The organism is Streptomyces cupreus (assembly GCF_014257025.1).
GTDB classification, from domain to species: Bacteria; Actinomycetota; Actinomycetes; order Streptomycetales; family Streptomycetaceae; genus Streptomyces; species Streptomyces cupreus.
The window spans coordinates 55788-112213 of record NZ_JACMSF010000019.1 but is presented as its reverse complement, the minus strand read 5'-3'; the positions used below and the strand labels follow the sequence as shown (position 1 = coordinate 112213).

Here is a 56426-nt window from a genome sequence, read left to right as displayed (position 1 = left end):
GCGGACGCCGGCCTGCCCGTCGTATGGGAGCTGCCATGACGGTGGACGCGCACGTGCATGTCTGGGACCTGTCGGTACGGGACCAGGACTGGATCGGGCAGGACAGCCCGATCCGACGCGACTTCACGGCCGCCGACCTCGCACCCGAGGCCCGTGCGGCCGGGGTCGACCAAGTGGTGCTCGTCCAGACCGTCACCGTGCGGGAGGAGACCCCGGAGTTCCTGGCCCTCGCCGCCGATCACGACCTCGTCGCCGGGGTGGTGGGCTGGACCGACCTGACCGGTCCGGGTGTGGGCGAGGAACTGGCCCGCCTGCGCGAACTTCCCGGCGGCGGGTACCTCAGGGGCATCCGCCACCAGGTCCAGGGGGAGCCGGACCCGGAGTGGCTGCTGCGGGCGGACGTCCGCCGAGGCCTTGCCGCCGTCGCCGAGGCGGGGCTGGTGTACGACCTCGTGGTCCTGCCCCACCAGCTCCCCGCCTGCGCCAAGGCCGCCGCCTCCCTGCCCGGACTCACCTTCGTCCTCGACCACTTGGGCAAACCACCCGTCGCCTCGGGGGCCCTCGAACCCTGGGCCACCGACCTCCGCGCCCTCGCCGCGCTGCCCAACACCGTCTGCAAACTCTCCGGCCTGCTCACCGAAGCCGACCCCGCCTCCTGGACCGTCGACGACCTGCGCCCGTACGCCGACACCGTGCTCGACGCCTTCGGCCCGGACCGGCTGATGTTCGGCTCGGACTGGCCGGTGTGCACACAGGTCTCCCCGTACGGTGAAGTCCTCGACATCACCCGGGAGTTGGCCGACGCGGACGAGATCTTCCACGGCACCGCCCGCCGCGTCTACAACCTCTGAGACACCCCCGCCAGCCGCGTGGGCGGCATGTACTCCCGTACATACGTCCGCTTCCAGCACGCGCCCGTCTCCCGCAGCTCGTGCCAGGTCGTGTAGCGGTAGCGGAAGAGACGGGCGCGGACGTAGCGGGGCGGCGTTTCGGGCGGGAAGGGGGAGCGGCGCAGGAGTTTGAGGGTGGCCGGGTCGTTCTCCAGGAGGCGTTCCACCAGGGCGCCGAACCAGGAGCCGGCGTACGCGGGGGACAGCGCGGCGAACCACATCAGCCAGTCCAGCCGGAGGTGGTAGGGCGCGAACTGCCGTGGCCAGCGCCGGGGATCGCCGGGCTTGCCCTTGAACTCGTACTCCCGCCAGTCGGAGTCCTCGCGCGGTACGTCCTCGTCCGTGCCCTCGATCACGACTTCGTAGCGGACCCGGCTGACGCTGCCGAACGCGCCGTAGGTGTTGACCAGATGGAGCGGGTCGAAGGAGCGGTTCATGACCTGGCGGCGGGAGATCATGTTGCGGACCGGGCGGTAGCTGAGGGCCAGCAGCAGCGCGGAGACGGCGAGGACCACGGCCTGGTACCACACGGGCGCGTCCGGCACCGCCGAGGGCGCGCTGTCCGGGAGCCTGAGCGCCGACAGCGCCAGCACGATGGTGATCCAGTTCAGCCAGGAGAAGTTGCCCGACAGCACCAGCCACAGCTGGGTGAGGATCATCAGGGAAGCGGCGGCCGTGGCGACGGGCTGCGGGGTGAACAGCAGGAACGGCACGACGAGTTGGGTGAAGTGGTTGGCGGCCACCTCGACACGGTGCAGCGGCCGGGGGAGATGGTGGAAGAACCAGCTCAGCGGTCCTGGCATCGGCTGGGTCTCATGGTGGTGATAGAGGCAGGTGAGCTTCCGCCAGCACTCGTCGCCCCGCATCTTGATCAGACCCGCCCCGAACTCGACGCGGAACAGGATCCAGCGCAGCAGGAACAGCACGACGATCGGCGGGGCCACCTCGTCGTTGCCGAGGAGGACGGCGAGGAAGCCCACCTCCAGCAGCAGGGACTCCCAGCCGAAGGAGTACCAGGTCTGACCGACGTTGACGATCGACAGATACAGCGCCCAGGGCACCAGCCACAGCAGCATGGCGCCCCACAGCGGAAGCAGCCCGTCGAGCCCCGCGAGCAGCGCCGCCGACACCGCGCAGCCCGACCAGGCGCATACCGCGAACAGACGGTCCGAGTATCGGAAGTGGAACAGGCTCGGCGCCGCCTTGAACGGCACCCGTGCCACGTAGCGCGGGACGGGCAGCATGCCGCGCTCGCCGATCAGCGCGCGGAACTGGAGCGCCGCCGTCAGGAACGCGACGAGGTACACCCCGGCCAGGGCCCGCTGGAAGACCAGCCGGCTCAGCCAGTACTCGGGTGCGGTGAACCACTCCACGGCCTGCGCTCCTTCGTCCATTGTCCTGCCGGAAGCCGCTTGTGCCGCTGTCAGCCTCCGCCGCCAGGTCACTCTGTGTACATAGCCCCTCCGGTTGCGTAACCCATGTGGGTGAAGCAGACAATTGGTGCCGAACTGCTGGATAAGAGGCGGGAGAGTGTGGTGCGAACCTCCACTGGAACCCTGGTCGCGGCCGGCGCGCTCGCCACCGCGCTGCTGGTCACCGGCTGCGGCTCGGAGAGCGACAAGGACACGGCGGCGAGCGGGGAGGTCTTCCTCCAGCCGGTGGCGCCACAGGGACCCGATCCCTTCACGGACTCCACAGCCACATCGACGGCTACTCCGCCGCCCGTCACCCGAACGCCGCAGTCCACCCAGACCTCCGGCGGTGTGCGTTCCTACTCCGGGTCCACGCCCGGCCTCTACAGCGGCACCGAACGCGTCGGCAGCTGCGATGTGAACCGGCAGATCGGCTACTTGACCGCCGACCAGGGCAAGGCACGCGCCTTCGCCGGGGCCGTCGGCGTCTCCCCGGCCGGGATCCCGGACTATCTGCGCGGCCTCGCCCCGGTCGTGCTGCGCGCCGACACCCGGGTCACCAACCACGGGTACCGCGACGGGCGGGCGACCACCTACCAGTCCGTCCTCCAGGCGGGCACCGCCGTCCTCGTCGACAACCGGGGTGTGCCGAGGGTGCGCTGCGCCTGCGGCAACCCGCTCAAGCCGCCCGTGGCGAAGCAGGGCAGCCCCGCGACCAGCGGCCGCGCGTGGGCCGGTTATCGGCCGACCCAGGTCATCGTGGTGACTCCGGCGCCCCAGGTGATCACCAACATCACGATCATCAACATCGTCGACCACACCTGGATCGAACGGCGGATCTGGCACGAGGTCCATCACGACCGGCCCGTGCCCCGGCCGAAACCGCTGAAGCCGACGCCGACACCCAGTAAGCCGACCTCGACGCCGAGCACCCCGAGTCCGGACGACGAGCACACCGAGCCCTTCGACGAGCGCACCGAGCCGTCCGACGAGCGCACGGGCTCCACCACGCCCGAGGGCACGCCGACCGACTGTGTGACCCCCACCGTCACCGTCACGCCCGGCGTCACCGAGGACGCCGCTTCGCCCGAGGTGCCCTCCCCGGCCGGGCCGACCGACTGCCCCACGGCCACCGTCACGGCCACCCCGCCGGCGGCCGAGCCGCAGATCCCGCTCGTGCCCACGGAGGAGGACACCGCCATCGAGCCCACGCCGCCCGACTTCGGCGGCACCGTGCCCGACGAGCCGGAGACCTCCCCGGACTCCTCGGACGAGATCGGCCCCCAGACCGTGCCGGACACGCCCGACGTGCCCGACGGCGGCGGACTGATCCCCGACGACCCCGAGGACCCCGAGGATCAGTCCGCCTCCGGCAGCATTTTCGGCAGCCCGACGGATGTCTTCGGCAGCTGACGGGGCGCTCCCCGGCCAACCGTTCCCAGTCGAAGAATCGGATAATTCCTGGCAAGGTGGGCCCATGGTTGATCGGGGAGCGAGCGCCCTGTCACTCCCGGACGACTGGCCCGCCCACCCGGAGCCGATCCTGGCGCTCAACCGCATGGGCAGCTTCGACTGGGACCTGGACAGCGGTCTGTTCCATATGGACGCCCAGGCCCACGAGGTCTTTGACCTGCGCCCCGGCGAATTCGACGGCCACCCCGAGAGCCTCGCCGTCCGGGTGCCGCGCACGGAGGGGTACCGCCTCGACACCCTGGTCGCCCAGGCGATGAAGGACGGCAGCGAGAACTACGGCGCCTACTTCCGCATCCGCCGCCGCGACGGCAGCCTGCGCTGGACCCACACCCAGGGCTACATCCGGCGCGACGAGACGGGCCGCCCGCGCCGCATCATCGGCATCGTCCGGGACGCCACCCAGGAGCTGAGCGAGAGCGCGGCACGCCGTGACCGGGCCGAGGCGGCCGAGGCCCGCCGCCAGCAGACCAACGTCGTGGAGCTGACCACCGCCGCGCTGGCACACGCCCGCACGGTGCAGGACGTCATCGACGTACTGAAGGACACCCACGGCCTCACCCATCTGGGCGCCACCAGCCTGGTCATGGGACTGGTCGAGGCGGGCCGCATCCGGCTGATCGCCGAGGGCCCGGCGGGCAGCTTCGTCCCCGGCACCCGGGTCACCGGCATCGACGAGCCGTACCCGATGAGCGAGGTCGTACGGACCCTCACCCCGCGGTTCATCGAGTCACCGGAGGAGTTCGCGGACGGCTACCCCATCCTGTGGCCGCACATCACCGATCTGGACATCACCTCGGCCGCCTATCTGCCGCTGATCGCCCAGGCCCGGCCGATCGGCGCGATGGGCCTGCTCTACAGCGACCGGCGCGGCTTCTCCTCCGAGGAGCGCAACGTCCTGGTCGCCCTCGGCAGCAGCATCGCCCAGAGCCTGCAGCGGGCCATGTTCTACGAGCAGGAGAAGGACCTGGCCACCGGCCTCCAGCAGGCCATGCTGCCGCGCACCATCCCCAGCGTCCCCGGCGCCGATGTCGCCGTCCGCTACCGGGCCGGCACCGCCGCGGGCACCCTCGGCCGGGACATCGGCGGCGACTGGTACGACCTGATCCCGCTGCCGGGCGGACGGGTCGGCGCGGTCATCGGCGACGTCCAGGGCCATGACACCCACGCCGCCGCCGTGATGGGCCAACTCCGTATCGTCCTGCGCGCCTACGCCGCCGAGGGACACACCCCGGCGACGGTGATGGCCCGCGCCTCCGTCTTCCTCCACGAGCTGGACACCGACCGGTTCGCGACCTGTCTGTACGCCGAGGCCGACCTGTCCACCGGAGTGGTGCAGGCGGTGCGCGCCGGGCACATCGACCCGCTTTTACGACAGCCCGACGGCACCTGCCGGCGAGTGGCCGTGGAGGGCGGTCTGCCGCTCGGTCTGTCCGCCGAGTTCGGGCGCCTGGAGTACCCGGTGCGCACCCTCGAACTCGACCCCGGGCACACCCTGCTGCTGTGCACCGACGGTCTGGTGGAACAGCCCGGCTTCGACCTCGACGAAGGCATGCAGACGCTCACGGCGCTGGTCTCCGACGGCCCGGACGACGTGCGCAAACTCGCCGACCGGCTGATCGATATGGCCGAGGAGCGGGGCGGTGACGACGACGTGGCCCTGCTTCTGCTGCGCCGCCGGGGCCTGGCCGCCCCGCAGGCCGGCGGACGGCTCCAGCAGCATGTGGCGCCGGGCGACCCCGATGCCCTCACCCAGGCCCGGCACATGATCCGCGCCGCCGTGCGCGCCTGGGGCTCGGGCGAGCGGGCCGACGAGATCGAACTGGTCGCCGACGAGCTGATCACCAACGCCCTGATGCACACCGAGGGCTCCGCGATCGTGACCCTGCGGGTTCTCACCGGCACCGACCGGCGGCTGCGCGTGGAGGTCGAGGACTCCTCCAGCGCCCTGCCCCGGCGCCGCGAGGCGGGCGACGACGGGGTGTCCGGGCGGGGGCTGCTCCTGGTCGAGCTGCTCACCGACGTGTGGGGAGTGGAGGCGCGCGGCGGCGGCAAGTGCGTGTGGTGCGAGTTCGTGGTCCCGGAGCGGCACTGAGCCGCCCGGTGGCACTCTGGACCTATGCCGGAACTTCCCGAGGTGGAAGCGCTCAAGGACTTCCTCACCGAGCACCTGGTCGGCCACGAGATCGTCCGGGTGCTGCCCGTGGCGATCAGCGTCCTGAAGACGTACGACCCACCCCTGGCCGCCGTCGAGGGCCACGAGGTCACCGCGGTGCACCGGCACGGCAAGTTCCTGGACCTGGAGACGGCGGACGGCCCCCGCCTGATCACCCACCTCGCCCGCGCGGGCTGGCTGCACTGGAAGGACCGCCTCCCCGACGGCCCACCCAGACCCGGCAAGGGCCCGCTGGCCCTGAGGGTGGCCCTGGAGACCGGCGAGGGCTTCGACCTGACGGAGGCGGGTACGCAAAAGCGCCTTGCGGTCTACGTCGTGAAGGACCCGCAGGAGGTTCCCGGCATCGCCCGCCTGGGCCCGGACCCGCTGGCCGACGACTTCGACGAGGCCCGCCTGGCGGCCCTCCTGAAGGACGAGCGCCGCCAGATCAAGGGAGCCCTGCGAGACCAGTCCCTGATCGCCGGGGTCGGAAACGCCTACAGCGACGAGATCCTGCACGCGGCGCAGATGTCCCCCTTCAAGCTGGCCGCGAAGCTGACCCCGGAGGAGACGAGCACCCTCTACCAGGCCCTGCGCACGACATTGACGGAAGCGGTGGACCGTTCCCGGGGCCTGGCGGCGGGCCGTCTGAAGGCAGAGAAGAAGAGCGGCCTACGCGTCCACGGCCGCACCGGCGAACCCTGCCCGGTCTGCGGCGACACCATCCGCGAGGTCTCCTTCAGCGACTCCTCCCTGCAGTACTGCCCCACCTGCCAGACGGGCGGCAAGCCGCTCGCGGACCGGAGGATGTCGCGGCTGCTGAAGTAGCCCTGGTGAACCGCCCGGCCTGATCGCTGAGCCCCTGAGTCAGCCGGTCAGCTCGGTCCCAGTGTCACCAGGTGTTCGCCGGCGGCCGTGCGGACCTCGTAGTGGTCGATTTCGTCGGCGTGGAAGGCCGCGGCGCCCATCATCGTGTTCTCGCGGGCGTCGTGGTGGGCCACCGTCCAGCTGGTGATCATCTGTTCCGAGCCGTCGCGGCCGATGGCGATCAGGCGGCAGGCGCGGGGGCCGGCGCCGTCCTTGACCTTCAGTTCGACCTGGGTGCCCCAGGGCTCGTTCTCGGCCGTCACCTGGGCCCAGACTCCGGAGCGTTCGTCGGTGGCCTCGATCCGTCGCGCCGTCGAGTCGCCGTCCTTGGCCATCATCGCGATCCCCGGTGCGGCCAGCGCCACCGCAGCCGACGCGGCCAGGCCGAACAGCAGGCGCCTGCGGCCCGTACGGTTGCGCACCGCCACCTCGCCCAGCAGCCGGTCCAGCAGCCGGGGGCCGGGTTTGGCCATCGGGTGCACGAAGCGGGGAGTTGCCCGCCGGTACAGCATCAACTGCCGTGTCGCAGGCCCGAATTCCGTCACGTGTGCCGCGCAACTGGGGCACTCCATGAGGTGATCCTCGAAGCGGAAGGCGTCCGCCTCGTCCAGCACGCCGAGCGCGTACGCGGCGACGTCGCGATGCCTCTCCAGGGACCTCATGCGGAATCCTCGTGCCGTTGGGTGCGGGGTGGGTTACTCCTTGCTCCCACCCGTACGCACCGGACAGCCGAATCACTCAAGCCCCACACAGAATCGCAACCAAGTGATTCGGAGCGGCCGTGGCGGCGGATTGGTCCCGTACCGGAAAAGTTTCCGGACAGCCCCGCCGGACACGTGCGCCTAGAACAGGTGGATCGCCAAGTGCCCCAGCGGCAGCCCCAGCTGCCACGCCGGCGTCCACACCTTCGGCCCCTCGTCCTCGCTCCCCAACGCGCCGCCGCCCGGCACCGCGTTCAGATCCGGCGCGAGCAGCTCGGTCTCCTCCAGCCAGCGCCAGGCCGCCTCGGCGAGGTCCAGATCGGGCGCGGGGGCGCCGGAGCCGATGGCCTCGGCGGCCAGCTTCGCCATGCGTTCGCGCACCCAGTCCTGCCACGGCTGGTCGTACGCCGTCAGCGACAGCCAGGTGTCGAGCTGGGAGACGACCCGGATGCCGTTGAGTTCACCCCCGGTGTCGGACAGGAAGATCGTCAGCGCCAGCGCGTCCCGCCCGGCGCGGAACTCGAAGGACGTCGGCGGCATCAGATCGCCGGTCCGCAGCAGTTCGTCGGCGATGTACTCGGCGTACAACCACGCCATGGGGACGGTCAGTTCACCGCCGCCGGTGCCGTCCGTGCTCTCTTGGCCTCTGTGCAGCATCCCTTCCTGCCTTCCTCCGGTGCGTACGCGTCGCCCGATCCGGGGTCCCAGTCCGGAACACGGATGAAGACAGCCGATTACTCAACCATGGTCCACGGCAAGGCGCTTTACGGAGGTTTGACCCGACCGTCGGTTTCACCGCAGGTCGGCCGCGTATCCCGGAAGCACCCGGCGCAGGGCGCGCAGCGCGTAGTACGCGCGGGACTTCACGGTACCGGGCGGGATGCCGAGGGTCTGCGCAGCTTCCGCCACACTGGCCCCCTGGAAGTACACCAGCACCAGGACTTCACGGTGCTCCGGAGTGAGTGTCTTCACAGCCTTGCGCACATCGAGGGTCGCGGCCGCTCGTTCGGCATGATCGGCGCACACCCGAGCGTTCTCCAGGATCGCGTCGCCCACCTCGGCAGGCCGCGCCTGCCGGGCCCGCCGCGCGTCGATCGCGAGCCGCCGGCCGACGGTGAGCAGCCAGGGCCGTACGGAGTCGAAGTCGTCGGCGCGCAGGGCCTCGGGATGCTGCCAGGCCCGGACCAGGGTCTCCTGCACCAGATCCTCGGCGCGCTGCCGGTCTCCGTCGCAGAGCCTGAGCAGCAGCGCGAAGAGAGGCCGGCCGTGCTCGCGCTGCAGTGCGGCGAGCTCGTGCTCGGCGGTCGTCCCGTTCATCACAGTGGTTCCGGCCGTCATGGCCGTATGGCATCGCAGGGCGCCGTTCGAGGACAGGCCGCGCACACGGGTCTGCGACGGACGGTCGATCGCGTCGACGAACGGTTCGACGAACGGTCTCGGCCACCGTTCGCGTGGGGCCGGACGGGCTAATGGGCGTGTCGGAACCGGTTCCTGATGTGTGCGGATTCTTACCTATTGATGTGTAAATACGACTACATCGGGGTGAGTGATGATCGCACGCAGTCGACAGGTGGCCCTGGTCCTCACGGTCCTCCTCGCCGCGGGTGCGGCCTGTCAGGCCGACCGGCACGAGTCCCCGGGACGCCCCGCCCCGTCCGCCACCGGCTCCGGCGGCTTCACCCTCGTCGCCTCCGGCGACGTCCTCCCGCACAGCTCGATCATCGACCGCGCCCGGTTCGACGCGGGCGGCCAGGGCTATGACTTCCGCCCCATGTTCGCCGGGGTGAAACCCCTCGTCAGCCGCGCCGACCTGGCCCTGTGTCACATGGAGACCGTCTACGGCGAGTACGGCGACTACACCGGCTACCCCGCCTTCAAGTCCCCGCCCGAGGCCGCCGCGGGCCTCGCCGCCACCGGCTACGACGGCTGCTCCACCGCCTCCAACCACAGCCTCGACGACGGCGCCGACGGTATCCGCCGCACCCTGGACGCCCTCGACCGGGCGGGCGTACGGCACGCCGGGACCGCCCGCGCGGAGGCCGAGGCACGCGCGGTCACCGTGCTGCGCGCGGGCCAGGCGCAGGTGGCGCACCTCGCCTACACCTACGACACCAACGGCTACCCGCTCCCGCCCGGGCAGCCCTGGGCCGTCAATCTGATCGACGAGGGCCGGATCCTCGCCGACGCCCGGGCCGCCCGCCGGGCGGGCGCCGACGTGGTCGTCGTATCGCTGCACTGGGGCACCGAATGGCAGGACGAGCCCGACGAGCGGCAGCTGACGCTGGCCCGTTCGCTGACCGCCGCACGTACCGGTGACCGCCCCGCCGTCGACCTGATCCTCGGCACCCACGCGCATGTCCCGCAGGCCTACGAGAAGGTCAACGGCACCTGGGTGATCTACGGCATGGGTGACCAGATCGCCGGTCAGATGTACAACCACGAGGGCAGCCCCGACCCGCGCGGGAACCAGTCCACGATCGGCCGCTTCACCTTCGCCCCGCCGGGGCGTCCCGGCGGGCGCTGGAAGGTGACCAAGGCCGAATTCGTCCCCCAGCTGTTCGACATCGACGCCGGGCGGGCCGTCAACCTCAACCAGGCCCTCGAACAGGGCGCCGACGTCCAGGGCGTGCGGGACCGGATCCGGGACGTGGTGTTCAGCCGGGGTGCCCAGCAGGACGGGCTGGTGATGGGGGAGTAGATCAGTCCATGTCCACGTGGTCGAAGGTCTTCAGCATCTCCTTCAGTACTCGCTTGCACGCCCGCAGTTCGGCCTCGGTCAGCTCGCCGCCGACCTGCCGGTTCAGGGCGTGCTCGCGCGCGAGGATCGCGTCGATCAGCGCCTCGCCCGTGGCCGTGATCCGGATCAGCGAGGAGCGCTGGTGGGCAGGGTTGGGCGTGACCTCGGCCCAGCCCCCGGCCACCGCGTCGTTGACCATGCGCTGCACGAACTGCCGGGTCAGCGCCATGATCCGGCCCATCTGAGGCACTGTCATGGCCCCGTACCTGCGCAGCAGCACCAGGACGGAGCGCACACCGACGGAGACCCCCTCGACCTGTTCGCCCTGCTCGATCTTGCGCAGACCGCGGCGGTAGAGCGCGCCGATCAGATCGAACACCTCGGAGACGTGGTGGCCGAGTTCGTCGGGGGGAAGTGGGGCGTCGTTGTCGTTCACCGGGACATCATGCACCGACCCATGATGACAACTGGGTTGTCAAACCGACCAGAAGATGACACCTTAGTTGTCATGACTGTTGCTTCGGACCTTCGCTTCTTCCCGTCCGCCGACGGTGACCTCGCCTACCTCGACACCGGCTCCGGGGACCCGGTGGTCCTCCTGCACTGCGGATTCGTCGACCACCGGTTCTGGGCGGACCAGATACCGGCCCTCGCCGCCGGGTACCGGGTGATCGCGCCGGACGTACGCGGCCACGGGTTCTCGGCCAACGCGAGCGAGCCGTTCCGCTGGGCCGACGACCTCGCCGGCCTGCTGCGCCACCTCGACGTGGGGCCCGCGGTCCTGGTCGGCGTGTCGATGGGCGGGGTGATCGCCACGGACACGGTGCTGGAGCACCCGGAACTCGTCCGCGCCGTGGTCACCTGCGGTGCCGCGACCGGCGACCACCAGTACCAGGATCCCTGGACCCAGGAGATCCAGGCCGAGTACGCGCGCACCCTGGGCGCCGGCGACATCGAGGGCTGGCTCGCCGCCTTCCTGCGGGTCGTCCCGGGCGAACACCGGAGCGCAGCGGACATCGACCCGGACATCCTGAACCGGCTCAGGGAGTTGGCCCTGCACACCATCTCCAAGCACACGCCCGGCGAGAAGGACTGGCATGTACGGGTGACCGACTCCTGGCCCCGGCTGGCGAAGATCGACGTGCCCGTGCTCGCGCTGAACGGCACCCTCGAACCCGCCGACATGCTCGACGCGGCCGAGCGTCTCGCCCAGGCGGTCCCGCACGGGCGGACACGGACCATCGAAGGAGTCGGCCACTACCTGAATATGGAGAAGCCCGACGACTTCAACCGCGTCGTGCTGGACTTCCTGCGCTCCCTCTAACGCCTCGCCAGCGCCGACTTCCGGTACGAGTAGCCGAAGTAGATCACCAGCCCCAGCGCGAACCACACGGCGAACCGCACCCAGGTCTGCCACTGGAGGAAGGTGATCAGCCAGATGGAGAAGACGACTCCGACGGCCGGCACGAACGGCATCCACGGCGTACGGAAGGTCCGTGGCAGCTCCGGCTGCCGGTAGCGCAGCACGATCACCGCCACGCACACCACCACGAACGCCAACAGGATCCCGATGTTGGTGAGTTCGGCCGCCTCGCCGATCGGCAGGAATCCGGCGATGGCGGCCGACGCCACCCCCGCGATCCAGGTGACGCGGGTCGGCACATGCCGCGTCGGGTGGGTCTTCGCGAACCAGGCGGGCAGCAGCCCGTCCCGGGACATGGAGAACCAGACCCGGGTGACGCCGAGCATGAAGGTGAACATCACCGTGAGGATGCCGATGATGGCGCCCACCGCGATCACGTCGGCGAGTCCGCCGAGGCCCACCGAGTTGAACGCCGTGGAGAATCCGCTCTCCTTGTCGATGTCCCGGTAGTCCTGCATGCCCGTCAGCACCAGACAGGCGGCCGTCGACATGGCGTCGTAGCCGAAGACCGCGAAGAACACCGTCGCCGCCCCGGTGAACGCGCCGCCGACGCCGTACGGGAAGAAGGGGTCGTAGTTCGCGGTGGCGATGTGGAACACGCCGACCGCGATGACCAGCAGGACGACCAGGACCTTGAGGATCACCACCACCGTCTCGAAGCGGGCCGCGTTCTTGATGCCCAGGTTCAGCAGGTAGGCGATGAGCAGGCACAGGACGGCCGCGAAGAGGTCGACCCGGTGGCCGTCGCCGGTGCCGGGCGCGCCCAGCATCCAGTCGGGCAGCGTGGCGTCCATGTCCTCGATCAGGAAGCTGAAGTAGCCGGAGATGCCGATCGCGACCACCGCCACGATCGCCGTGTACTCCAGCAGCAGATCCCAGCCGATGAACCAGCCCGCGAGCTCGCCGAGCACCGCGTAGCCGTAGGTGTACGCGGACCCGGCCTTCGGGATGAGGCCCGCGAACTCGGCGTACGACAGCGTGGCCGCCGCGCTCGCCACACCGGCGATCAGGAAGGACACCAGCACCGCGGGGCCCGCCGTGCCGTTGGCCACCGTGCCCGCCAAGGTGAATTCCCGGCGTCGATGATGCCGCCCACCCCGATCGCGGTGAGCTGCCACAGCCCCAGCGAGCGATCCAGCCGGGTGCCCTCGCCGACCTCCGTCTCCTCGATGTGCTCGATGGGTTTGCGGCGGAGAATGCCCTCGCCCGCCCGGCTCCAGGGACGCCGGAGGCGGAAGAGACCTCGCGTGCCCGAATTCCCTAGGGCACCACGGTCACCGGCCAGCGCCCGGCCTTGACCAGCCGGATTGCCACCGAGCCGACGATCCGGTGGCCGGCCTGCTCCGAGGCGCCGACCACCACGGCGTCCGCCTTGAGGTCGTCGGCCGCCTTCACCAGGCCGCCGTACGGGTCGCCGCGGAAGGTGTGGAACTCCCAGCGCACATCGAATATCCCCTTCGTGCGCTCCGTCGCCTCCCGGATCTGTGCCACCAGATCCTCCGCGATCTCGTCGGTCACCTCGGCGACCGGCGCCCCGACCGCCGCGCCCGCCGACATCACCGGCTGTACGTACACCACCGCGAGCAGGGCGTGCTGGCGCCGGGCGAGTCCACCCGCGTAGGCCGCCGCCCTGAGTGAGGAGTCGGAGCCGTCCACCCCGACCACGATGACCTTCGGCCCGTCCGTGCCCCGCTCGAAGCGGTGCGCGTGCTGTTCCGTCACGGCGCCGAGGCTATCGGAACCCCCAGGTCCCGCCGGTGCGGGGACGCTCGACGGGCGAGGACGCCCGGCTCTTCCTACAGTCGGAACCATGCATGCCACCGTGGAGGCCGCTCCGGCCAAGGACGCCGCGGGCCCGATACGGCCCCCCGGCACCGGCCTCCTCGGCAAGGTCCCCGAAGGTTTCGCCGCCTTCTTCGGCGCCCTCGGACTGCTCTGCGTCCTGCTCGCGCTCGTCCCGCCGCTGCGCCGGCTGCTCCGCCCGGTCGTCCGCGTCCTGGACCTGCTGATCGTCCCGGTCAGCGCCAACCTCGCCTACGCCGTCTTCCTCTTCCTGCTCGCCGCGGCGACGGCGGCCCGCAAGAAGGTCGCCTGGTGGCTGGTCGTCGTCTACCTCGGCCTGCTGGTCCTCGCCGACGCCCTCGGCGCGGCCCTCGGCGAGTACGCCGACTCGATCCCCTCCCTCGTCGTGTGCGCCCTTGCGCTGGCCCTGCTCATCGCCGCCCGCCGCGAGTTCTACGCCGCCTCCCGCCGCGCCGCGGTACGCCGGGCGCTCGCCGTGCTGTGCGCCGGGCTCGCCCTGGGCATCCTCATAGGCTGGGGACTCGTCGAACTGTTCCCCGGCACCCTGCCGCCCGGCCAGCGGCCGGCCTGGGCCGCGGACCGGGTGTGCGGCGGACTCGTCTCCGGCGGCACTTACGACGGCACCCCGCCCCGCTTCCTGTACTTCCTGCTCGGCCTGTTCGGCGCGCTCGCCCTGCTGAACGCCGCCGCCACCCTCTTCCGCTCCCAGCGCCTGGAAGCGGCCCTGCACGACGACGAGGAGACCCGGATCCGCGCCCTCCTCGCGGCCTACGGCGAGCAGGACTCCCTCGGCTACTTCGCCACCCGCCGCGACAAGGCCGTCGTCTTCTCGCCCAGCGGCAAGGCGGCCGTCGCCTACCGCGTCGAGACCGGAGTCTGTCTCGCCGGCGGCGATCCGGTCGGCGACCGCGAGGCCTGGCCGCACGCCATCGCCGCCTGGCTCGGCCTGGCCCGCCGCCACGCCTGGGCGCCCGCCGTGATGGGCGCCTCCGAGGACGGCGCCACCGCCTACGCCCGCGCCGGGCTCGGCGCCCTCCAACTCGGCGACGAGGCGATCCTGAACGTCGCCGACTTCGATCTGAACGGCCGCGACATGCGCGTCACCCGGCAGGCCGCGCACCGCGTGCGCCGCTCCGGTGCCACCTGCCGCATCCGCCGCCACTCCACCCTCACCGACGCGGAGATGGAACGGATCGTCGACCGGGCCGACGCCTGGCGCGACACCGAGACCGAACGCGGCTTCTCCATGGCCCTGGACCGCCTCGGCGACCCCGCCGACGGCGACTGCCTCCTCGTAGAAGCCCTCGACGAGGACGGCGCGCTGCTCGCCCTGCTCTCCTTCGTGCCCTGGGGCCGCGAGGGCGTCTCCCTCGACCTGATGCGCCGTGACCGGGGCGCCCCCAACGGCGTGATGGAGTTCATGGTCACCGAACTGTGCGCCGCCGCCCCCAGGCTGGGCATCCGCCGGATCTCCCTCAACTTCGCGGTGTTCCGCTCGGTCTTCGAGGAGGGCGCCCGCATCGGCGCGGGACCCGTCCTGCGCCTGTGGCGACACCTGCTGCTGTTCCTCTCCAAGTGGTGGCAACTGGAGGCCCTGTACCGCTCCAACGCCAAGTACCGCCCTCAGTGGTGCCCCCGCTTCATCTGCTACGGCGAAGCCGCCTCCCTCGCCCGGACCGGCCTCGCCTCGGCCGTCGCGGAGGGCTTCGTCTCCGTACCGTCCCTGCGCAAGCTCTGGGGAAACGGCCACCCGAAGGGCGGCCCGCGCCCCGCGACCACCGCGGCACTGCCCGCACCCACGGCGCTCGGCCTCGACGGAGGGGACGAGGCCGGGCGCGCCGAGCCGGACGCGGACCTGCCCGAACAGGTCCGCGTCCGGCACCGCAAACGCGAGCGGCTGCGCGCCGCCGGCACCGACCCCTACCCGGTCGGCGTCCCCGCCCGCACCCACGCCCTCGCCGAAGTCCGCACGGGCGAGGACGTCACCGTCGCCGGGCGGGTCATGCTCGTCCGGGACTTCGGCGGCATCGTCTTCGTCCGGCTGCGCGACTGGTCCGGGGACCACCAACTCGCCCTCACCCGCGACCGAGGCGGCCTGGACCGCTTCCGGGCCGACACCGACATCGGCGACCTCGTCACCGCCACCGGCCGCGCGGGCCTCAGCGACAAGGGCGAGCCCACCGTCTTCGTCACCTCCTGGCAGCTCCTCGGCAAGTGCCTGCGCCCGCTGCCTGACAAGCGCCGGGGCCTGACCGACCCCGAGGCCAAGGTCAGGATGCGTTATCTCGATCTCGTCGCGAGCCCCGCCGCCCGCGAGGTCGTCCGCGCCCGCTCCACCGTCGTCCAGGCCCTGCGCCAGGGCCTGCTGGAGCGCGGGTACCTGGAGGTCGAGACGCCGATGCTCCAGCAGATCCACGGCGGCGCCAACGCCCGCCCCTTCACCACCCACATCAACGCCTACGACCTCGACCTGTACCTGCGCATCGCGCCCGAGCTGTATCTGAAACGGCTGTGCGTCGGCGGCCTGGAGAAGGTCTTCGAAATGGGCCGCACCTTCCGCAACGAAGGCGTCTCCTACAAGCACAACCCCGAGTTCACCATGCTGGAGGCCTACCAGGCCCTCGCCGACTACGACGTCATGCTCGACCTCACCCGTGAGCTGATCCAGGGCGCCGCGACCGCCGCCTTCGGCAGCCCCGTCGCCCGCAAGGACGGCACCGAGTACGACATCTCCGGGCCCTGGCCGGTCAGGACCGTCTACGGCGCGATCTCCGAGGCGCTCGGCGAGGAGATCGACCCCGGCACCGAACTGACCCGGCTGCACCGGCACTGCGACCGCGCGGGTGTCCCCTACACCGCCGACGACGGGCACGGCGACGTCGTCCTGGAGATGTACGAGCGCCTGGTCGAGGAGCGCACCGGGCCGCCGACCTTCTACAAGGACTTCCCGACCGACGTCTCCCCGCTCACCCGGCAGCACCGCACCGACCCCCGGCTCGCCGAACGCTGGGACCTCGTCGCCTTCGGCACCGAACTCGGCACCGCCTACTCCGAACTGACCGACCCCGTCGAACAGCGCGAAAGGCTCACCGCGCAGTCGCTGCTCGCCGCCGGGGGAGACCCCGAGGCGATGGAGCTGGACGAGGACTTCCTGGACGCCCTGGAGTACGCCATGCCGCCCACCGGAGGCCTCGGCATCGGCGTCGACCGGCTGGTCATGTTCCTCACCGGCCTGACGATTCGTGAGACGCTCCCGTTCCCCCTGGTGCGCCGCCGCTGACGGTCCGCCATGGGCCGGACGGGTGGAATTCTGCCGCCGCTGAGGTGTCGTCGTGGTGCGTCGGTGCCCGGCCGGGCGACTGATGACTCATGCAGAAGGATCAGTTGCTCACCCGGCTGCTCACACGCCGCCGAGCCCTGCTTTCCGGCGCCGCCGCCGTCGGAGCGGCCGGCACCGCCGGGCTGTTCGTGCTCGGCGGAGACGCCGAGCCGGTCAGGCGCACCGCCACCCCGGCCGCCGGCTCCCAGGCGCGCCGCCCGCTCAAGCCCTCCACCTACCGACTCCAGCCCCTGACCGGCTACGGCCCGCCCCAGGCGACGCCCCGCCGCACCCTCGTCCGCCGCACCCCGCTGCTACGGGTCTCCGGCCGCGGCCGGACCATGGTGCTGACCTTCGACGACGGCCCCGACCCCCGCTACACGCCCGCCATCCTGGACACCCTCGCCGAGTACGAGGTACGGGCGATGTTCTTCGTCTGCGGGGAGATGGCGGCCGCCCGCCCGGACCTGCTGGCCCGGATGGCCGAGGAAGGCCATGTCGTCGGCAACCACACCTGGTCCCACCCCCTGCTGACCCGGCTGACCCGCGGTCAGATCCGCTCCCAGATGGAACGCACCTGCGACATCGTCGAGGAGGCGTACGGCGAACGCCCCCAGTGGTTCCGCGCGCCCTACGGCGCCTGGAACCGCAACGCCTTCCAGCTCGGCGCCGAACTCGGCATGGAGCCGCTGGCCTGGACCGTCGACACCCTCGACTGGACCACCCCCGGCACCCGGACCATCGTCGGCCGGGTGGAGAACGGGGCCGCCCCCGGTGTCGTGGTGCTCTCGCACGACGCCGGGGGCGACCGCTCCCAGAGCGTCCACGCGCTGCGGGACTATCTGCCCCAGCTGCTGGACGCCGGCTACCACGTCACCGTCCCCCGACGGCAGTACGCCTGACGGGCTCTCGCCCGCCCGGCCGGGAGACGCTCAGCGGACCTCGACCAGGCGGGCGAAGACGACGACATTCCCGTCGTAGCCGTTCTGCTTGGAGAATCCGCCGCCGCAGGTGATGACCCGCAATTCCGCAGTGCCCTTGGAGCCGTAGACGCGGTCGCCCGGGAAGTTGTTCTTCTCGAACACCTCGATGCCGTAGATCTCGAATGCGGCCGTCTTGCCGTCCTGGCGGGCGACCTCCACGTGATTTCCCTTCTTCAGGGCTCCGAGGCCGTAGAACACGGCGGGCCCCTGCTGGTTGTCGACATGCCCGACGACGACCGCGGTGCCCTTCTCCCCGGGGGAGACGGCGCCGGTGAACCAGCCCGCCAGATTCGGGTCCTCGGGCGGCGGCGCGTCCACCCAGCCCTCCGCGTCCAGTCCGACGGGCAACACGGGCGCGTCGACCCGGATCGACGGGATCCGCACGCGGTCCGGCACGGAGTGCGGCAGCGGGTCCGGGGCCCGGCCGAAGGTGCCGCCCGGCGCCGTGCGGCTGTCGGCTGCCGCCGCGGACGCCGGCTGCGGCGGACCCACGTCGAACTCCCCGGATCCGTTGCGAATGAGCGCGAGGCCGGTCAGCAGAACAAGCACTATCACGCCCCAAGGGGCGCGCTTCTTCCGCCGCTCCTCCTCTTCGGCCAGTTCGGCCGCCAGCTCGGACGCAGACATTCGCCATCCCCTCTCGACGCGGCCGTCGCCACGTCATTTCGCGCATACGAGAACGCTAAATGCCGCGCGCGAAACCGGCGACGGGGCAGCGACGAACGGGTTATGCGGTGGGTCGTCCGGTGCGCCATCCGAGTAGCGCCGAACAGGAATTTTCTGACGGTCCGTGACCTGCGGCAATATCCGATTATGCGGTTCCTGTCGGCGTGTTGCCTCACCAGGACGGACCATCGCCGAAATGCGGGCGCGCGCACGGCGTCTGAGGGTCGTTCCGGGAGGTGCTCTCTCGCCGATCGACCGGGGACGGGCCCCGGGGCGCCTTCCGCGGAGGATCACATGCGCAACTCTCGCACCCTGGCGGTCTCCGCCGCCGCGGTCGCCGCACTCGCGCTCGCCGCCCCCGCGGCCGTCGCCTGGGACGGCGGCGGAGACAACGGCGGAAATGGCGGCGGAAACAGTGGCGGCAGCAACTTCGGTGGCAATGGCAACGACAACTTCGGCGGTAACGGCAACGACAACTTCGGCGGTGACGGCAACGGCAATTTCGGCGGTGACGGCACAGGTGGCAACGGCGGCACCGGCGGCAACGGTCACGGCGGCGGCAATGGCGGCGGCAATGGCGGCGGCAATGGCGGCGGCAACTTCGGTGGAAACGGCGGCGGCAACGGCGGCGGCAACGGTCGCGGCAACATGGTCAGCAACATCGTGGCGATGCCCAGCGTCATCGCGCGCGGCGGCCAGATGACCATCACCGTCGACGGCTGCCCCCAGGGCGGCACCGCGACCTCCAACGCCTTCCCCCCGACCAGGCTGTCGCCCATCCGCGGTGCCAACGAGACGGCCAAGGGCACCGCGACCATCAACAACAACGCGACCCCCGGCACGCACGACATCACCGTCAACTGCTCCGGCAGGACGCTGACCCGTCCGGCCGCCTTCACCGTCATCGGCGGTGTGCGCGGTGGTATCGGCGGCAGCTCCTCCTCCGGGGCCACCCCGACCGACATCGTCATCGGCGGCGGCCTGGTGGCCGCGGCCGTCGTCGGTGGCGGGCTGTTCTGGATGCGCCGCAGGTCCGAGAAGCGGATCTGATCCGCTCTCCTCGGGGATTCGCACGTTGTTGAAAGGCCTTCGCCCCGGCCCCCTTGCGGGGGAACCGGGGCAAAGGCCTGTGCGCGTCGTGGGGCGTTAACCGCCGTCCTCCGAGGTGCGCTTGCGGGAGAGGTGGTACGCCGCCCCGATGGCGCCCGCGATGAGCGCGGCACCGAGGCCGATCTCCTTGAGGTCGAACCCGGCGAAGCTGCCGCCCTCGCCCGCGTGCACGCCCCTCGGGGTGAGCGGGTGGGGAATCGGATGACCGGTGGGCGTCCGGCCACCGGCGATGGTCAGGTCCGTGGAGCCGCTGACGTTGTCACAGGTGAACGTCACCTTGTACATGGCGCCCGGCTTGGCGTCCCAGTCCACGACCGCCGTCGCCTGGGAGTGGCCCGGGTGGATGGTGACCGTGTCGAAGACCGCCGAGGTGACCGTCGCCGGTCCCTCGCAGCCGCCGTCCCGGTCGATCCGCAGAATGACCTGTCCGCCCGCGGCGATCGTGGAGGGCAGGACGCTGAAGCCGAACGGCGTGATGTAGTCGTCGCCCTTCGCCAGGGCGGCCGGCGCGGTGAGGGTCAGGGCGGTCACGCCCAGCAGTGCGGCCGAAGCGACGCGTATCGCGCGCATGGTGGTTCCTCCGGGTCCCCGAGGAGCAGCTGCGGACCTTCTCCGCTTGCGCCAGAAATGCACCTCGATGATCGAAACGCTAGGAAGGTGCGTACACCTGCGCGAACGCAGTCGTGCGAATGGGTGAGCGTCCGTCAGCCCTTGATGTCCGGGAAGAGGTCCAGGAACGGCTCCGCGGACGCCGTGATGCCACGGCTGTAGGGCGCGTCGAAGTCCCAGATGAGGAAGAGCAGGAACGCGATCAGCGCGGAGAACAGCACGGCGAGGATCAGCTCGCGTGGTGTCCGCCGGATCTGCAGGGCGAGGATCATCCCGATGGTGACGATGGCCCCGGCGATCAGCCCGAACCACACCACCCCCGGCATGGTCTTGCCGGTCGAGCCGGCTCTGGCGTTGCGCGCCTGGTCCGCGGCGGCGACCTGGTCGACCAACGGCTGATAGGCCTGGGCCTCGAAGTCGTCGCGCGGCTCGTAGTCGGTGACATCCTCACGGACGCGCTGGAGGAGCTCGGCGCCGCGCTCGGTGACCTCGCCGCGGTCGGCCATCGTCTTCCACTCGGTGGTCACGACGTGTCCGACATAGGCGTTGACATCCTCCCGAATACGGTCACGCACCTCCGGTGGATACACCCGGACCCGCTCGGAGATCTCGTGCAGGGCGACCGCCTCCGCCTGGACGTGGTCCTGCGCGGCGCTGCGCCCCTCCCACACCCCCGCGATGGCCAGACCCAGGACGATGGCGTAGACCACGCCGATCCACATCGTCATGTACTCGATGACGTCCGGTGTCTCGGAGGGGTCCTCGTCGTCGGCCGCCGTGCGATGGCGGACGAACGTGATGGCGACCACCACGACACAGGCGGCCAGCACCGCGAGGGTGAGAACAAGCCATTCCGGCAAGGGATGCCTCCAGGGATCAGCGCGGGCGCAGCGCGGCGACGGCGACGATCGCGGGCGCGGCGATGAGCAGGACGAAGGTGAGGGGCGCGGTGGCACCGCGGGTGGGCGGACGCCTGGGCGAGGTGCGATAGCGCGGGTAGTGCACCGGGGCCACCGAGGGACGCGGGGTGGGCTTCGCCGACGGCGTCGGAGTCGGCTTCGGGCTCGGCGGCGGGGTGGGCGGCGGGGGCGGCTGTGGGCGGGGGGCCGCGGGCGCGGGAGCGGGGGACGATGGGGGCTTCGGTGTCGGGGTGGGGGTCGGCTCGGGCGGCTTCGGCGGGGGTTCCGGGGTGGGTGTGGGCTTGGGCGGCTTCGGCGTGGGCGTCGGTGTCGGCGTCGGGCAGGGCGTCGGGGGAGGTGGGGGCGTCGGTGTGGGGCACGAAGGGGGAGTCGGCCAGGTGGCGCTCCCGGCGACCGCCACCGCCTCGGTGCCGCCCGGTCCGGTCGAGGCGTACGCGCAGGCGTCGGCCGCGGCGGGACCGGCGGGCGCCCCCACGAGCAGCCAGCTCAGCGCCAGCAGCGCCAACACCCTGACCGCGAGGGCGGATTGGGACGATTCGGGTCCATGCACGACACAGGATCCTGAGGCCTGACGGCAGCTCAGAAACCTTTCTGCTCCAGGAGATTGCCCCGAAGGGGGGACTGTTAGTGGCGAGCGGTTTGATGGACGGCCGCTCGCGCGTCCGTCGCCCCGATCGGCTGTGCGAGTGGCGGGGGTGTCACAGGTTTCGGAAAGAAATTTGTGCCGCGGTTGAACACGGCCATGGTTCCGCTGCGTACCCAGTGTCGTGCGGCGGCGCAGCAGGGCGCTGCAACACCCTTGTGATGATCGGGGAGTTGACGATGAAGACCTCGTGGCGGAGCGCCTCGCTCGTGGTGAGCGCCGTGGCAACGCTGGCGCTGACGACGGCGTGCGGTCAGGAGACCACCCCGCCGGCGAGCAGCCAGAACGTCGGTGCGACGGCCGCGGCAGGAGACTACGGAACCGCGGGGACGGGCCTGGGCAACGGCGCCGAGTCCGGCACCGCCGGGGCCGGAGCGCAGGGCGCCGCGACCCAGACGACCCCCGCCGGTGAACTGTCCGTGTCCACCAACGCCGAGCTCGGCCAGGTGCTGACCGACAGCGCCGGGCTCACCCTCTACCGCTTCGACAAGGACACCGCCGAACCGCCGAAGACCAACTGTGAAGGCGACTGCGCCACCACCTGGCCGCCGGTTCCCGCGGACGACGCCAGCGCCGGTGCAGGCGTCGACAAGTCGCAGCTCGGCGAGGTCACCCGGGCCGACGGCAGCAAGCAGCTGACGATCGGCGGCTGGCCGGCGTACCGCTATGCCAAGGACGTCAACGCGGGCGACACCAAGGGCCAGGGCGTGGGCGGCACTTGGTACGCGCTGGCCCCCGACGGCAAGAAGGCCAAGCTGGCCGATCTGCCCGGTCTGTCCACCCGTAAGGACCCCAACCTCGGTGAGATCGTCGTCGACAAGAACGGCATGACGGTCTACCGCTTCATGAAGGACGAGGCGTGGCCGAAGCCGGTCTCCAACTGCACCGGCGCCTGCCTGGAGAAGTGGCCCGTGGTGGCGCCGGTGGCGAACGACGACACCAAGGGCGTGCAGAAGAAGGGCCTGATGAACTTCACCCGGCCCGACGGCGCCAAGCAGCAGACGGTCAACTGCTGGCCGATCTACACCTTCGCCGGTGACAAGGCTCCCGGTGACACCAACGGTCAGGGCGTCGGCGGCACCTGGTACGCCGTGGCTCCCGACGGAAAGCCGGTCGGCGCGCCGGAAAAGGAGTAGGAGGCGAAGTCGCAGGCGAGAGTGCCGGACGAACGGTCAGCGCGCGCGACCACAGGTCCACCCCCTTCGCACCGCACGGAGGGGGTGGGCCTGTGTGCCGTGCCGCCGCCGAAACTTTCGGCGTAGTGGATTCACGGCCGGTGAAATTCGGCACGTGCCGCAGGCAGTGACCGGGAACGGATGGTCAATTTCCGTTTCGGCTCGCTCCTTTGGCAGGCGATCAGTAGCCTCAGCTCGAACACTGGATCGCCTGAGCCTTGGAGAGATAGATGGAGCGTCCCGCCTGGGCACCACGGAGCATCGACATCTCGGTGCCGAGCGTCTCGCGGATCTACGACTACTACCTGGGCGGTTCGCACAACTTCGAGGTCGACCGGGAAGCCGCCCGCAAGGCCATGGGGTTCATGCCGGGACTTCCCAAGATCATGCAGGCGAACCGGGCGTTCATGCGCCGCGCCGTGCGGTACGCGGCCGCCGAGGGGATCACCCAGTTCCTGGACATCGGCTCGGGCATCCCGACCTTCGGCAACGTCCACGAGGTGGCCCAGTCGGCCAGCCCCGGCGCGCACGTGGTCTACGTCGACCACGACCCGGTGGCCGTCGCGCACAGCCAGGCGGTGCTGGACGGCGACGAGCTCACCGACGTCGTCGCGGCCGATCTGCGCAAGCCCCAGGACATTCTGGCGAGCCCTCAGGTGGAGCGGCTGATCGACCTGAACCGTCCGGTGGCCCTTCTGCTCGTTGCCATACTGCACTTCGTGGAAGACGCGGACGACCCGTACGGAGCGGTGGCCGAGCTGCGTGACGCGCTCGCGCCCGGCAGCCTGCTGATCCTCACGCATGCCTCGTACGAGGGAATCCCGCTTCCCGCGGAGCGGGCCGAGGGCACGGTGGGCGTATACAAGGACATTCGCAACCCGCTGATCATGCGCTCGCGCGAGGAGATCGCGCGGTTCTTCGAGGGGTACGACATGGTGGAACCCGGACTGGTGTCGATGCCGCACTGGCGGCCGGACACCGCACCGGAGGAGGAGGATCCATGGGCCTTCTCCGGTTTCGCGGGCGTGGGGCGCACGGCGTGAGCGCGGAGCCGGACGGGCCGGAGGACAGACTGCGCCGGTTTGCGACGATCTGGAGCCGGGCCGTGTTCCCGGTGACCTCGACGTCGTCGACCCGGCCGGAGTTCGGGGAACAACTGCTGCCGCTCGCCCGGCGGTTGAGCGAGGCGCTCAGGGCCAGGACCTTCGACGCGGAGGAGGGCAGGGCGGTGGGCGCCGCCCTCGTGGACGCGCACTGCACCGACCCGGAGGCGCTCAGCCACAGCCTCGACTGCGTCGACGCCTATCTGGTGCTGTACTGCGGCGGCGACGGCGCCCCGGAGGACCTGCGGGCCCGCTCCGCGCGGCTCCAGCACGCCATGGCCGCCGGGTACGCCCAGGCGCTGCGCGAGCGGACGCTGGCCGAGCAGGAGTCGATCTCCGCCGCCGCCCTGACGGCGCAGGGCGTGGTGGCGCAGGCGCTGCACGCCAGCGAGGCCCGCTTCCGCGCGGTGTTCGAGGGCGCCGCCATAGGGATCGGCATCGCCGACCTCGCGGGCAACATACTGCAAGTGAACGGCGCCCTGGTGCGCATGTTCGGCGGCGCGGAGCAACTGGTGCGCGGCCGTAACGTCATGGAGTGGACGCATCCCGAGGACGCGCCGCAGGTCTGGAAGCTCTACGAGGAGCTGGTGTGCGGCGAGCGCGAGCACTACCACGTGGAGAAGGCGTTCTACCGCCCCGACGGAACGGTCCTGTGGACCAATCTGACGGTCTCCCTGCTGCGTGACGCCGACGGCAACCCCGAGTACCAGCTCGCCCTCATGGAGGACACCACCGAGCGGCGGCTGCTCAACCTCCGGCTGCGCTACGAGGCCACGCACGACGCGCTCACCGGACTCCCCAACCGCACCCTGTTCTTCGAGCGCCTGGAGAAGGCGCTCGGCGCGGGGGAGGGCCAGCGGTTCGGGCTGTGCTACCTCGACCTGGACGGCTTCAAGACCATCAACGACAGCCTCGGCCACGCGGCCGGCGACCGGCTGCTGGTGGAGGTCGCCGACCGGCTCCAGGCCTGCGCGACCGCGCCCGGCGAGATGGTCGCCCGGCTCGGCGGCGACGAGTTCGTGGCGTTGACCACCGGCCCTGACACCGAGCGCGAGGTCGACGAGCTCGCCGCCCGCATCATGAACGCGCTGGTCGCCCCGATCATGGTCGACGGCCGGGAGCTGACCGTGCGCGGCAGCATCGGCATCGTCGAGGGACCGGCGGGCGAGCGCAGCCCGGCGGAGGTGCTGCGCAGCGCCGACATCACGATGTACCGGGCGAAGTCGGCGGGCGGCAACCGCTTCGAGCTGGCGGACCCGGAGGCCGACGCCCGCGCCATCACCCGGCACGGGCTGACCACGTCGCTGCCGACCGCACTGGACCGGGGCGAGTTCTTCATCGAGTACCAGCCGCTGGTCCACCTCGGCGACGGCAGCGTCCGGGGTGCCGAAGCCCTGGTGCGCTGGTTGCACCCGCAGCACGGCGTCCTCGGCCCGGACCGGTTCATCCCGCTCGCCGAGCACACGGGGCTGATCGTTCCGCTCGGCCGCTGGGTGCTGGAGCAGTCGGTGCGCCAGGCCCGTCAGTGGCGCGACCGCCACTCGGACGCGGGCCCGCTGCGCATCAACGTCAACCTCTCGCCGTGCCAGCTCACCCACCCCGGCCTGGTGCAGGACACGGTCGACATCCTGGAGCGCATGGGCGTCGCCCCCGACGCCCTCTGCCTGGAGGTCACCGAGTCGGCGTTGATCGGCGCGGACGACGACCTGCTCAAGCCGTTGCGCCGGCTCGCCGAGATGGGCGTCGACATCGCCCTGGACGACTTCGGCACCGGCTACTCCAACCTCGCCAACCTGCGCCGCCTGCCGGTGAGCGTCCTCAAGCTGGACCGCTCCTTCACCCAGAGCATGCAGCAGTTCCCGGCGGACCCCGTCGACCTCAAGATCGTCGAGGGGATCGTTTCCCTCGCCCATAGCCTGAACCTCGCGGTCACGGTGGAGGGCGTGGAAACCGGCGCCCAGGCCGAACAGCTCCGCATACTGGGCTGCGACACGGCCCAGGGCTGGTACTACGCCCGCCCGGGGCCACCGGAGCGACTTCACGAGCTGGCGCTGGTCGACGCGACGGGCTAGCCGCCATGGTCGTACGGGAGTCACGGGAGTCTCTGAGCAGGCTTCAACGCTCCAGCAGCATGCGCTGAAGCTCCCGTGCCGCCCGCGGCGGGGCCACGTCGCTCCTGTGGGCCAGCGCGATCGTGCGATGCAGACCGGGCCGCGCCAGCGGCGTGACTCGTAGGCCCCGGCCCGCCCGCGCCGCGACCATGCGCGGGACCACCGCCACTCCCAGGCCCGCCCGCGCGAAGCCCAGAACCGCGTCCATCTCGCCGCCCTCCACCGCGAAATCCGGCTCGAACCCAGCGGAGCGACACGCGGCGACCGTGAGTTCGCGCAGGTCGTAGCCGTGGCGGAACATCACCAGGCGTTCGCCCTCCAGATCGGCGATGCTCACCGCGCGCCGGCCCCCGCCGGGCTTGGGGGCGTCCGGGGAGGAGACGATCACCAGGTCCTCGCGCAGGAGCTCCACCGTGGCCAGCGCCGGGGACGGGGTCGGGAGTGGGAGTACGACCAACGCCAGGTCCAGGGCGCCTCGGGCCAGTTCGCGTACCAGGTCGTGGGAGCCGCCCTCCTCGATCATCAGGCGGATGCCGGGGTAGCGGTCGTGGAAGGCGCGCAGGACGTCCGGGAGCAGCCCCGTGCACAGGCTCGGGGTCGCCCCCAGCCGGATGCGACCGCTGCGCAACTGGACCAGCTCCTGGACTTCGAGCCGCGCTGTATCCGCGTCGGCCAGGATGCGCCGGGCCAGCGGCAGCAGGGCCTCGCCCGCGTCGGTGAGCGTGATGTTGCCCCGGGCCCGCAGGAACAGGTCCGCGCCGAGCTCGCGCTCCAGGGCCTTGATCTGCTGGGACAGGGACGGCTGCGCCACGTGGACCAGGTCGGCGGCCCGGGTGAAGTGCCGGGTCTCGGCGACCGCCACGAAGTACTGGAGCTGCTGGAACTGCATGGACCTCACGATAGTCGTTGTCTATCGAAACGAGCCGGAGGATGTCTTGGACCGATCGGGCACCGGGCCCCTAACTTCTAGTGACATGGCTCTGGCAACGCGGACGGACCGACGACCGTCCATGGCACGCACCGTGTGGGACAGCTCCGTCGGCAAGAAGACCGTGATGGCGGTCAGCGGGCTGATCATGCTGTCGTATCTGGTCGTCCACATGATGGGAAACCTGAAGATCTTCTTCGGGGCCGGTGAGTTCAACGAGTACGCGCACTGGCTGCGCACGGTCGGCGAGCCCTTCATGCACTACGAGTGGACGCTCTGGCTGGTGCGGATCGTGCTCGTGGTCGCGGTGGTCGCGCACGGCGTCTCCGCGTACCAGCTCAGCCGTCGCGACATCAAGGCGCGGCCCAGCAAGTACGTGCACAAGAAGCCGCGGGCGAGCTACGCCACCCGCACCATGCGCTGGGGCGGGATCATCCTCGCCCTGTTCATCGTGTGGCACATCCTCGACCTGACGACCGGCACCGTGCACTCGGGCGGCTTCCAGGAGGGGCGCCCGTACCAGAACGTCGTGGACACCTTCTCCACCTGGTACGGCAACGTCATCTACATCGTGGCCGTCCTCGCCGTCGGCATGCACATCCGGCACGGCTTCTGGAGCGCCGCCCAGACCCTGGGCGCCGGCAGCCGCACCCGCGACCGCGCCCTGAAGACCGTCGCCAACGTACTCGCGCTGCTGCTCACGTGCGGCTTCCTCGCCGTGCCCGTGGGCGTCATGACCGGAGTGGTGAGCTGAGATGACCTACACCGACTACCTGACCGGCGAGCCGGTCGTCGACTCCAAGGCGCCGCAGGGCCCGGTCAACGAGCGCTGGGACAAGCGCCGTTTCGAGGCCAAGCTGGTCAACCCGGCCAACCGGCGCAAGCACACGGTGATCGTCGTCGGTACCGGCCTGGCCGGCGGCTCGGCCGGCGCCACTCTCGCCGAACAGGGCTACCACGTCGTCCAGTTCTGCTACCAGGACTCCCCGCGCCGCGCCCACTCCATCGCCGCGCAGGGCGGCATCAACGCCGCGAAGAACTACCGCAACGACGGCGACTCCGTGCACCGCCTGTTCTACGACACCGTCAAGGGCGGCGACTTCCGGGCGCGGGAGTCGAACGTGCATCGGCTCGCGCAGATCTCGGTCGAGATCATCGACCAGTGCGTCGCGCAGGGCGTGCCGTTCGCGCGCGAGTACGGCGGTCTCCTCGACACCCGCTCCTTCGGTGGCGTCCAGGTGTCCCGGACCTTCTACGCCCGTGGCCAGACGGGTCAGCAGCTCCTCCTCGGCGCCTACCAGGCGCTGTCCCGGCAGATCGCCGCGGGCAACGTCGAGATGCACCCGCGTACCGAGATGCTCGACCTGATCGTCATCGACGGCCGGGCCCGCGGCATCGTCGCCCGCGACCTGATCACCGGCAAGATCGACACGTACTTCGCGGACGCCGTCGTCCTCGCCTCCGGCGGCTACGGCAACGTCTTCTACCTGTCGACGAACGCCATGAACTCCAACGCCACCGCCGTCTGGCGGGCCCACCGGCGCGGCGCCTACTTCGCCAACCCCTGCTTCACGCAGATCCACCCGACCTGCATCCCACGCACCGGCGACCACCAGTCCAAGCTGACGCTGATGAGCGAGTCGCTGCGCAACGACGGCCGGATCTGGGTGCCGAAGGCCAAGGGCGACGACCGTCCCGCGAACAAGATCCCCGAGGACGAGCGCGACTACTACCTGGAGCGCATCTACCCCTCCTTCGGCAACCTCGTGCCCCGTGACATCGCCTCCCGCGCCGCGAAGAACGTCTGCGACGAGGGCAGGGGAGTGGGCCCCGGCGGACAGGGCGTCTACCTCGACTTCGCGGACGCCATCAAGCGCATGGGCCGCAAGGCGGTCGAGGCCAAGTACGGCAACCTCTTCGACATGTACCAGCGGATCACCGACGAGGATCCGTACCAGGTGCCCATGCGGATCTACCCCGCCGTGCACTACACGATGGGCGGACTGTGGGTCGACTACGACCTGCAGACCACCGTCCCCGGCCTGTTCGCGATCGGCGAGGCCAACTTCTCCGACCACGGCGCCAACCGGCTCGGTGCCTCGGCGCTGATGCAGGGCCTGGCCGACGGCTACTTCGTGCTGCCGGCGACCATCAACGACTACCTGGCCAAGAACCCGCACCAGGACAAGGTCACCGCCGAACACCCCGTCGTGCAGGAGGTGTTGGCCGAGACCGAGGACCGGATCAACCTGCTGCTCTCGGTCGACGGCGACCGCACCCCCGACTCCTTCCACCGCGAAGTCGGCGAACTTATGTGGGAGTTCTGCGGTATGGCCCGCAGCGACTCCGGGCTGCGCAAGGCGCTGGAGCGCATTCCGCAGATCCGCGAGGAGTTCTGGCGGCGGATCAAGGTGCCCGGCACCGGCGAGGAGTTCAACCAGTCGCTGGAGAAGGCCAACCGTGTCGTCGACTACCTGGAGCTCGCCGAGCTGATGTGCCTCGACGCGCTGCACCGCAGCGAGTCCTGCGGCGGTCACTTCCGCGAGGAGTCCCAGACGCCCGACGGCGAGGCCGCCCGCCGCGACGACGAGTTCACCTACGCGGCCGCCTGGGAGTTCACCGGGACCGGCGAGGCCCCCACCCTGCACAAGGAAGACCTGGTCTTCGAGTACGTCCACCCCACTCAGCGGAGCTACGCATGAAGCTCACCCTGCGCGTCTGGCGCCAGAAGAACGCCGACGCCGACGGCGCCATGTCCACGTACGAAGTGGACGGGATCTCCTCCGACATGTCGTTCCTGGAGATGCTCGACACGCTCAACGAAGAGCTCATCCTGCGCGGTGAGGACCCGGTCGCCTTCGACCACGACTGCCGTGAGGGCATCTGCGGCGCGTGCTCCCTGGTCATCAACGGGGACGCGCACGGCCCTGAGCGGACGACCACGTGTCAGCTGCACATGCGGTCCTTCAAGGACGGCGACACGATCGACATCGAGCCGTGGCGGGCCTCCGCCTTCCCGGTGATCAAGGACCTGGTGGTGGACCGGTCGGCGTTCGACCGGATCATCCAGGCCGGCGGATACATCACCGCGCCCACCGGGGCCGCCCCCGAGGCGCACGCGACTCCGGTGCCCAAGCCGGACGCCGACTTCGCCTTCGAACACGCCGAGTGCATCGGCTGCGGGGCCTGCGTCGCTGCGTGTCCGAACGGCGCGGCCATGCTGTTCACCTCCGCCAAGATCAACCACCTGAACGTGCTGCCTCAGGGCGCTCCCGAGCGGGAGACGCGCGTGCTGGACATGGTGGCCCAGATGGACGACGAGGGCTTCGGCGGCTGCACCCTGACCGGCGAGTGCGCGACCGCCTGCCCCAAGGGCATTCCGCTGGTCTCCATCACGAGCATGAACAAGGAGTGGCTGCGGGCCACGCGGAAGGTCAAGCGGTAGCGCTGCACCGCTTCAAGTGAACGTTCGCCGACAACGTGCGGACGAGCGGGGTCGGGAGGGTGCTCCCCGGCCCCGCTTCGCTTGTCCGGGCTCGGTAGGCTGCGCACATGATCTTCGCAAGTCAGCAGCAGGAGCGGTTCGTTGAGGCAGTCGGCCGCTTCGAGGCCGCCGTGCGCGAGCAGGAACCGGACCGGGCGGAACAGGCGTTCCACGAGATGTACCGGAGCTTCCAGGACGCTGGACCGCAGGAGGTCGCCCAGGCCGCCCCGCGCCTGGCCGCGCTGCTGCCGGAGGTGCCGCCGGGACCTCGCGGCACCATTGCCGTGATCGTCGGCGCCTGCGTGGAGCGCGGTGCCGACCCGGGGCCCTGCGCGCCGTACATCTTCGTGGAGCTGGCCGAGACCCTGGCCGACGTGGGGGAGTTCTGCGAGCGCTGGGCGGAGACCGGCGGCGGGGACTTCCCCGATCCGGAGCCCGGAGAAGTGGATCCGGCGGTCTTCGAACGTGTGGGACCGGAGGCGGCCCTGGCCTGGCTGTCGATGCCCCAGTGGGAGATGGCGTCCCTCGCCATGCTCAACCACCCGGCCGTGCGCACCGCGCTCGACGGCTCGCTGCGCGCCCGGCTGCTGCGGGCGGTGCGGGCCGTGGCGGAGGCGTCGGGCCACGAGTTCAAGTGTCTGACGTACGCCCTGCTCGTCCTCGACGACGAGCCGCTGGTCGTGCTGCACCGCCCCACCGGCACCGGCTACCGGATGCGGATGAGCGGGATCGGCGACAATTTCCAGCTGCACACCCTGCTCGCGGACATCCTCGTCGGCGGCGGCCATGTGCCCGGCCGGGCCCCGTCCCCGCAGGAGGCGGCGGTGTGCCGCAACGCGCCGGGGCAGGTGCACACCGTGGGGTCGTTCAACCTGGTCACGCCCGGCGGGGAATGGGTGTGGAACGAGGGCACGCCCGACGACATACCGGTCGTCGACGGCGTACGCCTGCTCGTCCTCGACCCGCCGCCCTACGAGCGCAGCTGGCCCTCGGGCCGGTTCTTCCCGCACATGACGGGAGACCTCGTCCTGGAGCGGGTTCTCGACGCCGCGGAGACGCGCTACTGGCTGGAGGGTTGCGCGCCGCCCAAGTGACGGTGTCCTGACCGTTCCGTTCAACAACCTCACATCCGCACTCCTGGCGATGGTCACGCGGGCGACGCCCTGCGTCGGAAGAACTGTTTCGGCCGCTCAACCGTCCCCGGCCTTTGACCAGGAGAGAGCCATGAACGGCGTTTCCACGCTCGACCGCCCCCCGCAGCCGGCGGCCCCGACCCGCTACACCGTCAGCATCGCCCGCAGCGAGGAGGATGTGCGGGCCGCCCAGCGGCTGCGGCACGATGTCTTCGCCGGGGAGATGGGCGCGCTGCTGTCCACCCCGCAGCCGGGGCACGACATCGACGCCTTCGACGCGTACTGCGACCACCTGCTGGTCCGTGACACGTTCACCGACCAGGTCGTCGGCACCTACCGGCTGCTGCCCCCGGACCGCGCCGCGGTCGCCGGGCGGCTGTACTCGGAGGGCGAGTTCGACCTCGCCCCGCTCGACCCGATCCGCCCGGGCCTGGTCGAGGTCGGCCGCTCCTGCGTCCACCCCGACCACCGGGACGGCGCGGTCATCGGCCTGATCTGGGCCGGGATAGCGCGCTACATGGTGGACAACGGCCATGAGTGGCTGGCCGGCTGCTGCTCCATCCCGCTCGCGGACGGCGGCGCCCTCGCGGCCGGCACCTGGGACCGGGTGCGGGACAAGCACCTGGCGCCCGAGGAGTACCGGGTCCGTCCGCTGCTGCCCTGGAACCCGGAGGGCGTGGCCCGCCCCGAGGGCCGCACCGAACTGCCCCCGCTGCTGCGCGGCTACCTCCGCCTCGGCGCCTGGGTGTGCGCGGAGCCCGCGCACGACCCGGACTTCGGGGTCGCCGACCTGTACGTGCTGCTGTCGATGCGCCGGGTCAACCCGCGCTATCTGAAGCACTTCCTCTCGCTCGTCCCGGCCTGATGAGCCTGCTGCGTACGGTGCCCGTGGGCGGGCGCGCCATGACCCAGCGGCGCGCGCGCCGGGCGGCGGCCGCGGTGCCCCGCCCGGTCGTACCGACGAGCGCCTGGCTGCCCACCGCGCCCTGCTCCCCGCAGGTCTGCGTCGCCTCCGCCCGCTCACTGGCGGACGTGCCACGCGCGGTGCTGCGGATCGGGGCGCTGCTGGTGACGCTCCTGGTAGGGGTCGCGCTGCTGCCGGTGTTCGGGGTCGTTCCCGCGTCCCGGCGGGACACGCTGATCCGCGGGTGGAGTCGGGCCGTGGTCCGGGCCTCCGGGGTACGGGTACGCATCACCGGCGCGGCGCCGCCCACGGGCGGTCTGCTCCTGGTCGCCAATCACATCTCGTGGCTGGACATCCCGCTGCTCGCCGCGGTGCGCCCGGCCCGGATGCTCGCCAAGGCGGAGATCCGGCAGTGGCCGGTGGCGGGCGGGCTCACCGCGCTCAGCGGCGCCCTGTTCATCGAGCGGGACCGGCTGCGCGCGCTGCCCCATACGGTCGCCCGGATCGCCGAGACCCTGCGCTCCGGCGCCGCGGTCGTCGCCTTCCCGGAGGGCAGCACCTGGTGCGGCCGGGCGCAGGGCCACTTCCGCCGGGCGGTGTTCCAGGCCGCGCTGGACGCGGGCGTGGCGGTCCAGCCGGTGCGCCTGCACTACCGGTTCGAGGGCGGCCCGGCGAGCACCGCGGCCGCCTTCGTCGGCGAGGACTCCCTGCTCTCCTCGCTGTGGCGGGTGGTCACGGCACGGCGCCTGGTCGCCGAGGTCGAGGTACGGCCGCAGATCCCCGCGGGCGCCCACCCCGACCGCCGAGCCCTGGCCCGGGCGGCCCAACCGGTCCCGACAGGGGGCGAACTCGCCTGGGCGCACGCCGCGTTGGCGGCGGAGCAGTTGCGGGTGCCGAGGGGGCTGGAGGTTCCGCAGCGCGGCTAGGCCGTGTCCCTCAGAATGAGCGGCATGACCATGGTGAAGGACATCGATGCCCGCGGTATGCAGCACTGCGAGACGACCGCGCTGGGCGTGCTGCTGCGGCATGAGGGACTCGACCTGTCCGAGCCCATGCTGTTCGGGCTCGGCTCCGGGCTGTCCTTCATCTACTGGGACAGCAAAGCCATGGGCTTTCCCTTCCTGGGAGGCCGCGTCAAGCCGTTCGAGCTCACCAGGAACCTGGCCGCCGTCCTCGGGCTTGAGCTGCTGGTCAGGGAGACCACCTCCCCACGCAAGGCATGGCAGGACGTGGCGGCACCCATCGACGCCGGCCGGCCCGTCGGCCTGCAACTCGACAGCTACCACCTGGACTACTTCACCACCAAGGTGCACTTCGGCGGGCACGTCGTGGCCATGTACGGCTACGACGAACAGGACGCCTACCTGGTGGACACCGCCCCACAGGGCGGAGCCGTCTCGACCAGCCTCGCCGGACTCGCCAGGGCCAGGGCCGAGCGCGGCCCCATGAGCGCCAGGCACCGCTCCTTCACCATCACAGCGCCCAGCACCCCGACGTCACCCCAGGACCGGATCATCCCCGCGATCAAGACCTGCGCGCACGCCTTCCTCAACCCGCCCATCGCGAACCTCGGCCACCGGGGCATCGAGAAAACCGCCAAGCTGGTGCCGAAGTGGCTGCAGCGCAGCGACAATCCGCGGGAGGACCTGCCACGGGCCGCCGCCCTCATGGAGAAGGCCGGCACCGGCGGCGCCCTGTTCCGCAATCTCTACCGGGACTTCCTCGTCGAGTGCGCCCAGCTGATCGACAGCAGCCACCTGCGCACCGGCCACAGCCTGTACTCCGAGGCCGCCACCCTCTGGACACAGGTGGCCGCACTCGTGGCGACAGCAGGCGAATCCGGCGACGCGGAGAACCTCAGGCAGACCGGCGCCATCCTGCACGAACTCTCCCGCATCGAACACGACGCGATGCAGGCACTCAGCCTGCTCTAGGAGCCTGTCCGTCAGGTGCGAAGACGTCCCACCACCCGGGCCAGGTACCCCGCCGTAACGCTCCCCTCCGTCCGCGCCACCTCACCCGGCGGCCCCGCCGCCACGATCCGTCCGCCCGCGTCACCGCCGCCCGGACCCAGGTCGATCACCCAGTCCGCGCCCGCGACCACCGACATGTCGTGCTCGACGACGATCACGGTGTGTCCGGCGTCGACCAGGCCGTGCAGTTGCCGCATCAGCACTTCGACGTCGGCCGGGTGGAGTCCGGTGGTCGGCTCGTCGAGGAGGTAGAGGGTGTGGCCGCGGCGGCCGCGCTGGAGTTCGCTCGCGAGCTTGATCCGCTGCGCCTCGCCGCCGGACAGCTCGGTCGCGGGCTGCCCGAGCCGCAGATAGCCGAGGCCGACGTCGAGGAGCGTGCCGAGGCTGCGGGCCACCGCCGGGGTGTCCGCGAAGAACTCCGCCGCCGCCTCCACCGTGAGGTCCAGCACCTGCGCGATGTTCCGCCCCCGGTACGTCACTTCGAGCGTCTCGGGGTTGTAGCGCGCGCCCCCGCAGTCCGGGCACGCCGCATACGTGCTCGGCAGGAACAGCAACTCGACGCTCACGAACCCCTCGCCCTGGCAGGTCTCACAGCGCCCTCCGGCCACGTTGAAGGAGAAGCGCCCGACACCGTAACCCCGCTGCCGTGCCTGGTCCGTGGCCGCGAACGCCTTGCGTACGACGTCGAACAGGCCCGTGTACGTGGCGAGGTTGGAGCGCGGAGTGCGCCCGATCGGCTTCTGGTCGACGCAGACCAGCCGGCCGACGCCCGCCGACTCCTCCGTGATCTCCCCGATGAGCGTGGACTTCCCCGACCCGGAGACCCCGGTCACCGCCGTGAACACACCGAGCGGGAACTCGGCGTTCACCGACCGCAGGTTGTGCCGCGTGACCGGCCCGACCTTCAACTGACCGGCGGGCGTGCGCACTTCACGCACCGGGGCGGGGGAGCGGTCGAAGAGGAAACGGGCTGTCGCCGACTCCTCGACCGCGGCGAGCCCGGCCGACGGGCCGCTGTACAGCACCTGCCCGCCGTGCTCGCCCGCGCGTGGGCCCACGTCCACCAGCCAGTCGGCGCCGCGGACGACGTCCAGGTGGTGCTCCACCACGAACACCGAGTTCCCGGCGGCTTTGAGCCGTTCGAGTACGGTCAGCAGCGCCTCGGTGTCCGCCGGGTGCAGTCCGGCGGACGGCTCGTCGAGGACGTACACGACCCCGAAGAGCCCGGAGCGCAGTTGGGTGGCGAGGCGCAGGCGCTGGAGCTCGCCCGCGGAGAGGGTGGGGGTGGCGCGGTCGAGGCTGAGGTAGCCGAGGCCCAGCTCGACGACCGGGCCGATCCGGGACCTGAGGTCCTCGGTGAGGACGCGGGCGGTCTCCGAGGCGCCGTGCAGGGTGTCGGCGAGCTCGACCAGCGGCACCGCCGCCAGCTCGGCGATCGTCCGGCCCGCGAAGGTCACCGCCAGGGCCTCGGGGCGCAGCCTGCTGCCGCCGCACGCCGGACAGGGCGCACTGGCCAGGAACCGCTCCGCCTTCGCGCGCAGGGCCGTGCTCTTGGAGTCGGAGAACGTCTTCATGACGTACCGCCGGGCGCTCATGTACGTGCCCTGGTACGGCCGTTGGATGCGGTTTGCCTCCCGCACCGGATGCACCGTGACGACCGGCTGCTCGTCGGTGAACAGGATCCACTCCCGCTGCTCGGCGGGCAGTTCGCGCCAGGGCCGGTCCACATCGTGGCCGAGCGCGTCGAGGATGTCGCGCAGGTTCTTGCCCTGCCAGGCGCCGGGCCACGCGGCGATGGCGCCGTCCCGGATCGACAGCGAGGGGTCGGGGACCAGCAACTCCTCGGTCGTACGGTGGACTTGGCCCAGTCCGTGGCACTCGGGGCACGCTCCGGCCGCCGTGTTCGGTGAGAAGGAGTCCGAGTCGAGCCGTTCGGCGCCCGGTGGGTAGTCGCCCGCCCGGGAGAACAGCATGCGCAGCGAGTTGGACAGGGTGGTGACCGTGCCGACCGAGGAGCGTGAGGTGGGTGCCGAGCGGCGCTGCTGGAGCGAGACCGCGGGCGGCAGACCGGTGATCTCACCGACCTTCGGCGCCCCCACCTGATGGATCAGCCTGCGCGCGTACGGCGCCACCGACTCGAAGTAACGGCGCTGCGCCTCGGCGTAGATCGTCCCGAAGGCGAGCGAGGACTTCCCGGAGCCGGAGACACCGGTGAACACGGCCAGCACGTCCCGCGGGATGTCGACGTCCACGCCCTTGAGGTTGTGCTCGCGGGCGCCTCGGACGCGGACGTACGGGTCGTGGGGGTCGTGCATGAAGGAGCTCCGTGGGGCGAGGGGACAAACCCCGCAATTCTATGGGACCGGCCCGAACGTCCACACGTTCCCCACCGGCCGCCCGTCCCGCCGCAGCACCCTGCCCAGCAGCTCGGTGAGATCCTCCTCGACTGCCGTACGTGCCCATGCGCAGGTCAGCGGTGACCTGGATGACGTTCTCGTCGGTGAGGTAGGAGTAGCCCGGCCACCACGGCGGCAGGCCCTCAGCCCACGGGCGACGACCGCCTCCACCCGGCGCAGCACCGGGTCGCGCCAGTCCTCGACGGCCTCCATATGCCAAGTGACCGAGCCGGGCGGTTCGGCGATGCCGTCGCAGGCGGTCTCGTACGTGACCTCGAACCGCTTCTCGAAGCGCCGCCAGATCTCGTCGTGCTCAGGCTCGGAGAACAGCAGGCGTGCCGGGCGTTCCCGGGCCGGTTCCCCGGGCGGCGCCCACCGGTAGGTGGTGACCTCGGCTACCTCGTGGAACCCCGCCGACCGATGGACGCCGACGAGCTCTCCGCTCGCCTCGGCCACCACATAGCGCGACTTCGGTTGCGACCACACCTCGCGGGCCGCCCACGCGGCCGCCGCGTGCAGCAGTTCGGGACGCGGCCCAGTGATCCCGCCGATCGAGGAGAAGTCCGTGCCGTGGGCCTTCTCCAGCCAGACCAGGTCCACGGGCCGTGTGTGCTGCCACACGGACAGGATGTCCATGCCGTGCTCCAGTTCGGAGACCGGGCGGTGCTGCTGGGGGGCCGCGGCGGCGAGCCGCAGGATCCTGCCCTGGTCGCTGGGCGGCAGGCCCAGCCAGTACGTCCGCAATTCGATGTCCGTCGTCGGTACCTCGGTGACGTCGGCCACCAGCAGGGAGCGCGCCGGCCCCGGGGTGAATCCGGCGGCGCGCAGGGCCCGAGCGAGCCGCGGTCCGTCGGGGGAGTACACCTTCCCCCGTAGTGGATGCGGACCAGCGGTCCGTCCCGCTCGGCGAGCACACCGAACTCCTCGGGTTCGCGTGCGCGCATCTGTGTGTCGTACTTCTCCCACAACGCCGAGGCGTCATCGGTCACTCATTGACTCCCGTGATCCCGGCCAGCCGCCGATACGAATCCAGCAGTGACGGACGGTCATATGTGCTGGTGGTGACCAGGATCTCCTGGGCGCCCGTCTCCTTCAACAGGATTTCCAGCTCGTCCGCGACCTGCTCCTCGGTGCCGGCGATGTGCCCGGCGAGGCCCTGCTCGTGGAAGGCGCGCTCCTTGGCGGTCATCGTGAGTGCCTCGACGCGCTCGGCGGGCGGCAGGGGCGGGAAGGTGCCGTGTGTGCGGGAGTACGCCATCGACCAGGCCTCCGGGATCAGCAGCCGCCGGGCCTCCTCGGGGGTCGCGGCCACGGCGATCGTGCCGGAGATGACGACATGGGGTTCCGTGGCCCAGGGGGAGGGGCGGAAGTTCGCGCGGTAGTGATCGATGCCGCGCTGCATCTTCGGGCGGTTCCTGAAGTCGCCGATGACCATCGGCAGACCCGCGCGGGCCGCGATGTCCGCGCCCTCGCCCATGGCCAGCACGAACGGCGGCACGGTCAGTCCCTCGGCGGGCCGCGCGTGCACGCCGGTGGGGGAGGTGCCGCGGAACCAGCCGAGCAGTTCCTGGATCTGCGCCGCGAAGTCCTCCGCGTCCCCCTTGTCCCGGCCGAGCGCCTTGCGTACGCCGTCGGTGAAGCCGACCGAGCGCCCAAGACCCATGTCGATGCGGCCGGGGAAGAGGGACTCCAGCACCCCGAACTGCTCGGCCACGACCAGAGGTTGGTGGTTCGGCAGCATCACCCCGCCGGTCCCGACCCGGATCGTGCGGGTCGCGGAGGCGACGGCGGCGGCCAGCACGGTCGGCGCCGATCCGGCGACGCCGGGGACGCCGTGGTGCTCCGAGACCCAGATGCGGTGGTAGCCCAGGTCCTCCAGCTCCCGTGCCAGTCGTACGGTGTCGCGCAGCGCCTCGGCGTTCGTATGGCCGTCCCGGGTGCGGGAGCGGTCGAGGACGGAGAAGCGGGTCTGCGCGAGCACGGAACTCATGCCTCGTACAACAACGGGCGGCCCGCAGGATTCCTCACGGCGCGATGTTGTGGTTGAGACGGAACAGGTTCTGCGGGTCGTAGCGCCGTTTGAGGGCAGTCAGCCGGGCGTGGTTGTCCCGGTAGTTGGCCTGCACCCGGTCCTGGTCGTCGCCGTCCATGAAGTTCACGTAGCCGCCCTCCATGGAGTGCGGTGCGAGCGCCCCGTGGAAGGCGCGTACCCAGGGCTTCTGCGCCTCGCAGTCCTCGCGGGTGGTGAGGGTCGGGCTGAGCGCGATCGAGTAGTCGGCGTCCCGGTAGGAGAAGGCGGTCTCCTCGGGGCCGAGGCGGTGGCAGGCGCCGTCGATGGGGAAGAGGACCGTGACGCTCTGGATGGACGGGGTGGTGGCGCCGTACTCGACGAGGGCGTCGACGGCACCGTCCGGCAGGCCTTGGGTGAACGCGCCCTTCCAGTAGTGGTAGAGCCCGGGAGGCACCAGGTCGTCGAAGAGGGTGTTGATCACCGGGTAGGGCATGCGCTCCAGGTGCCGGCCCAGCACGGGGCCGAGTGTGGCGACGCGGTCCCGGATCCGGTCGTCCTCCTCCTCGGGCCCGGTCCAGCAGGTGACCACGCCGCAGAGCGGCCGCCCGTGCCAGCGCTCGGGCAGGAACGGCAGCGGCGGTCCGAGTCCGACCACGAACAGGGCGCCGAGCCGCTCGTCGGCCTCGGCGATCAGTTCCCGGTAGCGGCGGACCACGTCGCCGTCGAGCGGGAAGAAGGTGGGCCCGCCGAGGATGTCGGCGATGGGGTGCAGCCGGTACGCGAAGGACGTGACGGCTCCGAAGTTCCCGCCGCCACCGCGCACCGCGAACAGCAGGTCGCTGTGCTGCTCGTCCGTGCAGGTGACGAAGGATCCGTCGGCCGTCACCAGGTCGACCGAGATCAGGTTGTCGCAGGCCAGGCCGCAGCGGCGGGCCAGGTATCCCATGCCGCCGCCCGTGGTCAGGCCGCCCACGCCGGTGGTGGAGACGATTCCGCCGGTCGTCGCCAGGCCGAAGGCGTACGTGGCGTGGTTGACGTCGGCCCAGGTGCAGCCGCCCTCGACCCAGGCCGTACGGGTCTCGGGGTCGACGCGGATGCCGCGCATCGGGCCGAGGTCGAGGACGACACCGCCGTCGCAGGTCCCGTAGCCGGGGACGCTGTGGCTGCCACCGCGCACGGCGAGCGGCAGGCCCTGGTCGCGGGCGAAGTCCACGGTGGCGATGACATCGCCCGCGTCGACCGCCCGCACGGTGATCGCGGGCCGCCGGTCGTGCATCGCGTTGTAGACCTTGCGGGTCTCGTCGTAGTCCGGGTCGCCGGGCTCGACGAAGTGGCCGCGCACGGATCCGCGCAGCCGGTCCAGCAGTCTGTGGTCGAGGGTCGGCGTGTAAGTGGCCATGGCCGCCACCCGCTTTCTGCGTCAGCGCCGGGTACATCACCGGTGTACACAGGCGGCGGGTTCGCGCTCATCGCCGAAATCACCCATCCCGGCTCGATCGGGCATGGGCCGAACAACCCATACGCCTCACGTGAGGCCGTGCCGGTACGCGTACGCCGTCGCCGCGGCCCGGGAGGACACGTCGAGCTTGGCGAAGATGTTGTTGAGGTGCCGGGCGACGGTGTGCTCGCTGATCACCAGCTCCGCGGCGACGGCGCGGTTGGTGCGGCCCGCGGCGACCAGCCGCAGCACCTGGATCTCCCGCTCGGTGAGCCCGCCGGGCGGCCGTCGGCGCACATCGGCGAGCAGGGCCGCCGCCCGGTGCGCGTCGGGTACCGCGCCGAGCTGCCGGAACGTCTGCTCTGCGGCCCGCAGCTCCATCCGGGCCCCCTCGTCGTCCCCGGCGGCCCGGTCGGCGGCGGCCAGGGTCATCCGTACCTGGGCGGCCTCGTACGGCACCCGCAGCTCCAGCCAGAGCGCCAGCGCCCGGCGCAGCAGGGGCAGCGCGCGGTCGAGGTCACGGGCGGCGAAGGCCACGGCGCCGGAGGCGGCCGCGGCGCTCGCGTGCAGCAGGGTCGTCTCCGAGCCGCACCGCCGCCGCCACTCCCGGGCCAGCGCCTGGAGCCCCTCGGCCGCGGTGCGCGCCTCGGCCGTCCGGCCCAGCGCCAGGCACACCTCGACCTGGGCGGCGAGCAGTCTGCACCGTTCGAGCCCGCCGGCCTCGGCCCCGCTCGCGACGGCGAGCTCCAGGGCCGTGGCCGAGGCGTCGGCCTTCCCCTGGGCCAGCCGCAGCAGGGCGAGGCCGGGCTGCGGGTCGCGACCGAGCTCATGGGTGCGGTCGTACGACTCCTCGGCTGCCGCGAGCTCGCCGCGCCGCCGCTGGATCTGGCCGACCAGATAGACCGCCTCGGCGGCCATCCGCCGCTCGTACGGCAGCAGTTCCTCGCTGGTCCGCTCGGCCTCCGCCAGCGCCTCGGGCCAGCTGCCGCGCAGTTCCAGCACCTCCACCCGGTGCACCCGGCACAGTCCGCGGTAGTTGTTCTCGGCCGGCATCGCCGCGCACCACCGCATGGCCGCGTCGGTCCACTCGGCGGCGCGTTCGAGATCGACGCAGGCCATGGCCTGCTGGAGGCCCAGGCAGTAGACCCACCCGGTGAAGAAGGAGCTGAGCTCACCTGCCATGGCCGAGCACATGGCGTCGTCCAGGAGATCGAGTCCTTCACCGACCCGCCCCTGCGCCACCAGGACGCCCGCCTGCGCCTGGACGCTCATGGCCAGCAGATCCGGGCTGCCGCAGCGCCGGGCGATCCCGGCCATGCGCCGTGCCGCGGCCGTCGCCTCCTCGAACGCGCCGCGCTGCTGAGCGGCCTCCGCGTCGACCCAGGCGAGATAGCACTGCTCGACACACTCCGGCTCCCCGTGGAGCTGCTGCCGGGCCCGGCGCAGCCAGCCGGCGGCCACGGCGGTGCGCCCCGCGAGCTGGTGCTCGTAGAACAGCAGCCAGGCCATGAGCCCCGCCTGCCGGGCCGCGCCCGCCGCGACATATCCCGAGTAGGCCCGCATCCGCTGGACGATCGACTCGTCGATCCGGCTCGTCCACCAGGCGGCGTCGGCGAACGCGGCATAGTCGTCGGGGCCGAGGCGTGCGGCGTCGAGGCGGCCCAGCAGCCGGTACGCCTCGGCCCACGCCTCATGGACAGCGGCCTGCCTGGCCCGCCGCAAGGTGTCCGCGGCCGCCGTGTCGATCGTCCGCTCGGTCACTCGCGGCTCCCTTCTCGCGCGCTGCGAGCAGGTCCGGCCCCTCACCAAGGATAGGCGGGCGGGCGCCGCCGGACTCATTGAACGGGTACCTGGAGCGGCGCTGCGTGCGCTCGTGTTCGCAGTCGTTGTGGATGCCGTGTGTATCCCCCAAGTCGGGCAACGGGTCGGCGGCAGGCAGGCCCTCGCCGCCATCAGTTTCCCGCGTCCGGCGCGGCCGTGCCCCGGTGCCCCGTACCGCGCCGGTCAGCGGCTGGCGGCGAGGGCCGCCAGGACGGCGTGGGTGAGGCGGGTGACGTAGGTGTCGTCGGTGGGGCCGCCCACCGCGAGCATCCTGAAGTACAGCGGGGCGCCGAAGAGGTCGACGGCCAGGCCCATGTCGATGTCGGGGGGCAGTTCGCCGCGGTCCACCGCCTGGCGCACCAGTGTCGCCACCGCCGCGCGCCGGGGGGCGAGGACCGCCTCGTGGAGCGCGTCGCGCAGGGACGGATTGCGCGCCGACTCAGCCACCAGATCGGGGATGATCCGGCCGACGAGCGGATGGTGGAGGTCGGCCATGGTGTTCCGGACGAAGCGTTCGACGTCGTCGTGCAGCGAACCGGAGCCGGCCGTCTCGGGAAGGTGTTCGGCGGCGGCCTCGGAGACCAGCTCCACCACCATGGCCTCCTTGGCGGGCCAGCGGCGGTAGAGGGCCGCCTTGCCGACGCGGGCCCGGCGGGTGACGGCCTCCATCGACATCCGGGCGTACCCGGTCTCGGCCAGCTCCTCGAACACCGCGCGTCTGATCGTCTCGGTCACGGATTCCCGCAGCACCGCCGAGCCCGTGGGCCCGCGGTCGAGTGCGCTCCGGCTGGTCGACTCCACTGCAGGAGACTAACACCGGACGGAACGGTTGCGTTCCGTCCGGGCCAGGAGTACGGTCCCGCCCAGACGGAACGGCCCTGTTCCGTTCCGTAGGAGGAAAGGGGGCCCGATGAGGTTCCTCTTCGACGATCCGGCGTTCTCCTTCCAGGCACTGCGCACGGCCGGGCACGCCGCCCACGGGGGCGCGGATCTCGGCGAAGTCCTGGCCGCCTGCCAACAGATCCCGGACGGCGACGAAGAAGCCTGGAGCCGCGCGTGGACCGCTGTCGCCGAACGCCTCAACCGCATCGCCGACGAGGCGCTCGACGCGGGCCACCGGGTCAGCGCCCGCGAGGCCTACCTGCGGGCCTCGAACTACTACCGGACCGCGGACTTCTTCCGCGTCGAGGACCGGGAGGCCGACGCCGAGTCGTATCGCCTCGCCGGCAACTCACGGCAGACGTTCGCCCGGGCGGCCGAGTTGTTCGAGACGCCGGTGCTGCCGCTGGAGATCCCGTACGAGGACACCACCCTGCCCGCGTACCTGTTCCTCGCCGACGGCACCGGCAGCCCCAGGCCCACCGTCATCCACCACGGCGGCTACGACTCGACCCTGGAAGAGCTCCACTTCATGGTGGGCGGTGGGGCGCTGCGCCGCGGCTACCACGTGCTCGCCTTCGAAGGACCAGGCCAGCAGTCCGTCCGGCGGGAGCAGGGACTGGTCTTCCGGCCGGACTGGGAACACGTGGTCGCCCCCGTGGTGGACCACGCCCTGTCCCGGCCGGATGTGGACCCTGAGAAGCTGGTCCTGTTCGGCACCAGCTTCGGCGGACTGCTGGCCGCCCGGGCCGCCGCCTTCGAGGACCGGATCGCCGCCTGCGTCCTGCACAACGGCATCTACGACTTCTACGAACTCCCGCTGAGGGCCATTCCGCCCTTCCTCGGCGAGTGGGTGACCGACGGCCGGGACGACGTGGCCGGTCCCGCGCTCGCCGTCAGCATGGCCCAGAGCACGCGGGTGCGCTGGTTCCTGCGGCACGGCATGTGGGCCTTCGGCGCCAAGACACCGGCGGAGGCGCTGCGCGCCTGCGCGCCGTACAACCTCGACAACGTGGCCGAGCACATCGCCTGCGCCACGCTCGTCCTCGACGCGGAGAACGACGTGATCTGCTGCGGCGAGGCCCAGCGGGTGCACGACGCCCTGCGCTGCGAGAAGGATCTGTTCACGTTCACCGCCGCCGAAGGGGCCGGCGAACACTGCCAGGAAGGCGCGGCGCTCCGTTTTCAGCAGCGGGTGTTCGACTGGCTCGACGAACGGCTGGGCCGCGCATGACCCTGGAGGCCGAAACCCAGCCGGCCGAGGCGGACGGTACCCGGCGCCGGGCCCGCACCGTCCTGGCCGTGCTGGCGCTGTTCATCGTGATCAACGCCGCCGACAAGGCCGTACTCGGTCTGACCGCCGGCCCCATCAAGGACGAACTCGGGCTGACGGCCACCGAGTTCGGGACCATCGCCAGCAGCTTCTATCTGCTGTTCAGCCTCTCCGCCGTCTCGGTCGGCTTTCTGGGCGACCGCATCCGCCCCCGGCCCCTGCTCGCCGTGCTCGCCCTGGTCTGGGCTGCGGCGCAACTGCCGATCCTCCTCCCCGCCGCTGGATTCGGCGCGCTCGTCGCGACCCGGGTGATGCTGGGCGCGGGTGAGGGGCCGGGCTATCCGCTGGCCAACTACACCGCCTTCACCTGGTACCCGGAGAAACGGCGCGCGCTGCCGTCGGCCGTCGTGGTCGCGGGCGGCGCGGGCGGTACCGTCCTGGCCGCCCCGCTGGTCATCCTGGTCAGCGAGACCCTCGGCTGGCGGGCCGCGTTCGGTCTGCTCGGAGCCGCGGGCCTGATCTGGACCGCACTCTGGCTGCGGCTCGGCGGCGGTGGGCCGTACACCGCCCGGCTGGGCCCCGCGGACGAACCGTCAGAAGCGGGGTACGACACGGTGCCTTTCTGGCGCATCGTCACCACCGGTACCTGGCTGGGGGCCACGCTCTCCACCTTCGCGGTCATGTGGACGCTCGCCCTCGGGTTCGCCTGGGTGCCGCTCTACCTGGAGGAGCAGGCGGGGTTCAGCGACGCGGAGATCAGCGGGATCGTCGGCCTGCCCGCACTGTCGATGGCCGCGCTGGTGCTCTCCGCCGGGGCCCTCGCGCACCGGCTCCTTCGGCGAGGGGTGTCCGCACGGCTCGCCCAGGGACTGCTGGGCGCGCTGCTGCCGCTGCTCGCCGGGGTGTGTCTGCTCCTGATGACCCGGGCCCCGTCCAGCGCCCTGCTGCCGCTGCTGGTGGTGGCGTTCTCCGCGGGCAACGGCCAGACCCCGCTGACCAACGCGGCCATCGCGGACATCTGCCCGCCCGGCCGGCGCAGCGCCGCCCTCGGGCTGTCGTACGCCCTCGCCGCCCTCTCCAGCCTGGTCGCCCCCTATGTCACCGGGCGGATCATCGACGCGGCGTCGAACGAGGCCACCGGCTACGGCCGGGCCTTCGACCTGACCGCCTGGCTGCTGATCGCCGGGGCCGTGCTCTCTGTGCTCCTGATCCGGCCCGACCGTGACGCCCGGACCCTGCTCGCGCACACCGCCCCGCAGCCGACCGCGCCCGCCGCGAACTCAGAGCCCTCAGCGAAGGAGTAACCCCAGATGCCCGTAGACATCGCCGTCGTCCAAGGGGCCCGCACCCCGATCGGCCGGTACAAGGGCGCGCTGAGCTCCATCCCCGCCCACCGTCTTGGCGCCCTCGTGATCCAGGCGACGGTCGCCCGCGGCGGGACGGAACCCGACGCCGTGGACGAGGTCGTCCTCGGCTGCGTCGGCCAGGTCGGTCCCGACGCCTTCAACGCCCGGCGGGCGGCCCTGGCCGCCGGACTGCCCGTGGGGACCACCGCGTACAACGTCAACAGACTGTGCGGATCGGGTCTTCAGGCGGTCTGGTCGGCCGCGCAGAGCCTCACCCTCGGCATCGCGGACCTCATCGTGGCCGGCGGCAACGAGTCGATGACCCGTCAGCCGATGCTGGACTACAGCGAGCGCGCCGCCGACGAAGTGCCCGGAGCGACCACCGTCGACGGCACCCTCTCCCTGCTCACCGACCCTTTCGGGCACTACCCGATGGGCATGACGGGCGAAGTGGTGGCGGACCGGTACGGCATCTCGCGGGAGCGGCAGGACCGGTGGGCCGCCGAGAGCCAGCGCCGGGCCGCCGTCGCCGTCCGGGAGGGGAGGTTCCAGGACCAGATCATCCCCCTCGACACCCCGGACGGCACCGTCGAGCGTGACGAACATCCCCGGCCCGGCACCACGGTGGCGAAGCTGGCCGCCCTGCCTCCCGTGTTCGCCCAGCACGGCACGATCACCGCCGGGAACTCCGCCGGCATCAACGACGGTGCCGCGGCCGTCCTGCTGATGCGCAGCGCTGACCTCGACCCCGGCACCACACCGCTGTGCCGACTGCGCGACGTGGCGGTCACGGCCCTCGAACCGGAGATCATGGGCGTCGCCCCCACCGACGCCATCCGGGCCCTGCTGCACCGCGGCGACCTCACCCTCGACGACATCGACGTGATCGAGCTCAACGAGGCGTTCGCGGCCCAGGTCCTCGCCGTCATGGACGGCCTCAAACTCGACCCCGACCGGGTCAACCCGAACGGCGGCGCGATCGCTCTCGGCCATCCCATCGGCGCCACCGGGGCGGTGCTGCTGCTCAAGGCGGCGCACGAACTGCGCCGCACCGGCGGCCGGTTCGCCGTGATCGCCATGTGCATCGGCGGCGGCCAGGGCATCGCCGCACTCATCGAGAACCCGAGCGCGGTCCGATGAACGCATACGCCTGGTATCCGTCACGCGAGCACACCGAGCACAGCAACATCGCCGCCTTCTGCCGCGAGCACGGCGTCGACGGCGGCTACCGTGCCCTGCACGCCAGGTCCGTCGCCGACCCCGAGTGGTTCTGGGAGCGGGCCGTGCGGGACATCGGCATCGTCTGGCAGGTGCCCCCGCGGCGCGTCCGCGACGACAGCGGTGGCATCGCGTTCACCCGGTGGTTCCCGGGCGGGCGCACCAACCTCGTGGGCTCCTGCCTGGACCGCCAGGTACGGCAGGGGCGCGGTGACGCGCCCGCGCTGCGCTGGGAGCGGGAGGACGGGGCGCGCGGAGTGCTCACCTACGGCGAAGTGGCCACCGACAGCGCCCGGGTGGCGGGCGGGCTGCGCGAGCTCGGGGTCACGGTCGGGGACCGGGTGGCCGCGTATCTGCCCCCGGGGCCCGAGGCCTTCGTGCTGCTCTTCGCCTGCGCGCGCATCGGCGCCGTGCTGGTACCGCTGTTCTCCGGTTTCGGAGCCGAGGCGATCGCGGTCCGGCTCGCCGACGCCGAGCCCCGGGTCCTGGTGACCGCGACGGCCTCCGTGCGGCACGGACGCCGCCACGACATGGAGAGCGCCGCCCGCAGGGCGCTGGAGAACGTGTCGTGCGTACGCCATCTCGTGGTCCTGCCGGACAGGACGAGCACCGGACCGGCCCACACGACCTGGCAGGATCTGGCCGCCGCCGAGCCCGCCGGAACCGTCTCGCTCGCCGCCGACACCCCCTTCCTCCTGCTGCACACCTCCGGCACCACCGGCCGGCCGAAGGGCGCCGTCCACACCCACGGCGGCTTCCCGGCGCAAGTGGGCAGTGAGACCCGGTACAACCTCGATCTGCGGCCGGACGACGTCGTGTGCTGGGTGACGGACCCCGGCTGGATCATGTTCCCGCTCGTCGCCGTCGGCGCCACCCTCGCCGGTGCCTGCGTCCTGACGTACGAGGGCGCGATCGACCATCCGGACTCCGCCCGCCTATGGCGGCTGCTCGACGAGCACGAGGTCACCGTGTTCGGCAGCTCGCCCAGCCTGTCCCGCGCGCTGATGGGACGTGACCGGCGCCACCCGGAGGCCCCCGCCCGGCTGCGGATCCTCGGCTCCACCGGGGAACCGTGGACCGAGGAGGCGTGGCACTGGTACTTCGCCGAGTTCGGCGGCAAACGCTGCCCGGTGATCAACATCTGCGGTGGCACCGAGGTCGGCGGCTCCCTGCTCGCCTCCGCGCCCACCCTGCCCCAGTCGCCCTGCGGCTTCGCGGGCCCGTGCCTGGGCATCGACGCGGCCGTCGAGGACGCCTCGGGCGCCGAGGTGCCCGAAGGCCAGGTCGGCGAGCTGGTGGTGCGGCAGTCGTGGCCAGGCATGACCCTGGGGCTGTGGCGGTCACGCGCACGGTTCGCCCAGGCCTACTTCGGCCGGAGGCCGGACCGTTGGTCGCACGGGGACCTCGTCTCCCGCATCGGCGAGGAGTGGTTCGTCCACGGCCGGCTCGACGACGTCATCAAGGTGGCCGGCAAACGCCTCGGCCCCACCGAGGTGGAGGAGGCGGTCCTCGGCGACCCGGCCGTCGGCGAGGCGGCCGCGGTCGGCATCCCGCACCCCGTCAAGGGCGAGGCCCTGTGGTGCTTCGCGGTCCCGGCGGCCGACGGGCCGCTCGGCGTACCGGAGCGCGAGCGGATCCGCGCACGGGTCGCCGACGCGCTCGGCTCCGCGTTCCGGCCCAGCCGGGTGATCGCCGTGCCCCAGCTGCCCAGGACCCGCAACGGCAAGGTGATGCGGCGCCTCATCCGTGACGTGGTCACCGGCGGGGAGCCCGGCGACCTGTCCACACTCGTCAACCCCGAGAGCCTCGACGCCCTCCGCACGGCCGTACAGCACACCCCGGACCAGTGACGACGGGCAACCCGCCCATGGAGCAAGGGAGTTCCATGCCGACCATCGACATCCTCCTGCCCGGCTTCGGCCTCGACACCGATCAGGGCTATCCCGCCTTCTGCGGAGTGTTCCTGGTGCGCGGCCCCGATGCCGCCGGACGGCCCCGGAACATCCTCGTCGACGCCGCCCACGTCGGCCGCCGTCCCTTCCTGTGGACCGCGCTCGCCGACCACGGCCTGTCCGCCGACGACATCGACACCGTCGTCCTCACCCACGCCCACTGGGACCATGTGCAGAACATCGACCTGTTCCCCCGGGCGACCCTGGTCCTCCACCCCGACGAGCGCCGGTACGCGCACACCCCGCACGCCAACGACTGGGCCACGCCCGCCTGGACGGGGCTGCTGCTGGAGCAGCTCCCTGTCCGCGAGGTCATGGACGGCGAGGAGATCATCCCCGGCGTCGACGTCATCGGTCTGCCCGGCCACTCGCCGGGCAGCATCGGCCTGGTGGTGGACACCGAGGCGGGGCGCGCCACGATCACCGGCGACGCCCTGCACTTCGCGTACGTCGCCAAAACCGGGCGCAACCCCCTGGTCTTCTGGGACGCCGACCAGGCCGAGCGCAGCATCGGGCGGATCCTGGACGTGTCCGACGTGATCTACCCGGGCCACGACCGCCCGTTCCGGCTCGCCCCGGACGGCGGCATCGACTATCTGGCACCCTTCGCCCTCACCCTGACCGGAGTTCGGCCCGACAGCCCGGGGCTCGGCTTCGCCGACTCCTCGGCCCGGCCGCTGTGGGTCATGCCGGGCATACAGGAGCAGCGCGCGCTGTACGAGAAGAACGCTGACGACAGCGCGCGGCGGATCAGCCGGGTGCCGCGGGTGGTCCGGCCGGTGCCGGCTCCCCGAGCAGCCGGGCCAGGGAGCGGTTGAGCCGGGCGAAGAACGGGCCGGGCTCCGCGCGCGGGAAGAAGTGGCCGCCGGGGACGAGGGCCATCCGGAAGTCGCGTGTGTACCGCTCCCAGGCCTGCACCGTCGCCGGGTCGACCAGCGGGTCGTCGATGCCTGCGAAGGCCTCGACGACCAGGGGCAGCCGGGCCCGTTCGTCGTCCGGGTCCGGCAGCCCCGCCCGGGCGTGGCTCGCGCAGATGCGCAGGTCGTCCCGGACGATGGGCAACAGCACCCGCAGCCAGTCCTCCCGCTCCAGGAACTGCGGGTCGAGGCCGCCGAAGTCAACCAGCAGACGGGCCAGTTCGCGGTCCTCGTACCGGTCGGGCGCCGGCAGCGTGGGGGTCAGATGCGGGGCCGCGTACGCGCCGAGGAACAGTGCCTCGGGGCCGCGGCCTCCCTCGCGCAGCCGGGCCGTGGCCAGGGCGGTGGCCACCAGGGCGCCCATGCTGTGGCCGTACGCCGCCCAGGGGCCCTCGTCGAGGCAGGGGGCGAGATCCCGCGCGAGGGCCTCCACGAGCTCCCCGGCGTCCTGGAAGCGGGGTTCCCGGTAGCGTGCCTCGCGCCCGGGCAACTGCACCGGCAGCACATCCACGCCGGACGGGACGCGGGCGGCCCAGGAGCTGAAGAACGAGGCCCCGCCGCCCGCGTGGTGGAAGCAGAACAGCCTCAGCCGGGCGTCCGGACGGGGCGCCCGGCTCAGGCAGGACACGGCAGTGGTGGAGGTCATGCGGGGGCTCCGGCCGACGCACCGGTCAGACGGCGGCGGGCGCGCAGGACACGGGCGCGGGCCGAGGCCGCCCGGCGCACCGCACCCGCTGTGCCCGCCATCCGCAGCGCCTGCGCCAGCAGCCACAGCCGGGTCTCGGCGGCCTGCTCGGGCCGGCCGCCCAGCGTGTCGTTCTCCACCAACCGCAGCCGCGCCACGGTCCGTTCGAGCAACTGGGCGTCGGAGTACGGCACGACCTCGTCGTCGCGGCCGTACACGCAGGCGACCGGGGCGCGCAGTTCGGTGAGCCGCTCCTCGGCCAGGCCCCAGTCGGCCAGGGCGGCCGGGAGCCGGTCCACCGGCGTGCGCGTCAGATGGGACAGGGTGAGGCTCACCAGACGCGGCAGCGGTGTGCGGTCCGCGGCCCGGACGAAGAAGTCCCGCACCGGCGCCCCGACGGTGGCCAGTCCCCGGACGCGATCGTCGTCCAACACCTGACGCAGGGCCAGATGCCCGCCGAAGCCGAGCCCGACGACACAGGTGCGGGAGGTGTCGGCGGCACGGCCGAGCAGATCGACGAGGTAGGTGAGCATGCGCACACTGTCCGTTCCGTAGGTGAGGGAGTTCTCGCCGACCCCCGGCAGTTCGGTGACCACGACGGCCGCGCCGAGCCGTTCGGACTCGGCGAGCACCGGCGCCCACTGCTCCTTGACGCCGGCGATGCCGCCGACGACGAGGATCAGCGGGAGCCTGTTCCGCAGGGACAGGCCGGTGGCCCAGCAGGCGAAGCCGCTGTCCTCGAAGGGCAGATCGAGCCGGGTGATGCCGCGAGCGCGTTTGCGCCAGCGGTCGAAGGCCGCCACACAGGCCTGCTGTGCCATGAGCCGGTCCGGGCCGTCGACGTACGGGAAGCGGGCCATCGCGTAGTAGCGGACCGCGTCCAGATCGCGGCCACGTGCCTCGGCCGCCATCGCCAGCGACGACCACGCGTGGGTCCAGGCGCCCTCGTCCTCGGTCTTCTCGCCCAGGCTCCCCGTCACCCGGTGGATGACATCGCCGGGGATGCCCTGGGCGTACGCGTGCGGGAGGGCGAACCTGCGCAGCTCCGCTACGGGGATCATCGGGCCACTCCTTTCTCTTCCGGTTTCTCTTGCGGTTTCTCTTCCGGGAAACGGGCCGGGGCATCGGGCGCGTGGGGCACCGGTCCGTCGCCGCGGCCCGTGACGAGCCGGGCGAGACCGGCCCGGATCCGCCTGCCGAGGCCGGGGGACCAGACCACGTCCAGCCGGGTGTCGAGGAACAGCGCGTGGAAGTGCAGGCAGACGTCGGTTTCTTGGGGCGCGGAGTCGGTCGTCGCGGGACTGGTCATCGATCCGTCACCACCTGGTGCATCTGCCGGAACGTCCGCACCTGAAGCAGATCGGCCACCGGGATCCGCCCGCCGACGACGCCCTCCACCACGGTCACCAGGCGCAGCAGCAGCACCGAGTCCCAGTCGGGGAAGTCGTCCAGCGGCCGGTCCAGGTCCTCCTCCTCCAGGTACAGGCCGAGTTCCTCCTCCAGAAGCGTGCGGAATTCCGCCGTGCCGGCGAGGGCGGTGGTCATGTGCGGTCTCCGTCGTCGGGCCCGAACGTGGCGTGCAGCCGCAGATGGGCGGGGGCGGGGGCGATGTCGCGCAGGTCGTGCCGGAAGAAGACGGCGTCGGGGTCGTCCGGGTCGGTGCCGACCGGGGTGAAGCCCTGGTCGGCGTAGAAGGCGGCGAAGGCGGCGTTGCGCGGCGACGGCAGGTAGCGGCTCGCCACGGCCTTCGCCATGGTGTCGCGTGCGAACTCCAGCACCGCGGCCACGCAGGCGCTCTCGATGCCCCGGGCGAACACACGGCAGCTCAGGGCGAAGTTGTCGATGCGCAGCACCTCCCCGTCGCGGCGCAGGAACAGCACGCCGACCAGGCCGTGGTCGCCGAACCGGTCACGGGCGTGCACCGCGATCACGTAACTCCCCGGGTGCGCCATCCGGTCCGCCACCTGCGGGACATCCAGTCGTTCGGTGGCCAGGTGGAACTGGTTGGTGCGCAGGGTGAGTTGGGAGACCCGCGCGAGCTCCGACTCGTCCGGGGGCCGGAGGGTGACCTCCAGACCGAGTCCGTCGAGATAGGCCTGGTAGGAGTCGACGTCCTCGCGGAACTCCTGCCGTCGGGCCTCGGTGCGGTAGCGGTCCGCCCGTTCCAGGTCGGCCTCGGTCAGCTCGAACAGGTCGAACCAGCCGTCGGCCAGCAGCGCGCCGGGGTGCAGGGCGGGTTCGTCGTCGACGCGGACCACGGCGACCTCGGGCAACTGCTCGCCGACGAGCCCGCATTCGAAGAGGCTGTCGTCGGCGAAGACGAAGCTGTCCAGGCCGAGTCCGAGCCGCTCGGCGATGTCGCGGAGATTGTCGTGCTTGGCCTTCCAGTTGGCGTTCACGTGGACGAAGTCGTGCTCGCGCAGCACCATCGCCGGATGCGTCCGCAGCGCCTGGCTCACCGCGTCCGCGTCGTTCTTGCTGCTGACCGCGAGCAGCACCCCCTGGGAGGCGAGCTGCCGGATCACCCGCTGGAACTCCACGAAGGCCTCGCCGCGCAGCCCGGCGCCGAGCTCGATGCCGCCGGGCCCGTCCTCGCCGAGCACGCCGCCCCACAGCGTCCCGTCCAGGTCCAGCACCAGGACCTTGCGGGTCCGGCCCAGCCGGGCGCGCACGATATGGGCGGCCTCCCGGGCATAGGCGGCCAGCAGCGGCTCGGACAGCCGGGCCCGGGCGTACTGGGCGGCGCGCGGTTCACCCGCGGGCACGCCCTCGCCGATCAGAGGATCGAGGTCCACGACGACCACGCCCGGGTGTTCGGCGGCGAGCGACAGCAGCCCGCTGTTGAACTCCCGCCACACCGCGCCGAGCCGGGCTCGGCAGCGCAGATCGACCAGCTGGTGGGTCACGTGGCGGTGCAGCGGCACCGTGTTGAGCACGAGCAGACCGCGACCGGCCTGCTGATGGGCGCGTACGGCGGAGGAGATCAGGGCGAGCCTGGCCCGCGCCGCGTCCTCGACGTCCTCGGCCCGCCAGGGAACGGTGAGGTCGCCGAGGACCGTGTGCGCGTCGAGCACGCACAGCATCAGGTCTGCGTCCTGCGCCGTGCCGGCCGGCCGCATCAGGTCCTGCAGATACGACCCGTACGGCGCGACCTTCGCGTCCAGCAGCAGCCCGTGGCGGGCCAGTTCGGCGGTGAGCGGCCCCACCACCGGTGCCACCGTGGACTCGCCCGTCACCGGCACGGAGACCACCGGCGCGTCGGGGACGTGGCGGCGCACCTCCTCCAGGTCGAGTCGGGCCAGCAACTGGCCCGCCGCCGGGAGATCGGCCCGGGGCATACGGGACAGCAGCGCCCGCACCGAGCCGTACTCCGCCGCCAGCTTGCCGGCGCGGTACAGGTCGCGCAGGGTGGCCAGGGACGCCCGGTCGTGCCAGGCGGCCGTGGAGTCGGGGCTCGGGATCCGGTGCTGGGCCTGGGTCATGAGCGCTCCAGGGCGAAACCGGACTTGATCCACTTGCTGGACTCGACGGCCACCGCGACGGCGCGCCCGGGACCGTCCCACTGGCTCAGAAGCTCGGCGAGCTGGAGGAAGGGCAGGGCGTTGCCGTTGTTGCCGACGGTGCGCACCACGTTGATCCGTCGGGCGCCCGGGGCGGGCATGGCCGCCGAGATACGGTCGCTCATCCGCCCTGAGAGCTGCGGGGGCAACAGGAAGTCCACCTGGTCGGCGCCCCAGCCGAGGTCGCCGAGGAGTTCCCAGAACATCTGCTGGGCCAGCGGCGGCACCGTCTCCTCGATCGCCTTGTAGTCCTCCGAGACCGCCGGACGGTCGCTGTGCCGGTCGCCGAGTCCGAACCAGTCGATGATCTGGCCGGGTTCCCGGCCCAGGCCCACCAGTCGGTTGAGCACCTGACGGATGGCGATCCCCGTGCCCAGCGGGTCGGTGCTGAGCACGGCCGCGCCGGCCCCGTCGCCGAAGAGGGCGTAGTTGACGAGCTCGGCGGAGGTCCGGCTGCCGGGGTCGAAGTCCCGCTCCAGATGCTTGGCGCACACGTCGCCGCCGATCACCAGCACGGTGGCGCAGCGCCCGGCCAGCAGCAGGGTGCGGGCCACGTCGAGGGCCTGCACGGCGCCGGCGCAGCCGGACTGGAGTTGATAGGTGGGGACGTTGTCGATTCCGAGCCGGTCCGCGACCAGGTTCACCGTGGCGGGCATCAGATGGTCCGGGGTCGCCGTGCCCATGACGACGCAGTCGATGTCGCTCGGCCCGAGACCGGCCTCGGCCAGCGCTCGGTCGGCGGCGGTCGCCGCGATGTCGGCCAGGCTGTACCGCACCTGACCGGTCGCCAGGTCGACGGCGAAGTAGCGGCTGGTGTTGCCGATGAACATCTCGGCCCAGGTCTCGTCGACGCCGACGAACTTGGCCAGGGTCGCGTTGTCCACGGGTTCCCCGGGCAGACAGGTGCCGACCGAGGCCAGGTGTGCGGTGGGAGCGGTCATCAGCCGGTTCCTTCCGGGGTCAGGGTCACGGCGGCGTCGGCGAGGTCGCGGTCTCGCAGATAGCGGACGAGGTCGCCGACGGTGCGCATGCTCTCCAGCAATTCCTCGACCGGGAGCGTGCCGAGCTGCGGCAGCTCGCTCTCGATGCGGGTCTTCAGCTCCATGGCCTGGATCGAGTCGAAGCCCAGGTCCTCATGGAGCCGGGTGTCGTCGTGCAGCAGGTCCGGGTCGTGTCCGCCGACCCGGCACACCAGACGGCGGGCCAGTGCGGCGAGGGAGTCCGGCAGCTCCCCCGCGGGGGTCGGCGGACACGATTCCCCGCGGTCCGTGAGGGGCGGTACCGCGGCGTCCGCGCCGGTGGGGGGCACGGACGGTTCCGGACGGTCTGGGGCGGAGCCGGAGCGCCAGGCGCGGAACGACTCGTCGAACAGATAGGGCGGCAGTCGTCGGGGCAGCCGGTCCGACTCGGTGTACAGCACGTCCCAGTCGGGTGTGAGGCCCGCACACCACAGCTCGCCGAACAGCTGCTGGGGCCGGTGGCCGGGGGCGTGCTCGCCCGGATGCGCGGTGTGCAGGCTCGCCGTGGAGCCGGCTGCCGTCCGCAGCCGGGCCAGCAGCGGAGTGAGCACCGAGGCCGGGCCGATCTCCACGACGTGGGTGATGTCGGTGGTGAGCAGTGCGTGGGCGGCCTCGGCGAACCGCACCGGCGCGGTGATCTGCCGCGCCCAGTAGTCGGCGTCCAGGGTCTGGTCGCCGGTGAGTTCCCGGCCGTGGACGGTCGAGAGGAACGGAAGGTTCGGGCGCCGGTCGGAGACGTCCGCGCAGGCGCGGCGGAACTCCTCGACCATGGGCTGCATCAGCGGCGAGTGGAAGGCGTGGGAGACCGTGAGCGGCCGGGCGGCCACCTTGCGTTCGGTCAACTCCGCTTTGAGTGCGGTGAGTTCGCCGAGGTCTCCGGCGACCACGGTGCGGCGGGGGCCGTTGACGGCGGCCAGGCCGAGCCGCTGCCGCCCCGCCAGCAGCGGCTCGACCTCCGCGGCGTCCAGGGCCACCGCGAGCATCCCGCCGTCCTCGGGCAGCGTCTCCATCAGCTCCCCGCGCCGGGCGACCAGCCGGGCGGCGTCCGCCGGGTCGAGCGCTCCGGCGACGCAGGCGGCGGCGAACTCGCCGATGCTGTGCCCGATGACGTACGACGGCTTGATCCCGGCCTCGGTCAGGGTGGCGGCCATCGCGTACCCGACCGCGAACAGCGCGGGCTGGGCCAGGCGCGCGCGGTGGATCTCCGGGTCGCCGTCGAGGATCAGGTCGCGAACGGACTGTCCGGTGTGCGGGGCGAGCAGCTTGTCCACCTCGTCGAAGTGCAGTGCGTAGGCGGGGCACGACCGGTACCACTGCGCGGCCATCCCGGGGTGCTGTGCGCCCTGCCCGGTGAAGGCGAACGCCACCGACGGCGCCGCACGGCGTGTGGCC

The 56426-nt window shown here is 71.7% G+C and carries 48 protein-coding genes and 2 pseudogenes (2 of these 50 cut by a window edge); 25 read left to right on the top strand and 25 right to left on the bottom strand.

What is annotated here, in order from left to right:
* On the top strand, window positions 1-39 hold the 3' portion of the coding sequence (locus H4N64_RS19460; protein WP_186283637.1) for an L-rhamnose mutarotase. It extends 276 nt beyond the left edge of the window; the window shows 39 of its 315 coding nt (coding positions 277-315); the start codon falls outside the window, past its left edge; its stop codon occupies window positions 37-39.
* Window positions 36-851 carry an amidohydrolase family protein gene (locus H4N64_RS19455; RefSeq protein WP_186283636.1) on the top strand — a complete coding sequence of 272 codons (816 nt, stop codon included), beginning with the start codon at window positions 36-38 and terminating at the stop codon, window positions 849-851. The genes H4N64_RS19460 and H4N64_RS19455 overlap by 4 nt, the downstream gene beginning before the upstream one ends.
* Here the strand turns inward: H4N64_RS19455 and H4N64_RS19450 are convergent.
* Window positions 839-2263, bottom strand: a complete 1425-nt coding sequence (locus H4N64_RS19450) for a lipase maturation factor family protein (protein ID WP_186283635.1) — start codon at window positions 2261-2263, stop codon at window positions 839-841. The genes H4N64_RS19455 and H4N64_RS19450 overlap by 13 nt on opposite strands.
* A gap of 162 nt (window positions 2264-2425) precedes the next feature.
* Here H4N64_RS19450 and H4N64_RS19445 point away from each other — a divergent pair, with 162 nt between their 5' ends.
* The 3 genes from H4N64_RS19445 to H4N64_RS19435 all read left to right on the top strand — a co-directional run bounded on the left by H4N64_RS19445 (window position 2426) and on the right by H4N64_RS19435 (window position 6755).
* On the top strand, window positions 2426-3715 hold the full coding sequence (locus tag H4N64_RS19445; RefSeq protein WP_186283634.1) for a DUF6777 domain-containing protein: 1290 nt from the start codon (window positions 2426-2428) through the stop codon (window positions 3713-3715).
* Window positions 3716-3779: 64 nt separating this feature from the next.
* The gene (locus tag H4N64_RS19440; protein ID WP_186283633.1) at window positions 3780-5867 is read left to right on the top strand and encodes a SpoIIE family protein phosphatase; all 2088 of its coding nucleotides are present in this window, start codon (window positions 3780-3782) and stop codon (window positions 5865-5867) included.
* A gap of 24 nt (window positions 5868-5891) precedes the next feature.
* Window positions 5892-6755 carry an Fpg/Nei family DNA glycosylase gene (locus H4N64_RS19435; protein ID WP_186283632.1) on the top strand — a complete coding sequence of 288 codons (864 nt, stop codon included), beginning with the start codon at window positions 5892-5894 and terminating at the stop codon, window positions 6753-6755.
* A 47-nt stretch (window positions 6756-6802) separates the two neighbouring features.
* Here the strand turns inward: H4N64_RS19435 and H4N64_RS19430 are convergent, their stop codons facing one another.
* The 3 genes from H4N64_RS19430 to H4N64_RS19420 all read right to left on the bottom strand — a co-directional run bounded on the left by H4N64_RS19430 (window position 6803) and on the right by H4N64_RS19420 (window position 8833).
* Window positions 6803-7456: a zf-HC2 domain-containing protein gene (locus H4N64_RS19430; RefSeq protein WP_186283631.1), complete on the bottom strand. Its 654-nt coding sequence runs from the start codon at window positions 7454-7456 to the stop codon at window positions 6803-6805.
* A 180-nt stretch (window positions 7457-7636) separates the two neighbouring features.
* Window positions 7637-8152 carry a hypothetical protein gene (locus tag H4N64_RS19425; RefSeq protein WP_186283630.1) on the bottom strand — a complete coding sequence of 172 codons (516 nt, stop codon included), beginning with the start codon at window positions 8150-8152 and terminating at the stop codon, window positions 7637-7639.
* 135 nt (window positions 8153-8287) lie between these two features.
* On the bottom strand, window positions 8288-8833 hold the full coding sequence (locus H4N64_RS19420) for a sigma-70 family RNA polymerase sigma factor (RefSeq protein ID WP_186283629.1): 546 nt from the start codon (window positions 8831-8833) through the stop codon (window positions 8288-8290).
* Window positions 8834-9044: 211 nt separating this feature from the next.
* Here H4N64_RS19420 and H4N64_RS19415 point away from each other — a divergent pair, with 211 nt between their 5' ends.
* Window positions 9045-10193 (top strand): CapA family protein, encoded by a 1149-nt coding sequence (locus H4N64_RS19415; protein WP_186283628.1) that lies wholly within the window; start codon window positions 9045-9047, stop codon window positions 10191-10193.
* A 1-nt stretch (window position 10194) separates the two neighbouring features.
* On the opposite strand, the gene H4N64_RS19410 is transcribed toward H4N64_RS19415, so the two are convergent.
* Entirely contained in the window at window positions 10195-10668 is a 474-nt protein-coding gene (locus H4N64_RS19410) for a MarR family transcriptional regulator (protein WP_186283627.1), read from the bottom strand.
* Between the two features lie 72 nt (window positions 10669-10740).
* Here H4N64_RS19410 and H4N64_RS19405 point away from each other — a divergent pair, with 72 nt between their 5' ends.
* The gene (locus H4N64_RS19405; RefSeq protein WP_186283626.1) at window positions 10741-11556 is read left to right on the top strand and encodes an alpha/beta fold hydrolase; all 816 of its coding nucleotides are present in this window, start codon (window positions 10741-10743) and stop codon (window positions 11554-11556) included.
* Here H4N64_RS19405 and H4N64_RS19400 read toward each other — a convergent pair.
* Both H4N64_RS19400 and H4N64_RS19395 read right to left on the bottom strand, forming a co-directional pair.
* Window positions 11553-12853, bottom strand: a pseudogene (locus H4N64_RS19400) (amino acid permease). The gene H4N64_RS19405 and the pseudogene H4N64_RS19400 sit on opposite strands and share 4 nt — an antisense overlap.
* A 62-nt stretch (window positions 12854-12915) precedes the next feature.
* Window positions 12916-13377: a universal stress protein gene (locus tag H4N64_RS19395; protein WP_186283625.1), complete on the bottom strand. Its 462-nt coding sequence runs from the start codon at window positions 13375-13377 to the stop codon at window positions 12916-12918.
* 88 nt (window positions 13378-13465) lie between these two features.
* Here H4N64_RS19395 and lysX point away from each other — a divergent pair, with 88 nt between their 5' ends.
* Both lysX and H4N64_RS19385 read left to right on the top strand, forming a co-directional pair.
* Complete coding sequence (lysX, locus tag H4N64_RS19390; protein ID WP_186283624.1) at window positions 13466-16738, top strand: bifunctional lysylphosphatidylglycerol synthetase/lysine--tRNA ligase LysX; 3273 nt, start codon at window positions 13466-13468, stop codon at window positions 16736-16738.
* Window positions 16739-16827: 89 nt separating this feature from the next.
* Window positions 16828-17679 (top strand): polysaccharide deacetylase family protein, encoded by an 852-nt coding sequence (locus H4N64_RS19385; RefSeq protein WP_186283623.1) that lies wholly within the window; start codon window positions 16828-16830, stop codon window positions 17677-17679.
* A 30-nt stretch (window positions 17680-17709) separates the two neighbouring features.
* On the opposite strand, the gene H4N64_RS19380 is transcribed toward H4N64_RS19385, so the two are convergent.
* Window positions 17710-18387, bottom strand: coding sequence for a class F sortase (locus H4N64_RS19380; protein ID WP_186283622.1), 678 nt, complete (start codon window positions 18385-18387; stop codon window positions 17710-17712).
* A gap of 601 nt (window positions 18388-18988) precedes the next feature.
* Between H4N64_RS19380 and H4N64_RS46385 the strand changes: the two are divergent.
* Window positions 18989-19476: pseudogene (locus H4N64_RS46385) on the top strand (hypothetical protein).
* A gap of 96 nt (window positions 19477-19572) precedes the next feature.
* Here H4N64_RS46385 and H4N64_RS19370 read toward each other — a convergent pair.
* The 3 genes from H4N64_RS19370 to H4N64_RS19360 form a co-directional block, all read right to left on the bottom strand.
* A complete protein-coding gene (locus H4N64_RS19370; protein ID WP_186283621.1) occupies window positions 19573-20106 on the bottom strand; it encodes a hypothetical protein in 534 nt (177 codons plus the stop codon).
* Between the two features lie 134 nt (window positions 20107-20240).
* Window positions 20241-21005: a bestrophin-like domain gene (locus H4N64_RS19365; protein WP_186283620.1), complete on the bottom strand. Its 765-nt coding sequence runs from the start codon at window positions 21003-21005 to the stop codon at window positions 20241-20243.
* 16 nt (window positions 21006-21021) lie between these two features.
* Window positions 21022-21615, bottom strand: a complete 594-nt coding sequence (locus tag H4N64_RS19360; RefSeq protein ID WP_186283666.1) for a hypothetical protein — start codon at window positions 21613-21615, stop codon at window positions 21022-21024.
* A gap of 272 nt (window positions 21616-21887) precedes the next feature.
* Here H4N64_RS19360 and H4N64_RS19355 point away from each other — a divergent pair, with 272 nt between their 5' ends.
* The 3 genes from H4N64_RS19355 to H4N64_RS19345 all read left to right on the top strand — a co-directional run bounded on the left by H4N64_RS19355 (window position 21888) and on the right by H4N64_RS19345 (window position 26058).
* Window positions 21888-22844 (top strand): SCO0930 family lipoprotein, encoded by a 957-nt coding sequence (locus H4N64_RS19355; RefSeq protein WP_186283619.1) that lies wholly within the window; start codon window positions 21888-21890, stop codon window positions 22842-22844.
* A gap of 269 nt (window positions 22845-23113) precedes the next feature.
* Window positions 23114-23926, top strand: coding sequence for an SAM-dependent methyltransferase (locus H4N64_RS19350; protein ID WP_186283618.1), 813 nt, complete (start codon window positions 23114-23116; stop codon window positions 23924-23926).
* A complete protein-coding gene (locus H4N64_RS19345; protein ID WP_186283617.1) occupies window positions 23923-26058 on the top strand; it encodes an EAL domain-containing protein in 2136 nt (711 codons plus the stop codon). Before H4N64_RS19350 ends, H4N64_RS19345 begins: the two co-directional genes overlap by 4 nt.
* Before the next feature lie 43 nt (window positions 26059-26101).
* Here H4N64_RS19345 and H4N64_RS19340 read toward each other — a convergent pair whose 3' ends face one another.
* Complete coding sequence (locus tag H4N64_RS19340; protein WP_186283616.1) at window positions 26102-26986, bottom strand: LysR family transcriptional regulator; 885 nt, start codon at window positions 26984-26986, stop codon at window positions 26102-26104.
* Between the two features lie 121 nt (window positions 26987-27107).
* On the opposite strand from H4N64_RS19340, the gene H4N64_RS19335 reads away from it, so the two are divergent.
* From H4N64_RS19335 to H4N64_RS19305, 7 genes are all read left to right on the top strand, one after another.
* Window positions 27108-27779, top strand: a complete 672-nt coding sequence (locus H4N64_RS19335) for a succinate dehydrogenase (RefSeq protein ID WP_186283615.1) — start codon at window positions 27108-27110, stop codon at window positions 27777-27779.
* A 1-nt stretch (window position 27780) separates the two neighbouring features.
* Window positions 27781-29727, top strand: coding sequence for a fumarate reductase/succinate dehydrogenase flavoprotein subunit (locus H4N64_RS19330; RefSeq protein ID WP_186283614.1), 1947 nt, complete (start codon window positions 27781-27783; stop codon window positions 29725-29727).
* Window positions 29724-30470 carry a succinate dehydrogenase/fumarate reductase iron-sulfur subunit gene (locus H4N64_RS19325; protein WP_186283613.1) on the top strand — a complete coding sequence of 249 codons (747 nt, stop codon included), beginning with the start codon at window positions 29724-29726 and terminating at the stop codon, window positions 30468-30470. Before H4N64_RS19330 ends, H4N64_RS19325 begins: the two co-directional genes overlap by 4 nt.
* Before the next feature lie 107 nt (window positions 30471-30577).
* Window positions 30578-31603, top strand: a complete 1026-nt coding sequence (locus H4N64_RS19320; protein ID WP_186283612.1) for a hypothetical protein — start codon at window positions 30578-30580, stop codon at window positions 31601-31603.
* Between the two features lie 130 nt (window positions 31604-31733).
* Complete coding sequence (locus H4N64_RS19315; RefSeq protein ID WP_186283611.1) at window positions 31734-32507, top strand: GNAT family N-acetyltransferase; 774 nt, start codon at window positions 31734-31736, stop codon at window positions 32505-32507.
* Window positions 32508-32545: 38 nt separating this feature from the next.
* Window positions 32546-33472, top strand: coding sequence for a lysophospholipid acyltransferase family protein (locus tag H4N64_RS19310; protein ID WP_186283662.1), 927 nt, complete (start codon window positions 32546-32548; stop codon window positions 33470-33472).
* A 24-nt stretch (window positions 33473-33496) separates the two neighbouring features.
* Window positions 33497-34480: a BtrH N-terminal domain-containing protein gene (locus H4N64_RS19305; protein WP_186283610.1), complete on the top strand. Its 984-nt coding sequence runs from the start codon at window positions 33497-33499 to the stop codon at window positions 34478-34480.
* A gap of 11 nt (window positions 34481-34491) precedes the next feature.
* Here H4N64_RS19305 and H4N64_RS19300 read toward each other — a convergent pair whose 3' ends face one another.
* From H4N64_RS19300 to H4N64_RS19275, 6 genes are all read right to left on the bottom strand, one after another.
* Complete coding sequence (locus tag H4N64_RS19300) at window positions 34492-36834, bottom strand: ATP-binding cassette domain-containing protein (protein WP_186283609.1); 2343 nt, start codon at window positions 36832-36834, stop codon at window positions 34492-34494.
* A gap of 39 nt (window positions 36835-36873) precedes the next feature.
* Window positions 36874-37779, bottom strand: a complete 906-nt coding sequence (locus H4N64_RS19295) for a DUF2716 domain-containing protein (protein ID WP_186283608.1) — start codon at window positions 37777-37779, stop codon at window positions 36874-36876.
* A gap of 121 nt (window positions 37780-37900) precedes the next feature.
* Window positions 37901-38905: an LLM class flavin-dependent oxidoreductase gene (locus H4N64_RS19290; protein ID WP_186283607.1), complete on the bottom strand. Its 1005-nt coding sequence runs from the start codon at window positions 38903-38905 to the stop codon at window positions 37901-37903.
* Window positions 38906-38939: 34 nt separating this feature from the next.
* Entirely contained in the window at window positions 38940-40325 is a 1386-nt protein-coding gene (locus tag H4N64_RS19285; protein WP_186283606.1) for an FAD-binding oxidoreductase, read from the bottom strand.
* Window positions 40326-40451: 126 nt separating this feature from the next.
* Window positions 40452-42125, bottom strand: coding sequence for a LuxR C-terminal-related transcriptional regulator (locus tag H4N64_RS19280; RefSeq protein WP_186283605.1), 1674 nt, complete (start codon window positions 42123-42125; stop codon window positions 40452-40454).
* Window positions 42126-42368: 243 nt separating this feature from the next.
* Window positions 42369-42986, bottom strand: coding sequence for a TetR/AcrR family transcriptional regulator (locus H4N64_RS19275; RefSeq protein WP_336246735.1), 618 nt, complete (start codon window positions 42984-42986; stop codon window positions 42369-42371).
* Window positions 42987-43095: 109 nt separating this feature from the next.
* Between H4N64_RS19275 and H4N64_RS19270 the strand changes: the two genes are divergently transcribed.
* Genes H4N64_RS19270 through H4N64_RS19250 form a run of 5 tightly spaced genes read left to right on the top strand, consistent with a single transcriptional unit; the run spans window position 43096 to window position 49671 of the window.
* Window positions 43096-44298 carry an alpha/beta hydrolase family protein gene (locus tag H4N64_RS19270; protein ID WP_186283604.1) on the top strand — a complete coding sequence of 401 codons (1203 nt, stop codon included), beginning with the start codon at window positions 43096-43098 and terminating at the stop codon, window positions 44296-44298.
* A complete protein-coding gene (locus tag H4N64_RS19265) occupies window positions 44295-45641 on the top strand; it encodes an MFS transporter (protein ID WP_186283603.1) in 1347 nt (448 codons plus the stop codon). Before H4N64_RS19270 ends, H4N64_RS19265 begins: the two co-directional genes overlap by 4 nt.
* A gap of 6 nt (window positions 45642-45647) precedes the next feature.
* Window positions 45648-46823, top strand: coding sequence for a thiolase family protein (locus tag H4N64_RS19260; protein ID WP_186283602.1), 1176 nt, complete (start codon window positions 45648-45650; stop codon window positions 46821-46823).
* On the top strand, window positions 46820-48751 hold the full coding sequence (locus H4N64_RS19255; RefSeq protein WP_186283601.1) for an AMP-binding protein: 1932 nt from the start codon (window positions 46820-46822) through the stop codon (window positions 48749-48751). The genes H4N64_RS19260 and H4N64_RS19255 overlap by 4 nt, the downstream gene beginning before the upstream one ends.
* A 35-nt stretch (window positions 48752-48786) precedes the next feature.
* Window positions 48787-49671, top strand: a complete 885-nt coding sequence (locus tag H4N64_RS19250) for an MBL fold metallo-hydrolase (protein WP_186283600.1) — start codon at window positions 48787-48789, stop codon at window positions 49669-49671.
* On the opposite strand, the gene H4N64_RS19245 is transcribed toward H4N64_RS19250, so the two are convergent.
* The 7 genes in view from H4N64_RS19245 to H4N64_RS19215 are tightly spaced (each overlapping or abutting the next) and all read right to left on the bottom strand, a layout consistent with a single transcriptional unit that may run on beyond the window.
* Window positions 49604-50416, bottom strand: coding sequence for a thioesterase II family protein (locus tag H4N64_RS19245; RefSeq protein WP_186283599.1), 813 nt, complete (start codon window positions 50414-50416; stop codon window positions 49604-49606). The two genes, H4N64_RS19250 and H4N64_RS19245, sit on opposite strands and share 68 nt — an antisense overlap.
* The gene (locus H4N64_RS19240; protein ID WP_186283598.1) at window positions 50413-51516 is read right to left on the bottom strand and encodes an alpha/beta hydrolase; all 1104 of its coding nucleotides are present in this window, start codon (window positions 51514-51516) and stop codon (window positions 50413-50415) included. The genes H4N64_RS19245 and H4N64_RS19240 overlap by 4 nt, the downstream gene beginning before the upstream one ends.
* Complete coding sequence (locus tag H4N64_RS19235) at window positions 51513-51764, bottom strand: hypothetical protein (RefSeq protein WP_186283597.1); 252 nt, start codon at window positions 51762-51764, stop codon at window positions 51513-51515. The genes H4N64_RS19240 and H4N64_RS19235 overlap by 4 nt, the downstream gene beginning before the upstream one ends.
* On the bottom strand, window positions 51761-52000 hold the full coding sequence (locus tag H4N64_RS19230) for a phosphopantetheine-binding protein (protein WP_186283596.1): 240 nt from the start codon (window positions 51998-52000) through the stop codon (window positions 51761-51763). The genes H4N64_RS19235 and H4N64_RS19230 overlap by 4 nt, the downstream gene beginning before the upstream one ends.
* On the bottom strand, window positions 51997-53937 hold the full coding sequence (locus H4N64_RS19225; RefSeq protein ID WP_186283595.1) for an HAD-IIIC family phosphatase: 1941 nt from the start codon (window positions 53935-53937) through the stop codon (window positions 51997-51999). Before H4N64_RS19225 ends, H4N64_RS19230 begins: the two co-directional genes overlap by 4 nt.
* A complete protein-coding gene (locus H4N64_RS19220) occupies window positions 53934-54956 on the bottom strand; it encodes a 3-oxoacyl-ACP synthase III family protein (protein ID WP_186283594.1) in 1023 nt (340 codons plus the stop codon). Before H4N64_RS19220 ends, H4N64_RS19225 begins: the two co-directional genes overlap by 4 nt.
* Window positions 54956-56426 carry the 3' end of a type I polyketide synthase gene (locus H4N64_RS19215; protein WP_186283593.1) on the bottom strand. It continues 1562 nt past the right edge of the window, so the window shows 1471 of its 3033 coding nt (coding positions 1563-3033); its start codon lies beyond the right edge, outside the window; the stop codon is at window positions 54956-54958. Before H4N64_RS19215 ends, H4N64_RS19220 begins: the two co-directional genes overlap by 1 nt.

What these genes read in the sequence shown, in the direction of transcription:
- H4N64_RS19380 (WP_186283622.1), bottom strand. Translation starts at nt 18,387, where the DNA reads ATGTCTGCGTCCGAGCTGGCGGCCGAACTGGCCGAAGAGGAGGAGCGG.
- H4N64_RS19370 (WP_186283621.1), bottom strand. Translation starts at nt 20,106, where the DNA reads ATGCGCGCGATACGCGTCGCTTCGGCCGCACTGCTGGGCGTGACCGCC.
- H4N64_RS19260 (WP_186283602.1), top strand. Translation starts at nt 45,648, where the DNA reads ATGCCCGTAGACATCGCCGTCGTCCAAGGGGCCCGCACCCCGATCGGC.
- H4N64_RS19285 (WP_186283606.1), bottom strand. Translation starts at nt 40,325, where the DNA reads ATGGCCACTTACACGCCGACCCTCGACCACAGACTGCTGGACCGGCTG.
- H4N64_RS19245 (WP_186283599.1), bottom strand. Translation starts at nt 50,416, where the DNA reads ATGACCTCCACCACTGCCGTGTCCTGCCTGAGCCGGGCGCCCCGTCCG.
- H4N64_RS19440 (WP_186283633.1), top strand. Translation starts at nt 3,780, where the DNA reads ATGGTTGATCGGGGAGCGAGCGCCCTGTCACTCCCGGACGACTGGCCC.
- H4N64_RS19235 (WP_186283597.1), bottom strand. Translation starts at nt 51,764, where the DNA reads ATGACCAGTCCCGCGACGACCGACTCCGCGCCCCAAGAAACCGACGTC.
- H4N64_RS19305 (WP_186283610.1), top strand. Translation starts at nt 33,497, where the DNA reads ATGACCATGGTGAAGGACATCGATGCCCGCGGTATGCAGCACTGCGAG.
- H4N64_RS19225 (WP_186283595.1), bottom strand. Translation starts at nt 53,937, where the DNA reads ATGACCCAGGCCCAGCACCGGATCCCGAGCCCCGACTCCACGGCCGCC.
- H4N64_RS19240 (WP_186283598.1), bottom strand. Translation starts at nt 51,516, where the DNA reads ATGATCCCCGTAGCGGAGCTGCGCAGGTTCGCCCTCCCGCACGCGTAC.
- H4N64_RS19340 (WP_186283616.1), bottom strand. Translation starts at nt 26,986, where the DNA reads ATGCAGTTCCAGCAGCTCCAGTACTTCGTGGCGGTCGCCGAGACCCGG.
- H4N64_RS19300 (WP_186283609.1), bottom strand. Translation starts at nt 36,834, where the DNA reads ATGCACGACCCCCACGACCCGTACGTCCGCGTCCGAGGCGCCCGCGAG.
- H4N64_RS19230 (WP_186283596.1), bottom strand. Translation starts at nt 52,000, where the DNA reads ATGACCACCGCCCTCGCCGGCACGGCGGAATTCCGCACGCTTCTGGAG.
- H4N64_RS19420 (WP_186283629.1), bottom strand. Translation starts at nt 8,833, where the DNA reads ATGACGGCCGGAACCACTGTGATGAACGGGACGACCGCCGAGCACGAG.
- H4N64_RS19310 (WP_186283662.1), top strand. Translation starts at nt 32,546, where the DNA reads ATGACCCAGCGGCGCGCGCGCCGGGCGGCGGCCGCGGTGCCCCGCCCG.
- H4N64_RS19425 (WP_186283630.1), bottom strand. Translation starts at nt 8,152, where the DNA reads ATGCTGCACAGAGGCCAAGAGAGCACGGACGGCACCGGCGGCGGTGAA.
- H4N64_RS19265 (WP_186283603.1), top strand. Translation starts at nt 44,295, where the DNA reads ATGACCCTGGAGGCCGAAACCCAGCCGGCCGAGGCGGACGGTACCCGG.
- H4N64_RS19330 (WP_186283614.1), top strand. Translation starts at nt 27,781, where the DNA reads ATGACCTACACCGACTACCTGACCGGCGAGCCGGTCGTCGACTCCAAG.
- H4N64_RS19385 (WP_186283623.1), top strand. Translation starts at nt 16,828, where the DNA reads ATGCAGAAGGATCAGTTGCTCACCCGGCTGCTCACACGCCGCCGAGCC.
- H4N64_RS19250 (WP_186283600.1), top strand. Translation starts at nt 48,787, where the DNA reads ATGCCGACCATCGACATCCTCCTGCCCGGCTTCGGCCTCGACACCGAT.
- H4N64_RS19255 (WP_186283601.1), top strand. Translation starts at nt 46,820, where the DNA reads ATGAACGCATACGCCTGGTATCCGTCACGCGAGCACACCGAGCACAGC.
- H4N64_RS19455 (WP_186283636.1), top strand. Translation starts at nt 36, where the DNA reads ATGACGGTGGACGCGCACGTGCATGTCTGGGACCTGTCGGTACGGGAC.
- H4N64_RS19355 (WP_186283619.1), top strand. Translation starts at nt 21,888, where the DNA reads ATGAAGACCTCGTGGCGGAGCGCCTCGCTCGTGGTGAGCGCCGTGGCA.
- lysX (WP_186283624.1), top strand. Translation starts at nt 13,466, where the DNA reads ATGCATGCCACCGTGGAGGCCGCTCCGGCCAAGGACGCCGCGGGCCCG.
- H4N64_RS19405 (WP_186283626.1), top strand. Translation starts at nt 10,741, where the DNA reads ATGACTGTTGCTTCGGACCTTCGCTTCTTCCCGTCCGCCGACGGTGAC.
- H4N64_RS19335 (WP_186283615.1), top strand. Translation starts at nt 27,108, where the DNA reads ATGGCACGCACCGTGTGGGACAGCTCCGTCGGCAAGAAGACCGTGATG.
- H4N64_RS19435 (WP_186283632.1), top strand. Translation starts at nt 5,892, where the DNA reads ATGCCGGAACTTCCCGAGGTGGAAGCGCTCAAGGACTTCCTCACCGAG.
- H4N64_RS19320 (WP_186283612.1), top strand. Translation starts at nt 30,578, where the DNA reads ATGATCTTCGCAAGTCAGCAGCAGGAGCGGTTCGTTGAGGCAGTCGGC.
- H4N64_RS19220 (WP_186283594.1), bottom strand. Translation starts at nt 54,956, where the DNA reads ATGACCGCTCCCACCGCACACCTGGCCTCGGTCGGCACCTGTCTGCCC.
- H4N64_RS19325 (WP_186283613.1), top strand. Translation starts at nt 29,724, where the DNA reads ATGAAGCTCACCCTGCGCGTCTGGCGCCAGAAGAACGCCGACGCCGAC.
- H4N64_RS19350 (WP_186283618.1), top strand. Translation starts at nt 23,114, where the DNA reads ATGGAGCGTCCCGCCTGGGCACCACGGAGCATCGACATCTCGGTGCCG.
- H4N64_RS19415 (WP_186283628.1), top strand. Translation starts at nt 9,045, where the DNA reads ATGATCGCACGCAGTCGACAGGTGGCCCTGGTCCTCACGGTCCTCCTC.
- H4N64_RS19290 (WP_186283607.1), bottom strand. Translation starts at nt 38,905, where the DNA reads ATGAGTTCCGTGCTCGCGCAGACCCGCTTCTCCGTCCTCGACCGCTCC.
- H4N64_RS19430 (WP_186283631.1), bottom strand. Translation starts at nt 7,456, where the DNA reads ATGAGGTCCCTGGAGAGGCATCGCGACGTCGCCGCGTACGCGCTCGGC.
- H4N64_RS19270 (WP_186283604.1), top strand. Translation starts at nt 43,096, where the DNA reads ATGAGGTTCCTCTTCGACGATCCGGCGTTCTCCTTCCAGGCACTGCGC.
- H4N64_RS19315 (WP_186283611.1), top strand. Translation starts at nt 31,734, where the DNA reads ATGAACGGCGTTTCCACGCTCGACCGCCCCCCGCAGCCGGCGGCCCCG.